This is a genomic window from Jiangella muralis (assembly GCF_001270745.1).
GTDB lineage: Bacteria > Actinomycetota > Actinomycetes > Jiangellales > Jiangellaceae > Jiangella > Jiangella muralis.
Genome location: NZ_LFXL01000054.1, coordinates 1 through 41,955 on the forward strand (window position 1 = coordinate 1; position 41,955 = coordinate 41,955).

Here is a 41,955-nt window from a genome sequence, read left to right on the forward strand (position 1 = left end):
GGAGTCATAGCGGGGTTCTATGACGACTGACGAGAACGCAGCGAGGCGCCGCCTGGACGCCGCTCGCTACGGCCGAGACTTGGGAGACACGCCCTAGGACAAGCCGGAGGCCTTCTTCACCAGCGAGATCAGCAGCTTCTCGTCCTCGGGCGTGAGCCGGGTGATGCCGAAGGCGGTGGGCCACATGGTGCCGTTGTCGAGCCGCTGCGCCTCGTTGAAGCCGAACGTCGCGTACTCGGTGCCGAACTTGGCCGCGGCCTGGAAGAAGCAGATGACCTTGCCGTCCTTGGCGTAGGCGGGCTGCCCGTACCACGTGCGCGGCGTCAGCTCGGGCACCTCGGTGCTGATCAGCTCGTGCAGCCGCTCGGCGAGGGCCCGGTCATCGTCGGGCATCTCGGCGATCTTCTCCAGCAGGTCCGCCTCGGGGTCGGCCTTGGACTTCTTGCCCTTCTTGAGCTCCTTGGCCCGCTCCTTCATCGCGGCCCGCTCGGCCTCGTCGAACCCCTCGTACGTGCCGCCGGTCTGCTGCGTATTCATCTCTGAAGACTCCTCCCCGTGGGTGAGCTGCTCTGACACCTCCAGGCTAGGGAGCGGGCCGGGCCGCGGCTTCTCGAAACCTGATCGGTTCTTGTGCTCTCGTCAATCTGACAGTTACTCTCAGAAAGTAGGAACGTTCTAAGACGAGTGACTGTCGGAGGCTGTCGTGGCAACCCTGCTCTACCGGATCGGGCGGTTCTCGTACCGGAGCCGCCGCCTGGTCGGAGCCGTCTGGCTGGCGGTGATCGCGCTGGCCGGAGTGGCCGCCGCGACGTTGTCCAGCCCGACGGCGGACTCGTTCGCGATCCCGGGCACCGAGTCGCAGGAGGCGTTCGACCTGCTGCAGGAGCGCTTCCCCGGCTCGTCGCCGGACGGCGCGGCGGCGCGGCTGGTGTTCGCGGCGCCCGACGGCGGGGCCGTCACCGACCCGGACCACCAGCGGGCCATCGCCGCTGCCGTCGCGGAGATCGAGGCGGGGCCGCAGGTGGCCGGCGTGGCCGACCCGTTCACGTCCGGCCTGGTGTCAGAGGACGGCCGCATCGCGCTGGCCGAGGTCACCTACACCGTCGACTTCCTCTCGATGGAGGCGCAGACCCGCGAGACGCTCGAGCACGCCGTCGAGACCGCCGGCGAGTCCGGCCTGCGGGTCGAGGTGGCCGGCACCGCGGCCGAGCCGGAGCCGGAACTGGGCAGTGAGCTGCTCGGCATCGCCGTCGCCGCGCTGGTGCTGGTCCTGACGTTCGGGTCGCTGCTCGCGGCCGGCATGCCGCTGCTGACCGGTGTCATCGGGGTGGGCGTCGGCGTCGCGCTGGTCACGGCGGCCACGTCGTTCGTCGACCTCAGCACGATCACGCCGATCCTCGCCACCATGCTCGGGCTGGCCGTCGGCATCGACTACGCGCTGTCCATCGCCTCGCGGTACCGGCACGAACTGGCCACCGGCCTGCCCGGCGACGAAGCGGCCGGCAAGGCCATCGGCACCGCCGGCACCGCGGTCGTGTTCGCCGGACTCACCGTCGTGATCGCGCTGGCCGGGCTGTCGGTCGTCGGTATCCCCATGCTGACGGAGATGGGCCTGGCCGCCGCGCTCACCGTCGCGATCGCCGTCGTCATCGCGCTCACCCTGCTGCCGGCGCTGTTCGGGTTCGCCGGACGGCGGATGCTGGCGCGGCTGCCTGCGCTGCGGTCGCGGGCCACCGACCCGGAGGACGACGACGCGCCGCGGCTGAGCCGGCGGTGGGCCGGGGTCGTCACCCGGCACCCGGTGGTGGCGCTGACGGCGAGCGTCGCCGGCCTCGCGGTGCTCGCGCTGCCGGTGCTGGACGCCCGGTTCGGCCTGCCCGACGAGGGCACCTACCCGGCCGGCACCAGCCAGCGGCAGGCCTACGACCTCACCGTCGAGGGGTTCGGTCCGGGCTTCAACGGCCCGCTCATGGTGATCGTCGACGGCGAGGGCGCCGAGGCCGCGGCCGCCGAGGTCGTCGAGGGACTGCAAGGGCTGGACGGCATCGCGATGGTCGCGCCGCCGGAGGTGGACGAGACCGGCCGGACCGCCGTCGTCACCGTCGTCCCCGCCGGCGGCCCGTCCAGCCCGGAGACCGAGCGGCTGGTCGAGGCGATCCGCGCCGAACTGGCCGGGCCCGGCGCGCCCGCCGGGACGAGCGTCCTCGTCACCGGGCTGACCGCGCTGTACATCGACTTCTCCGAGCGGATGTCACAGGCGCTGCTGCCGTACCTGCTGGTCGTCGTCGGCCTGTCGTTCCTGCTGCTGATGCTGGCGTTCCGGTCGCTGGTGGTGCCGGTCAAGGCGACGCTCGGGTTCCTGCTGACGATGGCGGCGACGTTCGGCGCGATGGTCGCGGCGTTCCAGTGGGGCTGGCTCACCGGCCTCGGTATCGACGAGGTCGGCATGATCAACAGCATGCTGCCGATCATGGTCGTCGGCATCGTGTTCGGCCTGGCCATGGACTACGAGGTGTTCCTGGTGACGCGGATGCGCGAGGCGTACGTGCACGGCGAGCCGGCCGTCCGCGCCGTCACGACCGGGTTCGGCCACGGCGCGCGGGTGGTCGCCGCGGCGGCGATCATCATGATCAGCGTGTTCGGCGGGTTCGTGCTGAACGAGGCGGCCGACATCAGGCAGCTGGGGTTCGCCCTGGCCGTCGCGATCGCCGTCGACGCGTTCGTGGTGCGCATGACCATGGTGCCGGCGGTGCTGGCACTGGTCGGCGACCACGCGTGGTGGCTGCCGCGCTGGCTGGACCGGCTGCTGCCGAACGTCGACATCGAGGGCGCCCGGCTCACCGACGCGCTGGCCGATCAGAACCGCCAGCGGGTCGCCGTCAGCCCGTCGACGCCGTAGCCGAACCCCTTCACCGGGGTGATCTCGAAGAACGCGTACTCCGGCGAGCCGGGCAGCGAGTCGTCGAACACCCGGCCGTCGCGCAGCCCGAACCGCCAGTCGTACTTCGCGGCGAACGCGGCGGCGACGGGCTGCTGGCCGGCCGGTTCGGTGACGTGGCGGGCGGCGCACTCCAGCACGAGGTCGCCGCCGTCCGTCGCCGCCGTGACGACGCAGCTGCCGGTACGGAGCAGGTTGCGGCCCTTCACCGAGCCCGGCCGCGTGCTGACGGCGAGCGTGCCATCGAGCCAGACCCCGAGCACCGGCATCACGTGCGGCCGGCCGTCCGCCCGCTCCGTCGCCAGCCAGTACTTTCCGACGGCGGCCAGCTGCTCGGCGGCGGCCGGCCAGGGCAGCAGGTCGGCCTCGTCGGTGCTCATCGGCGTGGCGTCCTCGGGGCGGAACAGCAGTTCGGTGGTCGGGCTCATGGCGCTCCTCGGTCGTGAGTTCCTTGAAGGGACGGACGCTAACGTAGTAAGTTCCCTCAAGCAACTGACTCGGGAGGCAGGATGCAGCGCACCGACTTCGGCGACATGGCCTGCTCCATCGCGCGGACGCTGGCCGTCGCGGGCGAGCCATGGTCGCCGCTGATCATCCGCGACGTATGGGTCGGGCTGCGCCGCTTCGACGAGTTGCAGCGCGACCTCGGCATCTCCCGCAAGGTGCTCACCGAGCGGCTGGCCTGGCTGGTCGGGCAAGGCGTGCTGGAGCGTCATCAGTATTCCGTCCGGCCGCCGCGGCACGAGTACGCGCTCACGCCGAAAGGGCTGGAGCTGACCGAGGTGCTGATGGCGATCACCGCCTGGGGCGACCGCTGGACGGCGGGCGAGGCGGGGCCACCGGTGCTGCTGCGGCACCGCGGCTGCGGCGAGCACGTGCACGCCGAGGTGCGCTGCTCGCATTGCGGCGAGCCGCTGCACGGCGACGACGTCGAGGTGGAACCAGGTCCCGGCGCGCGTTAGCCGAGCGCGTCGCGGGCGCGGGTGAACGCCTGGGTGGCCTCGCGCAGGTCGTCGATGGTGTGTGCGGCCGACACCTGGGTGCGGATGCGGGCCGCGCCGTGCGGGACCACCGGGTAGCTGAAGCTGACCGCGTACACCCCCTCGGCGAACAGCAGCTCCGACAGCCGGGCGGCCCGCGACGCGTCGCCGATCATCACCGGGACGATCGGGTGGGTGCCGGGCAGCACGTCGAAGCCGAGCGCCGTCATCTCGGCCCGGAAGAACTCAGTGTTCTCGCGCAGCCTCGCCCGCAGCTCACCGCCGGAGACCAGCCGCTCGAGCACCGCCGACGCCGCCGCGACGATGGACGGCGCGACCGAGTTGGAGAACAGGTACGGGCGCGAGCGCTGCCGCAGGTACTCGACGATCTCCGCCCGGCCGGACGTGTAGCCGCCGCTGGCCCCGCCGAGCGCCTTGCCGAGCGTGCCGGTGACGATGTCGACGCGGTCGCGCACCCCGAAGTGGTCGGGCGTGCCGCCGCCGTGCTCGCCGATGAACCCGACCGCGTGCGAGTCGTCGACCATGACCAGCGCGTCGTACTGCTCGGCCAGGTCGCAGATGCGGTCCAGCGGCGCGAGGTAGCCGTCCATCGAGAACACGCCGTCGGTGGCGATCAGCCGGAACCGCGCGTCCTGCGCCTCCTTCAGCCGCGCCTCCAGCTCACCCAGGTCGGCGTTGGCGTAGCGCAGCCGGCGCGCCTTCGACAGCCGGATGCCGTCGATGATGCTGGCGTGGTTGAGTGCGTCGGAGATGACGGCGTCGTCGGGGCCGAGCAGCGTCTCGAACAGGCCGCCGTTGGCGTCGAAGCAGGAGCCGTACAGGATGGTGTCCTCGGTGCCGAGGAACTCGGAGATGCCGCGCTCCAGCTCGGTGTGGATGGTCTGCGTGCCGCAGATGAACCGCACCGACGCCATGCCGAAGCCCCACTCGTCGAGGCCGCGCTTGGCCGCCTCGATCAGCCCGGGGTCGTCGGCCAGGCCGAGGTAGTTGTTGGCGCACAGGTTGAGGACGCTGCGGCCGTCGGCCAGCGTGACCCGGGCGCTCTGCGGGCTGCCGATGACGTGCTCGGGCTTGTAGAGCCCTGCCTCGCGGATCTCGTCGAGGTTCGTGCGCAGCTGGTCGCGCATCGCTCCGTACATCGCGTCCTCCTTGGTTACCGCTGCGCCCACTCGATGATGACCTTGCCGCTGTGCCCGCTGGCCGCCGCCTCGAACGCCGCCTCGTGCTGGTCGCTCGCGAACCGGTGCGTGACGACGCGCGAGATGTCGACGCCGGCGGCGACCAGGACGGACGCCTGGTACCACGTCTCGTACATCTCCCGGCCGTAGATGCCGCTGATGGTGATCATGCGCAGCACGATGCGGGACCAGTCGACGCTGCTCTCCTTCGACGGCAGGCCGAGCATGGCGATGCGCCCGCCGTTGGCCATGCCCTCGATCATGTCGTGCAGCGCGATCGGGTCGCCCGACATCTCCATGCCGACGTCGAACCCCTCGGCCATGCCCAGCCGCTGCCGCACTTCCTCCAGCGTCGTCGACCGGACGTCGACGGTGGTGCCCGCGCCCAGGCGCCCGGCCAGCTCGAGGCGGTACGGGTTGACGTCGGTGAGCACGACGTTGCGGGCGCCGGCGTGCCGGGCGACGAGGGCGGCCATGATGCCGATCGGCCCGGCGCCGGCCACCAGCACGTCCTCGCCGTGCACCGGGAACTTCAGCGCGGTGTGGACGGCGTTGCCGAACGGGTCGAAGATCGCCGCGGCGTCGAGGTCGATGCCGTCGGGATGCCGCCACAGGTTGCCGGCCGGCATGACGATGTACTCGGCGAACGCGCCGTCGCGGTTGACGCCGATGCCCTCGGTGTTCGGGCACAGGTGCCGCTGCCCGGCGCGGCAGTGCCGGCAGCGCTCGCACACGATGTGCCCCTCGCCGCTGACGAGGTCGCCCACCTGGACGCCGCGGCTGCCGGGGCCGACCTCGACCACCTCGCCGACGAACTCGTGCCCGACGATCAGCGGCGGGCGGATGTTCGCCTGCGCCCACGGATCCCAGTTCACGATGTGCAGATCGGTGCCGCAGATGCCGGTGCGCAGAACCCGGACCAGCGCCTCGCCCGCACCGGCCGCCGGCATCGGGACGTCCGCCAGTTCCAGCCCGGCGCCGGCTGCGACCTTGACCAGTGCTCTCACCCGCGCGAGCGTAACCCACCTGGTTAGAGGGCTTGCGTCCACCCCGTGAGACGACGTCGGCTAAGGTACGGCCAATGCAGGTGGTCATCGCTGGCGGACACGGGCAGATCGCGCTCCGGCTGGAACGGCTGCTCACCATGCGCGGTGACACCGCGGTGGGCCTCATCCGCAATCCCGAGCAGGCCGGCGACCTCGCGTCGAACGGCGCCACGGCGGTCGTCGTCGATCTGGAGACGGCGACGGTGGACGAACTGGCCGCCGAGGTGCGCGGCGCCGACGCCGTCGTGTTCGCGGCCGGCGCCGGGCCGGGCAGCGGCACGGCCCGCAAGGACACCGTCGACCGCGGCGCGGCGGCACTGCTGGCCGACGCCGCCGAGCTGGCCGGGGTGCGGCGCTACCTGCTGGTGTCGTCGATGGGCGCCACCACGGCGGCACCGGCCGACCCCGACGACGTGTTCCAGGTCTACCTGACGGCCAAGGGCGAGAGCGAGGCCGACCTGCGCCGGCGCGACCTCGACTGGACGGTGCTGCGGCCCGGCGGCCTGACGAACGACGCCGGCAGCGGGACGGTGCGGCTGGCGCGGTCGGTCCCACGCGGCCGGGTCAGCCGCGACGACGTCGCCGCCGTGCTGCTGGCGCTGCTGGACGAACCGGGCACGGCGCGGCTGACGCTGGAGCTGGTCGGCGGCGACGTCCCGGTCGCCGACGCGGTGCGGCGCCAGGCGGGCTGAGACGGAGTCGAGGGCGGCCGGCCGGCGGCCTAAGCTGTGCGCCGTGGCCGCCGAACCGACCCCCGGTCCCGCTCTGACCCCCGATCCGATCACCCTCACCATCCTCGAGCTCGCGCTCCTGGGCATCGCCGCGCCCGGGTCCACCGCACCGCCGCCCGCGGTCGCCGTCGAGCTCGATCCGCCGCCCGGGAAGAAGCCCGCGCCGGGTACCGAGCTGACCGTCACCGACGCCGAGGGCGCGCCGGTCGCCGTCCTCACCGTCGAGTCCGCGGCCACCCGGAAGCGCCGGCTGACGGTGACGGGGACGGTGCGCCGCGCGCTGCCGGCCACCGACGACGACGAGCCGCGCGGGGCGTACGCGGGGCTGCGGCGGGCGCCGGGACGGGCGAAGGCGGCCGCCGCCGCCGTCGTCGTGACCCGCGACCCGGTCGACCTGCGCACACTCGAGGCCGCGACCGCGAAGGCCGGGCAGCCGGTGCTGCTGATCGTGCTGGACGGGCCGCGCGCCGTGCCCGGTCCGGACGCCGCCGACGTCGTCTCCGCGACACTGACGCTGCGCGATCGGCTGCGCCGCGACGGCCGCCGGGCCGAGCTGGTCGTCGTCCCGGCGCCCCAGTACGGCGACGACCGCGACGACGAGCTGGCCGAGCGGATCGCCGTCGCCTACGGCGGCACCCGGGTCGTGCCCGCGCAGCCGCCGTCGCTGCAGGCGCTGCACGACTGGCTCGACGGCACCGCGGCCGAGCCGGCCGATTGGCCGCCCGCCAGCCGGCACGCCTGGCGGCGGTGGCGGCCGCTGCCGCACGAGCGCGGGCTGGTGCTGTTGTTCACCGGGCTGTCCGGGTCGGGCAAGTCGACGATCGCGCGGGCCGTCACCGACCGCATCGCCGAGATCGGCACCCGCACCGTCACCCTCCTCGACGGCGACGTGGTGCGGCGCAACCTCTCCGCCGGGCTCGGGTTCTCCAAGGAGGACCGCGACCGCAACGTCGAGCGCATCGGCTTCGTCGCCGCCGAGATCGCCAGGCACGGCGGCGTCGCGGTGTGCGCGCCGATCGCCCCGTTCGCCGCGACCCGGGCCCGGGTCCGCGCGCTGGCCCAGGCCCATGGCGACTTCCTGCTGATCCACGTCGCCACCCCGCTGGCCGAGTGCGAGCGGCGCGACCGCAAGGGCCTCTACGCCCGCGCCCGGGCCGGCGAGATCGCCGAGTTCACCGGCATCTCCAGCCCCTACGAGGAGCCCGGCGACGCCGACCTCGTGCTCGACACCACCGGCCTGTCGATCACCGCGGCCCGCGACGCCGTCATCACGCTGCTCGACCAGGGCGGACGTCTCTAACCCCATCCAGGCCACCACGTCCCAGGCAACCGTTCCGCTTCGGCGCGTACCCGGCCGCCGCGCTCACCTGATCGTCGCCATCGAAACGATCAGGTGACCAAACGGCGGTGAACGTCGGCGTTTGGTCACCTGATCACCTCCACGATGTGGACGCCCGATGATCAGGTGACCAAGCGGCGGTGAATCTCGGCGATCGGTCACCTGATCGTCGGGCAGGCCGACGTCGCTCGCGGGGCAAGAGCTTGCCCTGCTGGTCAGGCCGGTGAGGGCAAGTCCGCGGGCAAGAGCTGCCGCCCAGCCTGGACGCATGAGCGTCACGATCACGGGAGCGCGGCGGCAGACCGGGACCGGCGTGGCCGGCCGGCTCAACGACGAGTGGGACCGGCTCCGCGCCGACGGACAGCCGGACGCGGTCGCCCGATGGGCCGCGGCCGAGCCGGCCCTGGCGGGCTGCCGCCACCTCGCCGACGTCGAGGCCGCCGTCACGACCGCCGTGACGACCGCGGCAGGCGGCGCGGACGCCGTCCTGATCGCGCTGCTCCGGCTGGCGCACGCCGGTGACGCGCTGGCGGGGCGCACCGTGCTGCAGCTGATGCTCGGCAAGGCCATCCGCATCGCCGCCGGCCACGCGGGCCGCGACAGCCGGGAGGCGCTGGAGCATGCGGCGGTCGCCGCGCTGTGGACCGTCATCGCCACATACCCGACCGAGCGGCGGCCGGCGAAGGTGGCGGCGAACCTCGCCATGGACACCCTCGGCGTGGTCAGCCGCGAGCTGGCGCACCGCCGCAGCGAGACGCCGGCCGAGCCGGATGTGCTGGCGTCGGTCGCCGGCACCGGCGCCGGCGACTCCGAGAACACCGGCCTCACCGAGTTGCTCGCCTGGGCGGTCGACGCGGGCGCGGTCAGCGTCGCCGACGCGAGGCTGCTGTTCGACATCTACGCGCCCGCGCCCGGCGTCGAGGGCGGCGCCGCGGCGGCCGGGCGGGCCGGCATCAGCTGGGCCGCCGCCCGGCAGCGGGCCAGCCGTGCGGTGCGCCGCATCGCCGTCGCCGTCCGCGCCGACGAAGCACAGCACGACGCGCTCCCCGCGGCCTGACCGCACCACCCGGCAGACTCGATTGACACCGCCCCCGGCACCGGGTCTACGTTGGAAATCTGGGGGAGCGAACGCCCTGCGTCTTGCATCGTGTTCCTCGCCCGTGCCGTCCGCCCACTTTCCTAGGGGCGCGGTGACGAGTTCGGACGGCCCCGCCACCGCGGCCGGGAGGTAAGCCGAATTCCCGTCATCCGCCATCACGAGAAGGGGAGCAAGGACGTGCCAGGCAACAGAGCAGTCATCTACCGGGGACCCGGCCACGTCGAGGTCGAGTCCATCGCCTATCCGACCTTCGAGTTGCAGGACGGCCCGGGGGTCAACCCGGCCAACGTGGGCCGCCAACTCAGCCACGCGGCGATCCTCAAGGTGGTCGCCACCAACATCTGCGGCAGCGACCAGCACATGGTCCGCGGCCGCACCACCGCGCCCGAAGGGCTCGCGCTCGGCCACGAGATCACCGGCGAGGTGGTCGAGGTCGGACCCGGGGTCGAGTTCATCAAGGTCGGCGACCTCGTCTCGGTACCGTTCAACATCGCCTGCGGCCGGTGCCGCAACTGCAAGGAGGGCAAGACCGGCGTCTGCCTGAACGTCAACCCGGACCGGCCGGGCTCGGCCTACGGGTACGTCGACATGGGCGGCTGGGTCGGCGGGCAGGCCGAGTACGTGCTGACGCCGTATGCGGACTGGAACCTGCTGAAGTTCCCCGACCGCGACAAGGCGATGGCGAAGATCCTCGACCTCGCGATGCTGGCCGACATCTTCCCGACCGGGTTCCACGGCTGCGTGACGGCCGGGGTGAAGCCGGGCACGTCGGTGTACATCGCCGGCGCCGGGCCGGTCGGGCTGGCCGCGGCGACGTCGGCCTTCCTGCTCGGCGCGTCCGTGGTCATCGTCGCGGACCTGCAGCAGGAGCGGCTGGCACAGGCCCGCTCGTTCGGCTGCGAGACCGTCGACGTGTCGATGGGCGACCCGAAGGAGCAGATCGCCCAGATACTCGGCGGCGAGCCGGAGGTCGACTGCGCGGTCGACGCGGTCGGGTTCGAGGCCCGCGGGCACGGGGCCGACGCGCAGGCCGAGCGGCCGGCGACGGTCCTGAACGCCGTCATGGACGTCACCAGGGCCGGCGGCGCCGTCGGCATCCCCGGCCTGTATGTGACGGGCGACCCGGGTGCCGGCGACGACGCGGCGAAGATCGGTTCGCTGTCGATCCGGCTGGGGCTCGGGTGGGCGAAGTCGCTGACGTTCACCACTGGTCAGTGCCCGGTGATGAAGTACAACCACTACCTCATGGAGGCGATTCTGCACGACCGCGCGCCCATCGCGCGGAACGTGAATGCCACGGTCATCCCGCTGGACCGGGCTCCGGAGGGCTACACGGAGTTCGACCGCGGCGCGGCCCGTAAGTACGTCATCGACCCGCACGGGATGCTGGGATCGGCGACATCCTGACGGTCGTGTGATACTGGATCCGTCGCAATGGGGCGTCACCACCATCCCCCGTCCCCTGCGTGGTGATCCACATGACCATCGACGAAAGACTCGACCTGGAGTTCGCGTACACCACCTACGCCGATTCCTGCCGAGACCTCTACTCGCTGACGTATCGGTGCCGGCGGCCGTACGGCCACGACGGCGTGCATGCCGCCGGCTTCGGTGCGCACCGGGTCCGCTGGGAGCACCATCCCGGCCACGGACCCGACGCGCCGCCCGTCAGCCGGTAGCCGGCCCGCCCTCCACTCGCAGCGCCAGGCCGTCGAGAATCGCCTTCAAGCCGAACTCGAAGATCTCCTCGTAGCCGAAGCTGAACGTGTCGTCGTCCATCGTGGCCAGGGTCGGATAGCGCCCGGTCTCCATCATCCTGACGAGCACCGGCTCCTGCGCCGCCCAGAACTCCTCCTCGGAGACGCCGGTGCGCTGCTCGGCCTGCAGCGCGTTGACGTGCGAGCGTGCCACCGTCGTGACGAAGCCGTCGACGACCGACACCATGAGCACCAGCTGCTTGTCCGGCAGCCCGGCCGGCTCCAGCCGGCGCATGAGGCGGTCCATGCCGGCCACGTTGTTCGGGCCGAGCAGTGGCCGCACCTGGTCGACCTGTGGGTACCAGGGGTGGTCCAGGCACAACTGCCAGATGCCACGGGCCATCTCCTCCAGCGCCTCGCGCCAGCCGACCGGCTCGTCGGCGGCGCCGGAGTCGACCGGACCGGCGACGTGGTCGAGCATGAGGTCGAGCAGTTCGGCCTTGCCCGGCACGTAGCGGTACAGCGACATCGTGCCGACGCCGAGGTGCGTCGCGACCCGCCGCATGGACAGCGCGGCGAGGCCGTCGGCGTCGGCCACCTCGACGGCCGCGACGACGATGCGCTCGAGGGTGAGCCCGGGCTTGGGCCCGCGGGTCGGACGCTGCTGCATCCCCCACAGGAGCTCGAGGCTCTTCGAGACGTCGCCGCTACCGCTGCTGTAGTCCGTGGTCATCAGGGCAAACCCTATCCAGGGAATAAATTGCGCATGGTGTACGCTTTTAACGCGTACATTGTACCCGGTTCAGCGAAAGGGACTCCCTTGAGCACCTCCAGCCACGCGATCCTCGCCGAAGGACTGCAGAAGAGATACGGCGAGAAACGCGCCCTCGACGGCTTCGACCTCGCCGTCCCGCAGGGCACGGTCTACGGCCTGCTGGGGCCCAACGGCGCCGGCAAGACCACCGCGGTGCGCATCCTGGCCAGCCTGGTGCGCCTCGACGGCGGCCGCGCCGAGGTGGCCGGCTTCGACGTCGCCCGCGACGCCCGCAAGGTGCGCCGCCGCATCGGCTTCACCGGCCAGTTCACGGCCGTCGACGAGATCCTGACCGGCCGGCAGAACCTGCGGATGTTCGGCCGGCTGTTCCACCTCGGCTCGGCCCGCGCGGCGGCCCGGGCCGACGAACTACTCGAGCAGTTCGACCTCGCCGAGGCCGCCGACAAGGGCACGAAGGAGTACAGCGGCGGCATGCGGCGCCGGCTCGACCTCGCCGCCAGCATGATCCTCGCCCCGAAGGTGCTCTTCCTCGACGAGCCGACCACCGGCCTCGACCCACGCGGGCGCAACGAGGTGTGGACGGCGGTCCGCTCGCTGGTGTCCGGCGGCACCACCGTGCTGCTGACCACGCAGTACCTCGACGAGGCCGACCAGCTGGCCGGGCGGGTCGCCGTCATCGACCACGGCCGGGTGATCGCCGACGACACACCGGCCGCGCTCAAGCGCCGCGTCGGCGGCGACCAGCTGGAGGTCGTGCTGGAGGAGGCGGTCGACCTGCCGGTGGCGGTGCAGGCGATCACGCGGGTCGCGTCCGGCGAGCCGGAGATCGACGAGGAGCTGCGGCGGGTCGCCGCACCGGTCGAACGACGGGTCGCCGCGCTCACCGACGTGGCCCGCACCCTGCAGGACGAGGGCATCGGCGTCGAGGACATCGGCCTGCGCCGGCCCACGCTCGACGAGGTGTTCCTGCGGCTCACCGGGCACAAGTCCGAGGAGATCACCGAGCGGACGGAGGTCCCCGCATGAGCAGCACCATCCTCGACGACGACCTGAACGCGCCGGAGCGGCGGCTGTACTGGGCGCTGGCCGACGGCTGGACCGTCGCCCGCCGCACGCTGACGCACCTGGTCCGGCAGCCGGGCAACATCGCCTGGCAGCTCGGCTTCCCGATCGTGTCGGTGCTGCTGTTCGGGTACGTGTTCGGCAGCGCGATGAGCGTGCCGGGCGGCGGCGACTACCGCGAGTACCTGATGCCCGGCATGTTCGGCATGACCATGGCGATGGGCTTCATGAACACGGCCTACGCCGTCGTCATCGACACCACGAAGGGCGTCACCGACCGCTTCCGCTCGATGCCGATGTCGCCGTCGGCCCCGGTCACCGGCCGCGGGCTGGCCGACATCGTCAGCGCCGCGCTCGACCTCGTGGTGCTGGCGGTGACGGCGCTGGTGATCGGCTGGCGCTCGGACGGCGGCTTCTGGGCGACGCTGGCGGCGTTCGCGCTGCTGCTCTGGCTGCGGTTCGCGCTGATCTGGATCGGCATCTGGATCGGCCTGCTGACGCCGAACGAGGAGGCGGCCGGCAGCCTGTTCGCCGTCGCGTTCCCGTTCGCGATGATCTCCAGCGTGTTCGTCGCGCCGTCGCAGATGCCCGACTGGCTGGGCGCCATCGCGGCGTGGAACCCGGTGTCGTCGACGGTGACGGCGGCGCGCGAGCTGTTCGGCAACCCCGCGGCACTGGGCGACAGCTGGATCGAGCAGCACGCGCTGCTCGGCGCGATCGTCTGGCCGCTGGTCATCACGCTGGTGTTCGTGCCGATGGCGGTGCACCGGTTCCAGCGGCTGAGCCGGTGACACGCAGTGAAATAGATCAGGACAAAGGGTAGCGGAATGTGACATCGGGCCAGGACTATATGGCGTGTCACGTCATATAGTCCTCTTCCTCCGGGAGTGGCCCATGGCACCGCAGACCCCTCGTTCCCGCCGCCGGCTGGCCGTGTTGGCAGCCCTGCCGCTGCTTCTGGCCGGGCTGCCACTGGCGGCCGGCGCGGAACCCGATTCCGATGACGGCGCCTCGCCGGTCTCCGCCGCTGCATCCACCGGCGCGGCGACCGAGATCGTCGAAGTCACCGTCGCCGACCAGGACGCCGTCGCCGGGCTGATCGAGGCCGGCGCCGACGTCACCGAGTACACCCGCCCGGCCGACGGCGGCCTGGTCGTCCACGTCGTCGCCACGCCGGCCGAGCAGGCCGCGCTGCGCGACCTCGGCTACGCCGTCGGCGAGGTCGTCGTCAGCGCCGCCGAGACCGAGGCCGTCGTCGCCGAGCGCGAGGCCGCCGTCCGCCGGGTGAACCAGACCTTCGCCCGCATGGCGGAGACGCTCACCCCGCTGCGCGCCGAGTGGTTCGAGAGCGTCGGCGGCCAGACCTACCTCGGTGTCGAGGTGAAGACCTCGCTCGGCGCCGACAGCAACGTCACGCTGAGCGTGGGCTTCGGCGGCCAGAGCGTCACCATGGACCGCTTCGTCGACGCCGGCCAGTACATCTACCACACGTTCTTCGAGCCGGTCGCGGTCGGCGACGTGCCCGCCGAGGTCACCGTCACCAGCACCGGCGGCACCTCGATCACCGTCCCGGTGGTCGAGTGGCTCGGCGACCCGCGCCCGGATCCCGGCCCGCACTACGCGACCGGCTTCGTCGACCACTACATGGACCCGACCGAGCTGTACGACCGCATCGAGGCGCTGGCCGCCGAGTTCCCCGAGCTGGCCGAGATCATCGAGCTGCCGTACCAGACCAACGGATACCGGCGGAAGGCGCAGGCCATGATCGGCGCCGGCGCGACGGCGTTCTACCTGACGTCGCGCGCTTGGGGCCACGAAGGCGGCAACGACCTGCGGCTGGAGACGGTGCACCCGGGCACGGCGGACAGCCCGCTCACCGTCGGCGTCACCGGCGGCACCGTCCGGGTGTCGCTCGGCACCGACGCGGCCGGCGCCCCGAACAGCACCGCGGCGCAGGTCGTCGCGGCCGTCAACGCCGCACCCGCGGCGTCGGCCCTGGTGACGGCGGCGACGTACCGCGCCACCGGCGGCACCGGAATCGCCGGCGCCGGCGCCCAGGACCTCACCGACGGGCTGGACGCGCCCGCGAGCGTCTCGCGCGAGCCGTTCACCGTCCGGGCCATCCGCATCGGCAAGGTCCGCGACGGGTCGAAGACCGGCGTCTTCGCCTACAGCCAGGAGCACGCCCGCGAATGGGTGACGCCGCTGGTCGCGCTGGAGACGGCGGAGCGGCTGCTGCGCAATTACGGCACCGACGCCGACACGAAGAAGCTGGTCGACGACCTCGACATCTTCATCGTCCCGTCGGTGAACCCCGACGGCGGGCACTACTCCTTCTACGACTTCAACGGGCAGCGCAAGAACCTGACGAACCACTGCCCGGCCGCGAGCGGCGACCCCGCCAGCGCCAACTCCTGGGGCGTCGACCTGAACCGCAACTTCAGCGTCGGCTCGCGGTTCGACGGGTACAGCGGCGCGTCCGCGTCGTGCACCAGTGGCAACTTCTCCGGGCCGACCGAGTTGTCCGAGCCGGAGGCGCGCAACGAGGTGTGGCTGACCGAGCAGTACCCGAACATCGGGTTCGCGATGAACGTGCACTCCTACGGCGGGTACTTCATGTGGCCGCCAGGCGCGTACGTCCAGAACGGCCGCGTCCCGCTGCCCCGCCCGACCCTGGGCGAGGAGAACTACTTCTGGTCCGCGTCCAGCCACATCCTGTCCGCCGTCCAGGACTGGCGCGGCACGGCGGTGTGGCCCGGCCGCACCGGCCCGGTCAGCGACGTGCTCTACTCGGCGGCCGGCAACTCCGCCGACGAGCACTGGTACAACCGCGGCATCTTCGGCTGGGACTTCGAGGTCGGCGCCGACCTGTGGGACCCGGTCGAGCAGGAGTGGGACCCGCAGGGCTTCCAGCCGCCGTTCGCCGAGGGCTACGAGCAGGCCATGGAGTTCTCCAACGGCCTGATCGGACTGCTCGAGGTGGCCCGCGCCCACGGCCGCGACAACCGGCCGCCGCGCACGACGCTCGAACTCACCGACGCGGGTGTCACGTTCGACTCGACCGAGCCGGTGACCATCCACTACACGCTCGACGGCAGCCGCCCGACGTACTCGTCGCCGCGGGTGGAGTCGGCCGGGCTGCGCGAGGACGCGGCGCCGATCCCGGTCGGCGCCGGGTCGACGCGGGTGCACTGGTTCTCCGTCGACGCCGCCGGCAACGTCGAGAACCGCTACGACCCGCTGCGGCCGAGTTCCAGCTACCGCAAGCAGACCGTCCGGGTCGGCTGACACCGCGCGGGGTGGGCGGCCGCCGCCCACCCCGCGTTCCCGGTGGCCACGATGCGACCGCGCGCGAACCGGGCGAAATCCCGGCCGTAGACTGCGTCCGTCGTCGTCGGACCGGGCACCGGGTGGGGGTCAGCATCGACGTTCTGTTCGTGTGCACAGCCGGCCGCTGCCGGTCGCCCATCGCCGCCGCCATGCTCGACGCGTACGCGCCGCGGGCCGGGTCGCCGCTGGCCGGCCGGGCCGGCGCGCTGGTGGGCGCGCACGGCTCGGTGCCACCGGTCGGCATCACGGCCATGCGCGAGCGCGGGCTGGAGCTCGGCGGACACCGCAGCCTCCCGGTGACGCCCGCCGCCGTCGCGTCGGCGGCCCTCGTGCTGGGCATGGAACGCGAGCACGTCCGCGCCGTCGTCGACGCGAACCCGGACGCCTGGGCGAAGACGTTCACGCTGAAGGACTTCGTCCGCCGGGTCGAGAAGGCCGCCGTCCGCGGCCGGCACCAGCGCTTCGCCGACTGGCTGCAGCACGTCGGCGAGGGCCGCACCCGCGACGACATCGCCGGCGACGACCCCGACGACGACCTCGTCGACCCCTACGGCCAGCGCGCCTCCGTCTGGCGTGAGGTGATCGACGACCTCGACGACCTCGTCCGGCGGCTCATCCCGAACGTGACGTGAGCTCGGGGGTGCCTCCCGGGTGGCGCTACTCCCACTGGTCGGCATCAGCATCGGCCTGCGGGAGTGACGGCTGCCGGCCGGGTCGTGGTGTAGGCGTGGGTGACCTGAACGCCAACAGTTGGCACGCTGGTCACCCACGCCGCCACAACCACTGGCCCCACGCCGTCACCGCCGCCGGGGCGACGCGCAGTAGGCCACGACCCCGGGAGAAACCCTCTGGCTCATCCCGAACGTGACGTGAGCTCGGGGGGTGCCTCCCGGGTGGCGCTACCCCCACTGGTCGGCATCAGCATCGGCCTGCGGGAGTGACGGCTGCCGGCCGGGTCGTGGTGTAGGCGTGGGTGACCTGAGCGCCAACAGTTGGCACGCTGGTCACCCACGCCGTCACCGCCGCCGGGGCGACGCCCCCTAACAGGTGTCGCCGGTGGCGAAGACGTCCCAGATGGTCGCGCTGGGGCCGATGTACTGGCTCTCGCCAGCCGGCACGCAGTCGTAATTGAACAGCGACGGTGGCATCACGACGTGCCAGCGGACCTCCTGCCCGGCGTCGGTGCAGTTCGCCCAGTAGCGGTTGCCGTTGACCGTGTAGCTGCCGCAGATCTCGTCGGCCGAGGCGGCCGGCGCGACGCCCACCGTCAGGACGACCGCGGCGAGCCCCGTGGCCACCGCACCCATGCGGGTCATTCCGGATCCGAACACCGTTCCCCCTCGGAGTAGGCATCGATGACGGCGGCATTGAAGATCTCATTCAGATCGTGCACGCCGGGCGCCAGGCAGGCCGTGTATTGGTTGTACATGCCGTACCCGACCATCGTCACCAGAACGGGATGGTCGCCACAGTGGTTGTACATGTCGTCGTGGAAGATGCCGCCGACCTCGTAGAAGCCGCACGGCGGCGGCACAGCCTGCGCCGACGCCGCCACGCCACCGGCGAGCAGGCCTCCGGCGAATACTGCCGCGGTAGCGGTAAACGCTACCTTGCCCCATTTCATGCCAATACCTCCCGCAGGTATTCGGAATTCTTTCCGACGAATACCCGCTGAGGAAGTCGATAAACCGTCCGGGCGATTCTCTCCGCCGTCAGGCGCGGCTGCTCTCGTCGCGCAGCCAGGTGCCGTCCGCCCGGCGCGCTCGCAGCCGCGACAGCACCGCGGTGCCGAGGAACAGCAGCACCTTGGGCGCCAGCCGCGGGTCCGCGGTGACGAGGCGGCGCAGGTCGCGCCAGCCGGTGCGCGGCTGTGCCCGGGCGGCGGCCGGACGGTCGCCCGCGACCAGCCGGGCGTTGCCACTCATCGCCCGGACGCGGCGGCGCAGCAGATCCGCGTAGGTGCGCGGCGGGCGGATCTCGACGACGGCGTCGGCGACGATCGCCCGTTCGGCCGGCCCGAACGCCGTCGCGACGGCGAGGTCGTCGGCCATGACGTCGTCCCAGGCGCCGAGCCGGGCGTGGCCCCGCTCGGACAGCGCGATGACGCCGCGTCCGTACAACTCGTCGCCGACGTGCGGCAGCCGCTCCCACACGTCGTAGTACCAGCGCACCGGCCAGCCCACACCGTCCATCGGCAGCAGCCGCCGCGGGCCGGCCGCGAGCACGCCGCCGGTCAGCGCCGCGCACAGCGCCCGGAGCTGCTCCGCCGGCAGGACGACGTCGGCGTCCAGGTAGACGCGCGGGAAGCCGGCCGCCGCGTCGTCGCCGAGCCGCAGCGCGTTGCTCTTCGACGCCACCTCGGTCTCGATCACGCGCACCTCGGCGAACCCGCGGGCGACCGCCGCGGTGGTGTCGGTACAGCCGTTGGCCACCACCACGACGTCGAACTCGCCGGGCGCGGCGCCGGCGAGCAGCGCCGACAGCGTCCGGCCCAGCACCCGCTCCTCGTTGTGGGCGGGCACGACGATGCTGGTCACGAGCGCGAGTATGGCAGCCCGGCGACGGCGGCAGCGGCGGACTCCACGTCGGCGGCGTCCAGCCACCAACCCTGGACCCGACCGGCCAGCGCCGCGACGGCCGTCCACGCCGCCGCTCCGTGCCGGTAGTGGTTGAACGACGACGACAGCAGCAGTGTCAGCAGATCGCCCGCGGCCATCGGGCCGAGGGTCGTCGCCGCGGCGCCGCGGCGCACCCCCACGACGTGCGCCACCGGCAGCGCCGCCTCGATCGTCGTCCCGCCGAGCTCAGCGCACGACACCGCCGCCTTGCCCTCGCCGGAGTCCCGCACCGGCAGCCCGAGCGCCTCCTGCGCCCAGGGCGTCAGCATGATCGGCCGCGGCCAGCCGCGCACGGCGCCGGTGCCGAGGTCCAGCGCGATCATCTCGTCGGTCAGGTAGCCGAAGCCGCGCCGGACGCAGGCCGCCACCGTCGTGCTCTTTCCGGTGCCGGACTCGCCGGGGAACAGGACGGCCACGCCGTCGCGCTCCACCGCGCCGGCGTGGAACAACAACTCGGGTGAGCGCTCGACGGCCAGCCGCGCGGCGGCCGCGTAGAGGTCCTCGACGCTGCCGTACCCCTCGGCCCGCACCTCGACGCGTACCCCGATGACGTCGAGCACCACGGGGTCGGTCATCCGTGCGGGGCGCCGTCGATGACGTGGTGGTCGGCCAGCTGCCGCAGCGCCGCGTGCACCCCGGACCGGATGGTGCCGGCGTCGGCGGCGTACATCTGGGCCAGTTCCTCGACGATGTCGGCGACCGTGCGCCGGCCGTCGAGCAGCCGCCAGACGTCGCTCGCGGTCTCGTTCAGCACCAGGGCCGTCTGGGTGGGCTCATGGAAGAGCGTGACCGCACCGTCGACGTGGAGCTCGCGCACGGCATGGGCGCGTGAGAGGGGGCGGGCCGCCGTCATGGACCCCAGGGTAGCCAGCCCCGCAACCCGGCACCCCAGCTCGGGGCGACAAATGGTCAGTAATGCCGTTATGATGCACGCCAGCGCACGGGGGGCGTGCGCTTTTGACTCAATGGGGCCGATATGCCACACGATGATGTCACCGGGCTCAGCCGCCGGCAGATGCTCCGCCGCGGAGTAGCGGTCGGGACGGCGGTCTGGACGGTGCCCACGATCACCGCCATCACGCTGACGCCCGCCAACGCCGCCTCGCCCAGCGGCGAGCCGCCCACCGAGCCGCCGAAGCCTCCGACGGAGCCGCCGAAGCCGCCCACGGAACCGCCGACGGAGCCGCCGTCCAACGAGACGACGCCGCCTCCGTCCACCGAGACCACGCCGCCTCCGTCGAACGAGACGACGCCGCCCGGCAAGCCGTCGGCGACGCCTCCGCCGCCCGGCGATGAGGACGACGACACCGCTGGAGGCGGGCTGCCCAACACCGGCCCGGGCGACGTCGCCCAGGGGCTGGCGGTCGGCGGGCTGCTCACCGCGGCCGGCGCGGCCATGTACGTGGCGTCGCGGAAGGAGTCCCCCGAGCCGGGCGACGCACAGCCGGGAGCGACCGTCTGAGGGCCGGCACGCTCGACTAGAAGCCTGGGGGGGCTGCTTTCATGGGGGTCTGGGGTGGAACCCGGCGGCGTACGACGCCGCGGGTACTGATCGTCGTGCAGAACATTCCGGTGCGCATCGACCGCCGGGTGCGGCACGAGTGCCATGCGCTGCTCGACGCCGGGTACGGCGTCACGGTGATCTGCCCGAAGGAGACGCCGGACGAGCCCGACGTGCATGAGCTGGACGGCATCGTGGTCCGCTCGTACCAGCCGCCGCCGGCGACGTCGGGACTGGTCAGCTACCTCGTCGAGTTCATCGTCTGCTGGCTGCGCACGGCCCGGCTGTCGCTGCGGGCCGCCCGCGCCGAGGGCTTCGACATCCTGCAGGCGTGCAATCCGCCGGACACCTACTGGCTGCTCGGCCTGCTGTGGAAGCTGCGCGGCAAGCGGTTCGTGTACGACCAGCACGACCTGTGCCCCGAGGTCTACGAGGCCCGGTTCGGCAAGCGCGGCCCGCTCTACCGGGCGCTGCTGCTGCTCGAGCGGGCCACCTACGCCACCGCCGACCGCGTCGTCAGCCCGAACCCGTCGTACCAGGAGATCGCGCTCACCCGCGGCAAGGTGCCGATCGGCCGCACCACCATCGTCATGAGCTCGCCCGACCCGGAGCTGATGAAGCCCGGCCCGCCGCACCCCGAGCTGCGTGGCGGCCGCGAGTTCCTGGTCTGCTACATCGGCATCATGGGGCCGCAGGACGGCGTCGACCGGCTGCTCGACGCCGCCGCCCATTACGTGCACACGCTGGGCCGGACGGACACCCGGTTCGGGCTGCTCGGCTACGGCGACAGCCTCGACGACCTGCGCGCCCAGTGCACTCGGCTGGGCCTGGACGAGTGGGTCACCTTCACCGGCCGGGTCGACCAGACCGAGTTGGGCCGCTGGCTGTCGACCGCCGACATCGGCGTGACCCCGGACCCGCCGTGCGAGTTCAACCACCGCTCCACCATGAACAAGACGCTGGAGTACATGGCGCACGTGGTGCCGGTGGTCGCCACGGACCTGCGCGAGACCATGCGCTGCGCCGGCCCGGCCGCCGACTACGTGCCCGACGGCGACCCGGTCGTCATGGCCAAGACCATCGCCGCCCTGCTGGACGACCCGCACCGGCGCGCGCAGATGGGCGCCGCCGGCCGGCAGCGGATCGAGACCGAGCTGGCCTGGGCCGACCAGGCCCGCCGCTACGTCGCCCTGATCGGGTCGTTGCGATGACCTCCTCCTGCCCCGCCTGCTCCGGGCCGGACCTGCGCACCTTCTACACCGTCGAACGGGTGCCGGCGGCGAGTTGCCTTATGCTCGACGACGAGGCGGCGGCGCGCGCCTTCCCGGCCGGCGAACTGCGCCTCGCGGTGTGCGAGACCTGCGGGTTCGTCACCAACACCGCGTTCGACCCGGCGCTGACCCGGTACGAGGACGACTACGAGGAGTCGCAGGGCTGCTCGCCGCGGTTCCGTGACTACGCGGCCGAGCTGGCCGACGGCTGGGTGCGCCGGTACGGGTTGACCGGCAAGACCGTCGTCGAGCTCGGCTGCGGCAAGGGCGACTTCCTCGCGACCCTGATCGCGTCCGGCGTGGGCGACGGCATCGGCGTCGACCCGGCGGTGCGGCCCGAGCGGGTCGATCCCGCGCTGCGGCCGCGCACGACCTGGATCCGCGGCCTGTTCCCGGACGCGCTGGAGCACATCGACGCCGACGCGGTGGTGTGCCGGCACACGCTGGAGCACATCGCGCCGGTCGGTGCCTGGTTGCGGGCCGTACGCGACGCCATCGGCCCGCGCACGGACACCGTCGTGCTGTTCGAGCTGCCCGACGTGCTGCGCGTCCTGCGCGAGGGCGCGTTCTGGGACGTCTACTACGAGCACTGCTCGTACTTCTCCGCCGGCTCGCTGGCCGCGCTGTTCCGTCGCAGCGGGTTCGAGCCGCTGGACGTGCGGCGCACCTACGACGACCAGTACCTCGTCATCGAGGCCCGGCCGGTGCCCGGCGGCTTGCCGCCGGCAGGCGCCATCGGCGATGACCGCGACGACGTGCTGGCCGCGGCCGGCACGTTCGTCAGCCGCATGGAGGAGGCCCGCGCGCACTGGCGCGGCCGGGTGCGCAAGGTCGCCGCGGACGGCGGCAGCGTGCTCGTGTGGGGCGCCAGTTCGAAGGCCGTCGGGTTCCTCGCCACCCTCGGCGACGACGCCCGGCACGTCGCGGCGGCGGTCGACATCAACCCGCACAAGCAGAACCGCCACCTGGCCGGCAGCGGCCACCGGGTGGTGGCGCCGGATGCGGTGCCGGACCTCGGGCCGGACCTCGTCATCGTCATGAACCCCACCTACGCCGCCGAGATCGGCCGGGACCTGGACGCCCGCGGCGTCCACACCGCCCTGGAGACGCTATGACCTTCCGCCCGTGCCTCGCCTGCGGCGGCGACCGGCTCCGGCCGATCGCCGACCTCGGCCTGACGCCGGTGCTCAACGGCGTGATGTTCGACGACCGCGACGCCGCCCGGTCGGCGGCGCTCGGCCGGCTCGACCTCGCCGGGTGCCCGGACTGCGGGCACGCGGTGAACGTCGCGTTCGACCCGGCGCTGATCGACTACGACGCCGAGTACGACAACTCGCTGCACTTCTCCCCGACGTTCCAGTCCTACGCCGACGACCTCGCCGCCCGGCTGGTCGAGACCTACGGCCTGCGCGGCGGCGTCGTCGTCGAGATCGGCTCCGGCAAGGGCGACTTCCTCGCCTCGATCACCGCGCTCACCGGCGGCGCCGGCGTCGGCTACGACCCCAGCACGATGCCCGACCGCGAGATTCCGCACGTGACGCTGGTCAGCGACTACTACCGGCCCGGCCAGGACGTCGAGCCGTACGACCTGCTGGTCTGCCGGCACGTGCTGGAACACCTGGAGGACCCGGTGGCGATCCTGCGCTCGCTGCGCGCGGCCGCGCCGCCGGACGCCGTCCACTACTTCGAGGTGCCGGCCGCCGAGTTCGACTTCGGCCCCACCGGCATGTGGGACTTCATCTACCCGCACGTCTCCTACTTCTCCGCCGGCTCGCTGCACACGCTGATGCGCCGCTGCGGCTTCGAGGTCGTGGCGTCCGGCCGGTCGTTCGCCGGCCAGTACGCGTGGGTGGAGGTCCGCGCCGGCAGCACCGACCCGGCCGCCGCCGACCCGGCCGAGCACCTCGCCCTGCTGGCCGACTTCGCCGAGCGGCACCACGAGCACGTCGCCCGCTGGCGCGACGACATCGCCCGGCACGGCCACCGGACGGTGCTGTGGGGCGCCGGCTCGAAGGGCGTGAGCTTCCTCAACGCCGTCGACCCGGAGGGCCGGCTCACCGTCGTCGACCTCAACCCGCGGAAGTGGCACCGCTTCCTGCCCGGCTCCGGGCACCGCGTCATCGCCCCCGCCGACCTCCCTGGCGAGCAGGTCGCCACCGTCCTCGTCACCAACCCCGCCTACCAGCGGGAAATCACCGGCCAACTCGGCGAGCTCGGCGTTCCCGCCGAGGTCGTCGCGGTCTGAGCGGAGGCAGCAGATGAGTGACCGGGCCCGCTTCCGGCTCACGACCGCGATCCTCGCCGCGCTGGGCATGGGCGCCGCCGCGCTGGTGGCCGTCGCGCCGGCCGGCGCCGCGGCCGGTGGAGTCGTCTCCGACGACTTCTACTCCGGCACGCTCGACTCCGGCCGGTGGACCACGGTCGACCCGCTCGGCGACGCGTCGATCCAGGTCACCGGCGGTGGCAGCGCCGACGCCCGAGTCGAGATCGGGGTGCCGGCCGGCACCGACCACAACCCGTGGTCCCGCGCCGACGTGCCCCGGATCGTCCAGCAGGTCGACAACACCGACCTCGCGGTCCAGGTGGGGTTCGACTCCGTCCCGGCCACGCTCAACCAGATGCAGGGACTGCTGTTCGTCCAGGACGCCACGACGTTCACCCGGTTCGACGTGTTCCGCGGCGCCGACGGCCTGCGCGTCTTCGCGTCCAGCAGCGTCGGGGGCACCGCGAAGTCGCGGCTGAACCAGCTGCTGCCGTCCACGGTCGGCTCGCACCTCGCGCTGCGGGTCACCCGCACCGGCAACAGCTGGAACCTGCGCTGGTCGGCCGACGGCGACACGTGGACGTCCGCGGTGACGTTCACCCAGGCCCTCACCGTGAACCAGGCCGGGCCGTACGCGGGCAACGCGTCCGGCGGCGGATCACCCGCGGCGGCGTACACGGCCGCCATCGACTACGTCTTCGACCCGAACGAACCGATCACGCCCGAGGACGGCGGCTCGACCCCGACCCCGACGCCCACGCCCACGCCGACCCCGACGCCGACCCCCACGCCGACACCGACCCCCACCCCGACGCCGACGCCCACGCCGGCCCCGGATGGCGGCTCGCTGGTCAGCGACGACTTCTCCGGCCCCACGCTGGACACCGGGCGGTGGACGACGGTCGATCCGGTCGGCGGCGCGGAGTTCGAGACGGCCGGATCCGGCACCCAGGACGCGCGGCTGGTCATCGGCCTGCCGGCCGGCCAGCCCCGGGACGCCTGGGGCGCGAACGGCTCCGCCCGCGTGCTGCAGTCCGTCGACGACTCCGACACCGAGCTCGAGGTCAAGTTCGACTCCGTGCCCAGCCAGCGGTTCCAGGACGAAGGGCTGATCGTCCAGGAGTCGTCCTCGCGCTGGCTGCGGTTCAGCGTCTACAGCGACGGCACGTCGACCTACGCCTACGCGGCGTCGACCACCGGCGGCACGTCGACGCAACTGCTCAAGAAGAAGCTGACCTTCTCGACCGGCGTGTGGCTGCGGGTCACCCGGGTCGGCGACACGTTCACGTTCCGCGCGTCCGCCAACGGCACGTCGTGGACGACGATCGGCTCGACCACGCAGAACCTGCAGGTGACGCGGATCGGTCCGTACGCCGGCATCGCCGCGCCCAACCCGGCCTGGACCGCGCTGGTCGACTACGTCTTCGAGACCTCGGCGCCGATCTCGCCGGAGGACGGTGGCGGGTCGCCGGACACCACGGCGCCCGAGGTGACGCTCGGCGACATCGTGCCGGGCTCCCGCGCCGTCGGTGTGGCGTGGTCGACCGACGAGTTCGCCACCGGCGTCGCGGAGGTCGCGCTCGCCGGCAGCTCCACCTGGTCGCGGCAGGCCGAAGCGCCCACCGCGAACCTCACCCAGCAGGTCTCCGTCACCGGGCTGACTCCTGGCACCGACTACAAGGTCCGCGTCGTCGCGACCGACCTGGCCGGCAACTCGACCACCAGCCCCACGCGGACGTTCTCGACGACGGCGGCCACCGGCCCGGTCGTCGACGTCTGGTACGGCGACACCCAGCGCTTCGGCGCCCGCGGCCGGACCCAGCCCAAGGTCAACCTGCTGGGCAACGTGTCCGACGGCGACGGCGTGCAGTCGTTGCGCTACTCGCTCAACGGCGGAGCCCAGCGGACCCTGACGATCGGCCCGGACAGCCGGCGGCTGCAGTACGCCGGCGACTTCAACGCCGACATCACCTACACCGACCTCGTGGCCGGACAGAACACCGTCACGCTCACCGCCACCGACCGCACCGGCGAGGTCTCGCAGCGCACCGTCACGCTGGTCCGGCAGGACGTCGCCGCGCCCGGCCTGCCGTTCGTCACCGACTGGACCGGCGCCCAGCCGCTGGCCAGCCAGGCCACCGTCGTCGACGGGCTCTGGACGGTGGGCAACAACGGTGTCCGCGTCGCGCCGGACGCCACCGGCTACGACCGGCTGATCGCGATCGGCGACCAGAGCTGGACCGACTTCGAGGCCGTCGTGCCGTTCACCGTGCACGGCATCGGCCCCGGCGCCGGCAGCCCGCTGAGCAACGAGGCCATGGTGGGCGTCGGACTGCGCTGGCCGGGCCACTCCGCCGTCGACAGCAAGCAGCCGGCGTGGGGCTACAAGACCATCGGCGCCTACGCCTGGTACCGGTTCTTCTCCACCCCGCGGATGGAACTGCTCGGCAACGGCGCCGTGGTGCGTGGCAAGAAGAACGCGCCGCTGCAGTTCGGCCAGCAGTATGTCTTCAAGGTCCGGGCCCAGACGACGTCCGGCGGCCAGACCACGTACTCGATGAAGATGTACCCGGCCGCCGGCCCCGAGCCGGCCGCGTGGGACCTCACCTACACCGGCAGCGGCCCGGCCAACGGGTCCCTGCTGCTGATCGCCCACCACACCGACGTCACCTTCGGCACCGTCACCGTCAACCCGCTGCCCTGAAGCCGCCCATGTCCACTGGTCTCGCCGATGCCGGCCTGGAACGCTCCGCAACGAGCGGAAAGAAGGTCGGCCACGGCCTGAAGTGGACGATGGTCGGCGAGTGGCTGGGCTACGTGCTCCAGATCATCACCATCGCGATCCTCTCCCGGCAGCTCACGCCGGAGATCTTCGGCGTCATGGCGATGGCGCTGACGCTCACCGTCATCGTCGACCAGCTACGCAGCCTCGGCCTGAGCCAGGCCGTCATCCAGCGCGAGGACCTCACCTGGCCGCAGGTCAACGCGCTGTTCTGGATCAACGCCGCGTTCGGCGTGCTGCTCGCCGGCGTCGTCGCCGCGACCGGCCCGCTGCTGGCGGCGTTCTACGACGAGCCGCAACTGACCGAGATCTGCGTGGTGCTCGGCGTCAGCTACCTGTTCGCCGGGCTGGCCACCCAGCACGGCGCGCTGCTCAACCGCAGCATGGACTTCAAGAAGCTGGCGAGCCGGAACATGATCGCCCGGTTCGTGTCCAGCCTCGCCGCGATCGCCGCGGCGTTCGCCGGGCTCGGCGTCTGGGCGCTCGTCCTCCAGCAGGTGCTCTATGTGGTGCTCAGCGCGGTGTTCGTCTGGCTGGCCGCGGACATGCGGTTCACCAGGCCGGCACCGCTCCGGGACACGCTGCACCTGGTCTGGTTCGGCAGCCAGGTCATGCTCTCGAACCTGCTCCACTCGATCTCGCGGCAGGCCGACAACATCATCATCGGCCGCGTGCTCGGGGCCGGCGCGCTCGGCCTCTACACCCGGGCGTACGCGCTGCTGACCCTGCCGCTGCGGCAGATCAAGAACCCGATCAGCGCGGTGATGGTGCCGACGCTTTCCGCCCTGCAGGGCGAGCCGCGCCGGTATCGGCGAGCGTACAGCCGGGCGATCAACGGCCTCGCGCACGCCGGGATGCCCGCCGTCATCGTCCTGGCGGTGGCCGCACCCCAGGTCATTGAGGTGTTCCTGGGCAGCCAGTGGACGCAGGCGGCGACGATCTTCCAGCTGCTGGCGCTCACCAGCCTGATCCAGCTGATCTCGACCACCGCCGGCTGGCTGTTCGTGACGTTCGGCCGGGGTGCCGCGGCGGCGACATGGGCCGCCGTCAACGCCGTCGGGACCATCGGCGCATTCCTCATCGGCGTCCAGTGGGGCGTCGAGGGCGTCGCCGCGGCCTACACCATCAGCCAAGTCGTGCTCACCTGGCCGGGGTTCATCGTGGCCTGCAGGAACACGCCGGTACGTCCTGCCGACGCGCTGGTCGCGGTGCTCCGTCCGCTGGCGGTGTCGGCGGCCGTGCTCGCGGCGGCGGCCGGCATGCAGTACGTCCTGCCCGAGTCGTGGCCCGCGCCGACCGGGCTGATCCTCATCCTGGTCGCGGCCGGGCTGGCGTGGCTGGCGGCGCTGATCGCCTGGCCCCGGGCCCGCGACGAGGTCGTCGACCTCTACCTGACCATCCGCGGCAGAAAGGTGCGCCATGACCGGCAGCCCCCGCGTCACCGTCGGACTTCCCGTCTACAACGGCGAACGCCACCTCGCACAGACCATCGAGTCGATCCTGGCGCAGGACCACGGCGACTTCGAGCTGATCGTGTCGGACAACGCGTCCACGGACCGGACCGGGCAGATCGTCGCCGAGTTCACGCGTCGTGACCAGCGGATCAGGTACGTCCGCAGCGAGACCAACGTCGGCGCGGCCGCGAACTACAACCGGCCGGTCGAGCTGGCCCGCGGCGAGTACTTCAAGTGGGCCGCCGACGACGACCTGATCGCGCCCACCTACCTGTCGTCCTGCGTCGCCGTGCTCGACGCCGACCCGGGCGTCGTCCTCGCCTACGGCCGGACCCGGCTGATCGACGAGGCCGACGACCCCATCGGCGACCACCGCGACGGCATGCACCTGCCGTTCCCCGAGCCCTGGCGGCGGATGCGCGACTTCGCCGCGCACCGCTGGCTGTGCAACCCGTGCTTCGGGGTGATCCGCACCGACGTGCTCCGCGGCGCGACCACGCTGATCACGCCGTCCGACTCCTCCGACGTCACGTTCCTCGCCCAGGTCGCGCTGGCCGGCCGCGTGCACGAGGTGCCCGAGTACCTGTTCTTCCGCCGGGTCACCCGCGACAGCCGCGGGCTGGGCGAGCAGAGCGACGGCCAGGCCGCACAGTGGTTCGGCTCCGCCGCGCCCCGCAGGGCCGGCGTCGCACCGATGGCCCGGGTCTTCGTCGACATCGAGCAGTGGATCCTGCGCAGCGACCTCCCGGTGCCGGACAAGGCCAGGACGGTCGCCGCATTCACGTATGCCTGGCTCAAACGACAGGCGGGAATCACGCTCTGGCGATGGCGACGCCGGTTGCGCGGAAGCAGAACGCGGTCATTCGTCGACGGAATCGCGCAGAGCAAGAACTGAATCGGAACGGGCCGCACGCCGATTTTCCGCCGCCATTCTCGACGCGATCCAGGCCGACACATAACGATGGTGGAACTCACCGACGATCAATGCCGCTTTCGCCCGCGCGGTCGGAAGCTCGCGACTGCGAAATGCGCGCCGGAATGCGCCCAGCGGCGGAATCCACAGCCGCGCCGGCGGCCGGTGCGTCGGCACGCCGCGTCCTTCCAGCCGGTCGCGTTCGGCCCGGCCGGACATCACCCGCACCAGCTTCGCGCGCACCTGCCCGAAGCTGCTGCGCGCCGGGTGCGCGACCACGGCCTCCGGCACGTAGCGAGTGCGAAAGCCCAGGTGGTTGACCCGCTGGCTCCACTCGATGTCGGCGCCGGACATGAGGTCGTCGAGGAACGGGCCGGCGGCGTCGACCACCTCGCGCGTCGTGACCAGGTTCGCCGTGACGCAGGCGCCGCCACGGCTCACGTACGTGCGTTGTGGGAACGCGTGCAGCAGTTCGTACGCCTCGACCGGGTGCGGCCGCCGGGCGTCACGTGCATAGACACTGACCCGCCCGGCGACGATGCCGGTGCCTGGCGTCAATGCGGCGACCGCCGCGGACAGCCAGCCGGGATCGGGCCGGCAGTCGGCGTCGGTGAACGCGAGGACGGTGCCGGTGGCCACGCGTAGCGCCGCGTTGCGGGCGGTGTACGACCCGCCGCGCGGCTCGCGGACCAGCCGCGTCGGCACCGGGCCGGGCGGTTCGAGCGCCGCCGCGACGTCGGTGCGGCTGCCGTTGTCGGCGACCACGATGTCGATCAGGCCGGCCGGGTAGTCCTGCCGTTGCAGGGCGGCGAGACAGTCGCGCAGCCGGGGGTCGTCGCGCACCGGGACGATCACCGTCACCGCCGGCAGCCGCGCCTCGTCATCGCTCATACCGTCCCCCCGGGTCCGCCGCGCCCCCCGCGCCGGACATCGCCCTCCAAGTGTGCCATCCGGAGGCCCGATTCCCTACTCGGAAAGGCCTTCTGCTCGCCATCGACAACGTGTAGCGTGACTGCACAGGGGGGAGGTCCGGTGGCCGTTGAATTCGACGCGCATCCGCATTCTGCCGGTGCGTCATTCACGCCCGGCCGATCAGCCGCCCGTCGTGGTTTTCGCACCGATGAAGCGCGTCGCAGACGAGTCGGCGACATGAGTTCCACCTCACATTCGGCCCGGGTTTTGTGAAGATCTTGGACAACTGGCCCGCCTCGCGACGGACCACAATCAGCGCTGCCCGGAAAGTCGGAAATAGTGACATCTCCCCTGGTCGCGTCGCCGCCTCGGCCCGCGCCACAGCACGCGATCATGACCGTCCCACGCACCCGTCCAGACCGAGTGGTCCGGACCATTCTCAGACCTTTCTGCAGGTCACAGGCTTGCGTGAGGTGAGGCGGCATGTTTGATTGGGCACGGTCACGACCAGGTCACGGGCACTGACCCCGGGGCGTTGTCTATCAGCAGGGATTTGATTTCATGCCGAAGTACGCTCGCTCGCCAGCGCGGAGGACGCGACGGAAGATCGTCGTCGCCACCACCCTCGTCGCCACGGTTCTCGTCGGCGGAGCGCTGGCATCGAACGCACTGCAGTCCAACGACGGCACGCCGCAGGCGATCGCCGACGACACCGTGAGCAACGTCCGACTCGCCGGCAAGTCCGAGAACCGGCCGGAGAAGGTCGAACGCGGCCACAAGTGGGGCTGGCACAAGATCGAGCGACCCACCCCCACCCCTACCCCCACTCCGACACCCGAGGAGACGGCGAGCGCCGAGCCCGAGCCGGAGCCCACCGAGACCGAGGAGCCGGAGGAGACCCAACCGCCCGAGACGGAGCAGCCGTCGACGCCGGAGAACAACGGCCCGTTCCCGACCTTGGAGAGCACCGGCCCCCGCACCTCCGACCTCAAGCCCAGCAAGGGCATCACCACCTCTGAGGACGGCCAGGTCATCGAGGGTCTCGAGGTCTCCTCCGGGATCAAGGTCGTGAACGACGACGTCACCATCCGCGACGTCCGGCTCGTCTTCGACGCCAAGTACGGCCTGCACATCGCGAAGAAGAACGACGGCACCTGTCCGCAGAACGTCGTCATCGAGTACGTCGAGGTGACGGGGACGTCGCAGCTGGACGACGAGAGCATCGCCGTCTACTCGCCGTGCCCGTACACGCTGCGCAACTCCAGCGTGCACGAGGTCGGCAGCGCGGTGCGCATCACCAACGGCACGGTGATCACGGGCAACTACATCCACGCCAACCACTACATCCCCAACTCGGGCGCGCACCGGTCGGCCATCGGCCTCAACGGCGGCGGCGACCACACCATCACCAACAACACCGTCGACTGCGAGGGCCCCGGCTGCTCCGGCGCGCTGGTGATGTACGGCGACTTCTCGCCGGTCGAGAACGTGCTGATCGAGCACAACCTCCTGAACACGACCGGGTCGTACTGCACGTACGGCGGGTCGGTCGACTCCAAGAAGTACCCGACCGCGAGCAACGTCCGGTACGTCGACAACCAGTTCGGCCGCAAGTACAGCTCCGAGTGCGGCAAGTACGGGCCGCTGACCGCCTGGAACGGCGGGAACGGGAACGAGTGGAGCGGTAACGTCTGGGCTGACACCGGGCAGCCCGTCGGCGGCTAGCCCGCCGCGGACGTCAGGATCGGGGGACTGTGTCGCACGAGCTGCTGGTGGTGGCCGGCGCTGGGCGAGGCGGTACGGCCGCCGCGCGCAGCAGTGCCGTCCAGCGGGCCGCCGCCCTGCTGCCGGGCGCACAGTCCCACGACCACGCCGAGACCGCGACGGCCGCCGCCGCGCTGGTGACCTGTTCACCGGCCGGCGGCGGCGCCGGGTCGGTACGCCGGACCGGCGACACACTGCAGGTGGCCGTCGGCGTCCCCGAGGTCACGGCCGATCCGGCCGCCGGCATCGGGCTGGACCGCACGGCCGGCGCCGAGGGCCGGCACGTGGTGGTCACAGCCGGCGCCGACGGGACGGTCGAGGTCCGCAACGACGGCGTCGGTATGATCCCGGTCTTCTGGGCGCTGGCCGACGACCAACTCCTCGTCTCGACCCACCTGGCGTCGCTGGTGTCGCTGGGTGCGCCGCCCGCCGTCGACGAGCTGGGCCTGCTCGAGTACCTGACGATGCTGCACCCGATCGGCGAACGCACGGTGCTGGCGGCGGGCCGGATCCTGCCGGCGGGCGGCACGCTGACCTGGCGGCCCGGCGGGCCGGCCGAGGTGACGTCCACGCCGATCTTCCTGCCGTCCAGCACCCGGCTCACCGACGACGAGGCCGTGGCCGAGTTCCGCGAGCTGTGGCCGTCCGTCATCGCCGGCATCCTCGACCGTCACCCGGCCGCCCGCACCGCGGTGAGCCTCAGCGGCGGGCTCGACAGCCGGGCCGTCGCCGCCACCGTCAGCGACCTCGGCGCCGAACTGACGACGTTCACGTACGGCTCCCGGCGCAACCGCGAGACGCGCATCGCCGCCCTGGTCGCCGACCGCGTGCGGCTGCCGCACCTGACGCTGCCGGTGACCGACGACCGCCTGCTGGCCGACGCCGTCGCCGAGACGACCCGCCTCGACGGCGCGCACACCCCCGCGGAGCTGTACGACACCTGGTTCCTCGACGCCATCCGGGCGCAGGCCGGCACCGTCATCAACGGGCACGCGGGCGGTCCGCTCTGGGGCGACGAGAAGGCGCACGGGCTGACCGGCCGGCCGGAGATCATGCGGGCGGTCTGGAGCCGGTACGCGGGAGCGGTGCCGTACCTCCAGCCGTACCTGGCCGACGCCGGCCTGGCCGCGGGGATGGCCGCCGCGGTCCAGGAGAGCATCCTGGACTCGCTGCGGCCCTGGGACTTCGCCGAGCGCTCGGACCAGATCACGTTCTGGCAGGTGGCCAACCGGCAGACCCGCTGGGGCAACATGATGGTCAACGCCATGCGGCGCGGCGGCGTGTACGTCGAGACGCCCTTCCTGGACGGCCGGTTCCTCGAGTACCTGACCCGGCTGCGGCCGGAGCACCGCCGCAACGGGCGCCTCTACCTGCGCATCCACCGCGAGGCGATCACGCGCACCGCCGACATCCCGCGCAGCGACGACGGCAACCCGCCGGCCGCCCTGACGCACCTCTTCTGGACCGGTGACGAGTCGTTCCGCCGGCAGTGGCTGCGGATGACCGCCGAGCACCCGGTCTCCGGGCTGCGCCGCGGCGGGCGACGCGCCACGGGCCGGCTCGCCGCGGTCGCGCGCGCCCGGACCGGCGTCTCCTACTTCGCCGACGTCCTTGACGAGAAGTCGGCGGTGTTCCCGGCCGAGCTGCTGCTCCGGACCAGGCCCGTCTACGCGGACCGGCTGGCCGCCATGCTGCGCGCGGGCGCCGAGGCCGGCGGCGTCCTGAAGGGCGACGTCCTCGCCGACGCGGCCGACGCCGTCGCCGCGGGCCGCCCGACGGCCCCGCCGCTGCTGCTCGCGCGGGTCGCCACCGCGGCCCTGTGGACCGCCGACTTCGCCCAGCGGCACCGTGCCGCGGCTGTAAGCTAAGGTTAATCGATAACCTTAGCTTAGAGGGGCGGTCGGCCAAGGATGGCGACCTACGTCAGCCGGCAGTGGACGGCACGGTTCGAGGGCATGAGCCGCCGCGACCGCGGCGGTTGTTCCTACGAGGCCTACCTCCCCGACCCGTTGACGGGGTGGACGCCCACGCTTCCCGGCGACCTCGCCGCGGACATCGCCGACGCGGAAGCCGCCGTCGCCGAGCTCAACCGGAACGGCACCCGTCATGTCAGCCTGGACGGACTCGCCCGCTTCCTGCTGCGAGCGGAATCGGTCGCGTCATCGAGGATCGAAGGGTTGCACGCCGGCCCGCGCCGGCTCATCGAGGCCGAAGCCGCCCTGTCCCGAGGCGGCGGCACACCCGATCAGGTCGCCGTCGAGGTTCTGGGGAACGTCGCGGCGATGGAGTCCGCCATCGACCTGGCCACCCACCCACCCGGCCTCGACCTGGCCGACGTCCTGACGGTCCATCGGGTCCTGATGAAGCGATCCCCTACGCCGGAGCTCGGCGGCGTGGTGCGGGACCGGCAGAACTGGGTCGGCGGGAGCTCCTACAATCCCTGCGCCGCCGACTTCGTGCCACCGCCACCCGAGCACGTCGAGGATCTGCTGCACGACCTCGTCGGCTACGCGTCCGGCGACGACCACTCGCCGCTGGTCCAGGCCGCGCTCGCACATGCCCAGTTCGAGACGATCCACCCGTTCGGTGACGGCAACGGACGGGCCGGGCGGGCGCTCATCCACATCGTGCTGCGTCGCCGCGGCCTCGCACCTCGCTTCGTCCCGCCGATCAGCCTCGTCCTGGCCACGTGGTCGAAGGACTACGTCTCGGGCCTGACCTCGTTCCGCCACGTGGGAGAGGCGAACAGCCCGGCGCGTTCGGAGGCCGCCTCCACCTGGCTGCGGATGTTCGCCATGGCCACCCGCCGGGCGTGCGCCGACGCGCAGGTGTATGCGACGAGGATCGACGAATTGGTGCGGCAGTGGCGAGCTGACCTCGGCCGGGTCCGAGCCGGTTCGGCCCTCGACCTCCTCCTCGCCGTGCTTCCCGGGGTTCCTCTGATCACCGTCGACTCCGTCGCCGCGTTGACCCAGCGGTCGGCCGTCGCGGCGAGCGCCGCCGTCAACCGGCTCGTCGAGGCCGGCGTTCTGGTCCAGCGCAACATCGGGAGGCAGCGCCATCGCGTCTTCGAGGCGCCGGCCGTGCTCGCCCTCTTCACGTCGCTGGAGCGGGCACTCGCCAGCCCGACGGGCGACACGATCACGTCCGAGCCGGTACGTCCGGTCCCCCGTTCCGGCCGGTGACCGGCGGCGGAACCCGGCCGCGGAGGAGCGCCCCCAGCGCGGCCCGGCTGGTCCGCCGTCCCAGCGCGGCACGCACCGCCTCGTTGAACACGACGACGCCCCAGTACACCGCGGAGCGCAGCGGGCCGTGCCGCTTGCGGTAGAGCTTGGTGCGGTTCACCGCCACCAGGCTCCACAGCCACGGCGAGCGCTCCATGTCGCCGCCGGGATGCGTCGCGACCGCGTCGCGGACGTAGCCGATGCGGAAGCCGGCGTCGCGGGCGCGCAGGGCGTAGTCGGTCTCCTCGGAGTAGAGGAAGAACTCCTCCGACCACGGCCCGACGGCGTCGAGCACCCGGCGGGACAGGAACATCGCCGCACCGGTGGCCCAGTCGGCGGTGGCGCCGTCGACGTACCGGGACGGGTCGCGGATCTGGTCGCCGAGCAGCGGGAAGCGGGCCGCGCGGTGGCCGCCGAGCACGGCCTCACCGATCGCCCGCGCGATGGTCGGTTCGCGCCGCAGCGAGAACTTCAGCCGCCCGGTCGCGTCGACGATGCGGGGCACCGCGATGCCCACGGCGGGGTCGGCCTCGACGGCGTCGAGCAGCCGGCCGACCGCGCCCGGCGCCAGGACGGCGTCCGGGTTCAGCACCAGGATGCCGCGCCGCGCCCGCACGTGCCCGATGCCGAGGTTGAGGCCCGCGCCGTAGCCGAGGTTCGCGCCCGCCTTCACCGCGACGGCCCAGGGCGCCAGCTCGACCACCCGCTCGACGGTGCCGTCGGCGGAGTCGTTGTCGACGACCACCACCTGCGCCGACCCGAGGCCGTCGAGCGCCGCCGGCAGCGCCCGCAGGAACCGCTCGACGATCGCGGCGCTGTTGTAGGTGACCGTGACCAGGACGACGTCCGCCACCGGTGCGCCGTCGTCGACGGCCGCGGGGGCCGGCACCGGTGACATCACCACGTCGCCGGCTTCCCGACCAGCCGCTGCACCCGGTTGCGCACCGCCTTGGCGCGGCGCCGCCAGCCGCGGTAGGCGTTCGGGTTCAGCGACGCCGTCTGCAGGACGTAGGCGCTCTGCCGCAGCTGGGCGAGCCAGTCGTCGACCGTCCGGACGCCGTTGGCCTGCGCCGAGAGCGGCATCCGCGCGGCCAGCTCGGCGTCGGTGCGGACCAGCGTGTGCGGCGAGCGCGGGTCGTCCATGTGGTCCTCGCGGACGAACGGGACGTAGTAGCCGTTGACGCCGCCGGCGCGGGCCACCCGCAGGCAGTAGCCGGTGAACGACTCCGCCTCGCCGAGCACGCCGAGCCGCTCGACGAACGACCGGGGCATCAGGTAGCCGCTGCCCTGGACCCACAGGTTGCGCATCAGCTGGTGGCCGTCGCGGAACGTCTGGGTCTTCCGCCGGGCCAGCTCGGGCCGGAGGTCCTCGTCGGGGTGCCGCCAGCTGCCGATGACGCCGAAGTCCGGGTTCGCGTCGTGCGCCGCGGTGAAGGTGTCCAGCCAGCCGGGCGCGACCAGGCAGTCGTCGTCGACCTTGGACACGAACCGCGCCTCGGACTCCGTCCACAGCCAGGTCGTCGGCGGGCGCAGCCGGACGTTCTCGCGGCTGTGGTGGTAGCGGAACACCCTGGGGTCGTCGCGGTAGGGCCGCAGCGCCTCGATGGTGGCTTCGTCGTCGCCGTTGTGCCACAGCCAGACGCGGTCGTCCGGGCCGCAGGTCTCCAGCAGCCGCGGCAGGCTCAGGTGCAGGTAGCCGGCGCTGCGGTAGGTGATCATGACGATGTCGGCGCGGTGCCCCATCACGCCACCTCCCGCATCGGGCGCGGCTCGGGCTCGCGCAGCCGCTTGGCCTTGATCCGGCGCAGCGTGCCGGCCGTCGACCGGAGCTTGTCGCGCCAGCCCAGCGCCAGCCAGAGCCGGAACGACGGCAGGCCGGTGTAGTCGGGCGCGAGCAGCCCGGCCAGCCGCATCGTCCGGACCCGGGCCCAGACGGCGCCGCGGGTCGCGGCCAGGTTCGGCTGCGACTGCGGCAGCCGCTCCAGCGGGATCGGGCCGCCCTCGACGGCGCCGTCGCGCAGCGCCGCCTCGAGCGCGGCCCGGCCGGCCTCGGTCCGGACCACGACCAGCGACCGCCCCGGCTCGCCGTCGCGCACCGTCCGGTACCAGGGGTCGCCGACGGCGAGGTCGGCGAACTCGCTGGTGTGGTCCGGGCAGATCATGCACCGCCACTGCCGGTGTTTCTGCAGCGTCTCGCCCCAGGACTCCTCGTAGCTGAACGACGGCGTCCGGCCGTCGCCGGTGCGCAGCCGGAACCGGCCCGGCCAGCCCTCGCCGCGGTAGTCGAGCTGCGTGACGTCGTCAGGGTCGACGCCGAGCCGCCGGACCACCTCCTCGGTGCCCTGGGTGGTCGGTGTGCCGGCGCAGAAGATGCCGATGGTCAGTTCGACCTTCGCGGCCAGCGACGGCCGCAGCCGCGCCGCCTGCCGGGCGGCGGCGATGTCGCACGGCTTGCCGACGACGACGCTGCGCCCGTCGGCGTCCTCGACGAGGTCCAGCCGCTCCCCCGGGCTGGCCGGCGAGTACCGCGAGCCGGCCGCGGCGACGATGTCGCCGTACGTGCGGTTGCGGACGGTCTCGTTCTCCAGCGGGGCGTCCGCGCGGGCCTGCACCTGCAGCACGCCGGTGGCCGCGCCCGACGTGACGGCGTGCGCGGCGAGCGCGCTGATCACGCCGCCGGACGAGCCCCGGTGCCGGACCTCGGGATCGGTGGCCCAGCACTCGTAGAGCGCCAGGATCGGTCCCCAGCTGCCCCCCAGCGGAGCGCCGTCCAGCGCGCCGGCCTCGTGCTCCAGCCGCGCCCCCGGGCAGGCCGCGAGCGCCGCGCCGGCCACCCGGCCGTTGACGCTCGCGATCGGCAGCGGCCGGCGCCCGGCGCCCGGCACGTCGGCCATCCGCAGCGCCTCGGGCTCGAGGAACGCGCAGGTGCCGCAGCCGCTGCACAGGTGCGCGTCGACGACCTCCTGGATCGAGCCGGGCCTGGTGGTCACGCGATCGCTCCCCGCCGGTCGGCGTCGTGCCGCCAGCCGAGCACGTCGTGGACGATGTCAGCGAGCTGCCCGCGGGCGCGGTCGACCACGCCGGGCACGGTCTCGGCCAGCAGGTCGCGGCTCGTGGCGCGCGCGTGGAACGAGGCCGCCATCGCCTCGACCGCGGCCGGCCCGGCGAGTTCGCGCGCGTCGGCGACCTGCGCGCCCATGCCGCAGGTCTCGAAGACACCCAGCGTCTTGAGGCTGTAGGCGTAGCCGAACGCCGGCACCTGCGACGACAGGGCGCCGATGGTGGCGTGCATGCGGCTGCCGGCGAACCAGTCGCACCGCGCGATGCACCACTTCAGCTCGGCCGCGTCGAGCTCCGGCGGCACGACGGCGGCCCGCTCGCGCTCGGCCGGGGTCAGCTCGCCCAGCACCTGCTCGATGGCGGCGATGTCGCTCTCGCCCTGGCCGCCGGGCACCTGCACGTGCGGCACCAGCAGCACCCGGGCGCCGGTCGCGATCAGGGCGCGGACCAGCTCGGTCATCGTCGCGATGTAATCGCCGGCCAGCCCGAACCGCTCTCGCCCAGCGGCATCGCGGAGCAGCCCGCTGACGTTGACGCCCGCCACGACCTCGTCAGCGGCCCAGGCATCGACGACGTCGGCGACGTGCGGCGCCGGCCGGCGCGGCCGCAGCGCGAACGCGACATCGACGCCGTCGCGCAGCCGGGTGGTGTCGGCGCCCGGACCGGCCAGCTCGAGCAGCCGCTGGTAGCTGTGCGGGTCACGCGCGTAGGCCAGCGACGCCGAGCGGATCAGCCGCTGGGCGAGCACCTGCCCTTCGGGGGTGTCGAACGGGCCGTACGTCTGCGGTAGCAGCACCAGCGGCCGGCCGGCCCGCACCGCGGCCAGCTTCGGCGCGGCGACCGAGTGCAGCCGGACCGGTCCGTACAGGTCGGTGAAGCTGTCGCCGCCACTGATATCGGCGACGGCGTCGGCGCGGGCGATGCGCGCGGCGACCGCGTTGCCCCGGCCGCCGAAGGCCTGCGCGACCCGGATCTGTGCCCAGCTCTCCGGCCGGTGCCAGCGCCGTGACGTGCGGACGCCGGCGAACTCCACCGTCGTGGACGGGTACCGCCCCGAGGTGTCGGGACGCACGCCCCAGCCGTCGTCGAACGCGGTGACCTGCCCGCCCGGCGCGACCGCGTCGATGACGTCCAGTACCGAGCGCCCGAGCGCTTCGACGCCTCTGTTGCCGTTGCCGATCGACGCGCCGGCAAGACAGAGTCGTATTCCCCCCACGTGGCCCCCCCACAGTGCAAGACACTGCAAGTATGTCCGACATCGGCGAATGACGCGACTGTTCGGCTTTGCCGTGCTCGTGATACCGCCTACCATGGAGCAGGCCTCGTCATGGGGCAGCACGTGCTGGGGGGCAATACGTGGACGTCTGGCGAATCACTCTTGCGGCCTTGCGCCGCTGGTATGTCCTGCTGCCGCTGCTCGCGCTGACGGGCCTCGCCGCCGTCAGCGCCGGCAACAGCGTCGCGCCGGAGTACCAGGCCACCGCGACCATCATGTACGTGGCCGGACCCGGCGAGACCGAGCTGCCCAACCCGTACGGCGACCTCAGCGGCGCCAACGAGGTCGCGACCATCGTGCTGAACAGCGTCGAGACGCGCGCTGCCCTTGCCGCCGCCGGCCACGGCGGCGCCTACGAGGTCACACCCGAGTCGCGCAGCTCCATCGCCTACCTGTCCATCCGTTCCGGCGATCCCCAGGACGCCGTCGCCACCGGCACCGCGCTCATCGACGTCGCCACGGCGGAGCTGGTCAGCCGCCAGGAGGCGGCCGGCATCCCGCCGACGGCGCAGGTGAGCCTGCAGGTGCTCGAGCCGCCCACGGTCATCGCCGCCGTCCAGGAGGGCAAGCTGCGCATCCAGGCCGTGGTCGGCGTCATCGGCGCCGGCGTCTCGCTGCTCGTCGCGGTCCTGTTCGACGACATCGTCGGGCTCTGGAAGCGGGCCCGTGCCCGCGGCCTCGGCGGCGAGCGGAAGCGGGCCCGCGGCGACAAGCGCCGCGAGTCCGCGGCCGAGACCGCCACGCCCGAGACCGCCACGCCCGAGACCGGCGCGGCCGAACCGGCGGCCGCAGCCGAACCGGCGGCCGAGTCGCCCCGCCGCAGGGCCGAGCCAGCCACCACGAACGGGTCCGCGCCCGACGACCACGGCGGCCTCGGCACGGCCAGCCCGAGCATCAACAGCGCCATGATCAACACCAACGAGTGGGTCTGGCCGGGCGATCACGGCCTCGAGGAGGCCATCGAGCAGGAGCAGCGCGAACGGCCGCAGCGCAATCCGTTCTTCGACCCCGAGTTCACCAAGCGCCAGCTGCGCAAGACCAAGCGCGAGCAGGACGCCAGCCCCGACGCCGAGCCCGCAGAGCCCGAGACCTCGCGGAAGCGATGAGCGGCACCGGGGCCGCTGTCGCCCCACGCACCGGTCGCCGGAAGCGCGACTCCCGCGAGCCGGTGCTGCTGCGGCACCCGCGCAACCTGGACGTCGTGCGGCACGACTGGCAGCCGACGCTGCTGCGCCGCCGCCGGCCGGACACCACGGTCCTGCTCATCGTGTTCCTCGCCGCCCAGTTCCTCATCCCGGCGCGCATGGTCATCGGCGGGATGGGCGCCGTCGGCCGGCCGTCGGTCGCGCTCGGCCTGCTGCTGGTCTTCCTGTGGCTGATGTCGCTGTTCCGCAGCGGCCAACTGCCCAGCGGGTCGCAGCCGGTCCGCTGGGTCGTCGGCATCTGGGTGGCGATCGAGCTGGTCGGCTACGCCGTGGGCTACGACCGCGGACTGCCCGCCATCGAGGCCAGCGCCGCGGACCGCTGGCTCATCTTCGTCCTCGCGACGGCCGGCATCGTGCTGGCGACCGCCGACGGCATCGGCACCCGCAAGCAGCTCGACACCGTGCTCAAGGCGTTGGTCGGCTTCACCGCGGTGATGGCGGCCATCGGCGCGCTGCAGTTCCTGCGCATCGTCGACCTCGTCCAGTACATCAAGCTCCCCGGGCTGTCACTGAACTCCGACCTCATCGGCATCGGCGCGCGCGGCGGACCGGAATTCGCCCGCGTGGCGTCGACGGCCAACCACTACATCGAGTTCGGCGTGGTCCTGGCGCTCGTGCTGCCGATCGCCCTGCACTACGCCCTGTTCGCCCGGCCCGGGTCGCAGCGCCGCTGGCTCTGGGTGGCGGTCGGCCTGATCGCCGCCGGCATCCCGTTCGCCATCTCCCGCTCGGCGACGCTCGCGGTGCTCATGGGCATGGTGCTGATGGCCACGGTGTGGCCGTGGCGGCAGCGGTACAACGCCCTGGTCCTCGGCGTCGTGGCCACGGCCGCCTTCCACGTGCTGCAGCCGGGCGTGCTGGGGACCATCCGGGCGCTGTTCACCAACGCCGAGGACGACCCCAGCGTCCAGGACCGCATCGCCCGCACCGACTACGTCATGGACCTCTGGTCGCTGCGGCCCTGGTTCGGCCGCGGCGCCGGCACCGTCATCCCGTCGGAGTACATCCTGCTGGACAACCAGCTCTACATGACGCTGCTGGCCGGCGGCGTCCTGGGCGTCACGGGCCTGGTGATCTTCTTCATGGTGCCCTACTTCATCGGCCGCAGCCTGCGCTTGCGCGGCGCCGACCAGGAGACCCGGCACCTCGCCCAGGCCCTGGCCGTCGCCATGCCCGTCGGTCTCATGGTCAGCGCCACGTTCGACTCGTTCTCGTTCGCGACGTTCGTGGGCGTCATCGCCATCATCCTGGGAGCGATCGGCGCCCTGTGGCGGCTGGACCATCAGTCACCACACGAACGGGTGCTGCAGGTCGCCGCGCCCGGCGACAAGTACGTCGCGACGCCGTTGATGGGGTTCTGGCACCGCAACCGCGCCACACCCGTCAGCGACCGCCTGACCTGACCTCCATGATCATCAACCTTTTGGGCTGTTATAGCAGCCCAGAACGTTGATGACGCTTCTATGTCAAGCGGCTGCTTGTTGGCTGGTCACGGGTGGGAAGTCGTCGTGGAGCT

38 protein-coding genes are annotated in these 41,955 nt (G+C 72.5%); 23 read left to right on the top strand and 15 right to left on the bottom strand.

The genetic code is table 11. The features are described from left to right. Positions 1 to 93: 93 nt before the first annotated feature. On the bottom strand, positions 94 to 537 hold the full coding sequence (locus tag ACW62_RS30930; RefSeq protein WP_053207987.1) for an iron chaperone: 444 nt from the start codon (positions 535 to 537) through the stop codon (positions 94 to 96). 166 nt (positions 538 to 703) lie between these two features. Between ACW62_RS30930 and ACW62_RS30935 the strand changes: the two genes are divergently transcribed. Continuing rightward, the gene (locus tag ACW62_RS30935; protein ID WP_053207988.1) at positions 704 to 2,899 is read left to right on the top strand and encodes an MMPL family transporter; all 2,196 of its coding nucleotides are present in this window, start codon (positions 704 to 706) and stop codon (positions 2,897 to 2,899) included. Here the strand turns inward: ACW62_RS30935 and ACW62_RS30940 are convergent. Further along, positions 2,857 to 3,366 (bottom strand): pyridoxamine 5'-phosphate oxidase family protein, encoded by a 510-nt coding sequence (locus ACW62_RS30940; RefSeq protein WP_053207989.1) that lies wholly within the window; start codon positions 3,364 to 3,366, stop codon positions 2,857 to 2,859. The two genes, ACW62_RS30935 and ACW62_RS30940, sit on opposite strands and share 43 nt — an antisense overlap. An 81-nt stretch (positions 3,367 to 3,447) precedes the next feature. Between ACW62_RS30940 and ACW62_RS30945 the strand changes: the two genes are divergently transcribed. Next, positions 3,448 to 3,900: a winged helix-turn-helix transcriptional regulator gene (locus ACW62_RS30945; protein ID WP_053207990.1), complete on the top strand. Its 453-nt coding sequence runs from the start codon at positions 3,448 to 3,450 to the stop codon at positions 3,898 to 3,900. On the opposite strand, the gene ACW62_RS30950 is transcribed toward ACW62_RS30945, so the two are convergent. Together ACW62_RS30950 and tdh are read right to left on the bottom strand one after the other, a co-directional pair. After that, the gene (locus tag ACW62_RS30950; RefSeq protein WP_053207991.1) at positions 3,897 to 5,078 is read right to left on the bottom strand and encodes a glycine C-acetyltransferase; all 1,182 of its coding nucleotides are present in this window, start codon (positions 5,076 to 5,078) and stop codon (positions 3,897 to 3,899) included. The genes ACW62_RS30945 and ACW62_RS30950 overlap by 4 nt on opposite strands. A gap of 14 nt (positions 5,079 to 5,092) precedes the next feature. Continuing rightward, the gene (gene tdh, locus ACW62_RS30955; protein ID WP_053207992.1) at positions 5,093 to 6,124 is read right to left on the bottom strand and encodes an L-threonine 3-dehydrogenase; all 1,032 of its coding nucleotides are present in this window, start codon (positions 6,122 to 6,124) and stop codon (positions 5,093 to 5,095) included. 74 nt (positions 6,125 to 6,198) lie between these two features. Here tdh and ACW62_RS30960 point away from each other — a divergent pair, with 74 nt between their 5' ends. From ACW62_RS30960 to ACW62_RS30980, 5 genes are all read left to right on the top strand, one after another. Next, positions 6,199 to 6,855, top strand: a complete 657-nt coding sequence (locus ACW62_RS30960) for an SDR family oxidoreductase (protein WP_053207993.1) — start codon at positions 6,199 to 6,201, stop codon at positions 6,853 to 6,855. Between the two features lie 43 nt (positions 6,856 to 6,898). Continuing rightward, positions 6,899 to 8,194: an adenylyl-sulfate kinase gene (gene cysC, locus ACW62_RS30965; protein WP_205629711.1), complete on the top strand. Its 1,296-nt coding sequence runs from the start codon at positions 6,899 to 6,901 to the stop codon at positions 8,192 to 8,194. A 307-nt stretch (positions 8,195 to 8,501) separates the two neighbouring features. Continuing rightward, on the top strand, positions 8,502 to 9,290 hold the full coding sequence (locus ACW62_RS30970; protein ID WP_053207995.1) for a hypothetical protein: 789 nt from the start codon (positions 8,502 to 8,504) through the stop codon (positions 9,288 to 9,290). 219 nt (positions 9,291 to 9,509) lie between these two features. Next, positions 9,510 to 10,739, top strand: coding sequence for a formaldehyde dehydrogenase, glutathione-independent (gene fdhA, locus ACW62_RS30975; protein WP_053207996.1), 1,230 nt, complete (start codon positions 9,510 to 9,512; stop codon positions 10,737 to 10,739). 71 nt (positions 10,740 to 10,810) lie between these two features. Beyond that, positions 10,811 to 11,011, top strand: coding sequence for a hypothetical protein (locus ACW62_RS30980; protein WP_053207997.1), 201 nt, complete (start codon positions 10,811 to 10,813; stop codon positions 11,009 to 11,011). Here ACW62_RS30980 and ACW62_RS30985 read toward each other — a convergent pair. Further along, positions 11,001 to 11,762 carry a TetR/AcrR family transcriptional regulator gene (locus tag ACW62_RS30985; protein ID WP_053207998.1) on the bottom strand — a complete coding sequence of 254 codons (762 nt, stop codon included), beginning with the start codon at positions 11,760 to 11,762 and terminating at the stop codon, positions 11,001 to 11,003. The two genes, ACW62_RS30980 and ACW62_RS30985, sit on opposite strands and share 11 nt — an antisense overlap. An 87-nt stretch (positions 11,763 to 11,849) precedes the next feature. Between ACW62_RS30985 and ACW62_RS30990 the strand changes: the two genes are divergently transcribed. The 4 genes from ACW62_RS30990 to ACW62_RS34930 all read left to right on the top strand — a co-directional run bounded on the left by ACW62_RS30990 (position 11,850) and on the right by ACW62_RS34930 (position 16,828). Beyond that, positions 11,850 to 12,830, top strand: a complete 981-nt coding sequence (locus ACW62_RS30990) for an ATP-binding cassette domain-containing protein (RefSeq protein WP_053207999.1) — start codon at positions 11,850 to 11,852, stop codon at positions 12,828 to 12,830. After that, positions 12,827 to 13,657 carry an ABC transporter permease gene (locus ACW62_RS30995; protein ID WP_053208000.1) on the top strand — a complete coding sequence of 277 codons (831 nt, stop codon included), beginning with the start codon at positions 12,827 to 12,829 and terminating at the stop codon, positions 13,655 to 13,657. The genes ACW62_RS30990 and ACW62_RS30995 overlap by 4 nt, the downstream gene beginning before the upstream one ends. Before the next feature lie 103 nt (positions 13,658 to 13,760). Then, entirely contained in the window at positions 13,761 to 16,154 is a 2,394-nt protein-coding gene (locus tag ACW62_RS31000; RefSeq protein WP_083460370.1) for a M14 family metallopeptidase, read from the top strand. A 122-nt stretch (positions 16,155 to 16,276) separates the two neighbouring features. After that, a complete protein-coding gene (locus ACW62_RS34930) occupies positions 16,277 to 16,828 on the top strand; it encodes an arsenate reductase/protein-tyrosine-phosphatase family protein (protein WP_053208002.1) in 552 nt (183 codons plus the stop codon). 408 nt (positions 16,829 to 17,236) lie between these two features. On the opposite strand, the gene ACW62_RS31010 is transcribed toward ACW62_RS34930, so the two are convergent. The 5 genes from ACW62_RS31010 to ACW62_RS31030 all read right to left on the bottom strand — a co-directional run bounded on the left by ACW62_RS31010 (position 17,237) and on the right by ACW62_RS31030 (position 19,667). Next, positions 17,237 to 17,512: a hypothetical protein gene (locus ACW62_RS31010; protein ID WP_169792165.1), complete on the bottom strand. Its 276-nt coding sequence runs from the start codon at positions 17,510 to 17,512 to the stop codon at positions 17,237 to 17,239. Beyond that, entirely contained in the window at positions 17,509 to 17,820 is a 312-nt protein-coding gene (locus ACW62_RS31015) for a DUF6355 family natural product biosynthesis protein (protein ID WP_157575103.1), read from the bottom strand. The genes ACW62_RS31010 and ACW62_RS31015 overlap by 4 nt, the downstream gene beginning before the upstream one ends. A gap of 88 nt (positions 17,821 to 17,908) precedes the next feature. Then, positions 17,909 to 18,733: a glycosyltransferase family 2 protein gene (locus ACW62_RS31020; protein ID WP_053208005.1), complete on the bottom strand. Its 825-nt coding sequence runs from the start codon at positions 18,731 to 18,733 to the stop codon at positions 17,909 to 17,911. Beyond that, a complete protein-coding gene (locus ACW62_RS31025; protein WP_053208006.1) occupies positions 18,730 to 19,389 on the bottom strand; it encodes a hypothetical protein in 660 nt (219 codons plus the stop codon). The genes ACW62_RS31020 and ACW62_RS31025 overlap by 4 nt, the downstream gene beginning before the upstream one ends. Then, complete coding sequence (locus tag ACW62_RS31030; RefSeq protein WP_083460372.1) at positions 19,386 to 19,667, bottom strand: PqqD family protein; 282 nt, start codon at positions 19,665 to 19,667, stop codon at positions 19,386 to 19,388. The genes ACW62_RS31025 and ACW62_RS31030 overlap by 4 nt, the downstream gene beginning before the upstream one ends. Before the next feature lie 123 nt (positions 19,668 to 19,790). On the opposite strand from ACW62_RS31030, the gene ACW62_RS31035 reads away from it, so the two are divergent. The 7 genes from ACW62_RS31035 to ACW62_RS36040 are packed head-to-tail and all read left to right on the top strand — an operon-like array spanning position 19,791 to position 28,980. Then, positions 19,791 to 20,276 carry an LPXTG cell wall anchor domain-containing protein gene (locus ACW62_RS31035; protein WP_083460373.1) on the top strand — a complete coding sequence of 162 codons (486 nt, stop codon included), beginning with the start codon at positions 19,791 to 19,793 and terminating at the stop codon, positions 20,274 to 20,276. A 41-nt stretch (positions 20,277 to 20,317) separates the two neighbouring features. Continuing rightward, positions 20,318 to 21,526, top strand: coding sequence for a glycosyltransferase family 4 protein (locus ACW62_RS31040; protein WP_053208009.1), 1,209 nt, complete (start codon positions 20,318 to 20,320; stop codon positions 21,524 to 21,526). Then, entirely contained in the window at positions 21,523 to 22,701 is a 1,179-nt protein-coding gene (locus ACW62_RS31045) for a class I SAM-dependent methyltransferase (protein WP_053208010.1), read from the top strand. The genes ACW62_RS31040 and ACW62_RS31045 overlap by 4 nt, the downstream gene beginning before the upstream one ends. Beyond that, complete coding sequence (locus ACW62_RS31050; protein ID WP_053208011.1) at positions 22,698 to 23,831, top strand: class I SAM-dependent methyltransferase; 1,134 nt, start codon at positions 22,698 to 22,700, stop codon at positions 23,829 to 23,831. The genes ACW62_RS31045 and ACW62_RS31050 overlap by 4 nt, the downstream gene beginning before the upstream one ends. A 13-nt stretch (positions 23,832 to 23,844) precedes the next feature. Then, positions 23,845 to 26,553, top strand: a complete 2,709-nt coding sequence (locus tag ACW62_RS36330) for a DUF1349 domain-containing protein (RefSeq protein ID WP_053208012.1) — start codon at positions 23,845 to 23,847, stop codon at positions 26,551 to 26,553. A gap of 8 nt (positions 26,554 to 26,561) precedes the next feature. Continuing rightward, positions 26,562 to 28,226, top strand: coding sequence for a lipopolysaccharide biosynthesis protein (locus ACW62_RS31060; RefSeq protein WP_083460374.1), 1,665 nt, complete (start codon positions 26,562 to 26,564; stop codon positions 28,224 to 28,226). Beyond that, the gene (locus tag ACW62_RS36040; protein WP_240477463.1) at positions 28,120 to 28,980 is read left to right on the top strand and encodes a glycosyltransferase family 2 protein; all 861 of its coding nucleotides are present in this window, start codon (positions 28,120 to 28,122) and stop codon (positions 28,978 to 28,980) included. The genes ACW62_RS31060 and ACW62_RS36040 overlap by 107 nt, the downstream gene beginning before the upstream one ends. Here the strand turns inward: ACW62_RS36040 and ACW62_RS31070 are convergent. After that, on the bottom strand, positions 28,945 to 29,889 hold the full coding sequence (locus tag ACW62_RS31070) for a glycosyltransferase family 2 protein (RefSeq protein ID WP_053208015.1): 945 nt from the start codon (positions 29,887 to 29,889) through the stop codon (positions 28,945 to 28,947). The genes ACW62_RS36040 and ACW62_RS31070 overlap by 36 nt on opposite strands. 582 nt (positions 29,890 to 30,471) lie before the next feature. On the opposite strand from ACW62_RS31070, the gene ACW62_RS31075 reads away from it, so the two are divergent. From ACW62_RS31075 to ACW62_RS31085, 3 genes are read left to right on the top strand one after another with little or no spacing between them, the layout of a single operon-like run. Continuing rightward, positions 30,472 to 31,635: a polysaccharide lyase domain-containing protein gene (locus tag ACW62_RS31075; RefSeq protein ID WP_053208016.1), complete on the top strand. Its 1,164-nt coding sequence runs from the start codon at positions 30,472 to 30,474 to the stop codon at positions 31,633 to 31,635. 29 nt (positions 31,636 to 31,664) lie between these two features. Next, positions 31,665 to 33,542: an asparagine synthase-related protein gene (locus ACW62_RS31080; RefSeq protein ID WP_053208017.1), complete on the top strand. Its 1,878-nt coding sequence runs from the start codon at positions 31,665 to 31,667 to the stop codon at positions 33,540 to 33,542. Positions 33,543 to 33,584: 42 nt separating this feature from the next. Next, a complete protein-coding gene (locus tag ACW62_RS31085) occupies positions 33,585 to 34,859 on the top strand; it encodes a Fic family protein (protein ID WP_053208018.1) in 1,275 nt (424 codons plus the stop codon). Here ACW62_RS31085 and ACW62_RS31090 read toward each other — a convergent pair. The 4 genes from ACW62_RS31090 to ACW62_RS31105 are packed head-to-tail and all read right to left on the bottom strand — an operon-like array spanning position 34,816 to position 39,174. Beyond that, entirely contained in the window at positions 34,816 to 35,787 is a 972-nt protein-coding gene (locus ACW62_RS31090) for a glycosyltransferase family 2 protein (RefSeq protein ID WP_169792166.1), read from the bottom strand. The two genes, ACW62_RS31085 and ACW62_RS31090, sit on opposite strands and share 44 nt — an antisense overlap. Before the next feature lie 8 nt (positions 35,788 to 35,795). Next, the gene (locus tag ACW62_RS31095) at positions 35,796 to 36,641 is read right to left on the bottom strand and encodes a glycosyltransferase family 2 protein (protein WP_053208020.1); all 846 of its coding nucleotides are present in this window, start codon (positions 36,639 to 36,641) and stop codon (positions 35,796 to 35,798) included. Next, complete coding sequence (locus tag ACW62_RS31100; protein WP_053208021.1) at positions 36,641 to 37,888, bottom strand: Coenzyme F420 hydrogenase/dehydrogenase, beta subunit C-terminal domain; 1,248 nt, start codon at positions 37,886 to 37,888, stop codon at positions 36,641 to 36,643. The genes ACW62_RS31095 and ACW62_RS31100 overlap by 1 nt, the downstream gene beginning before the upstream one ends. Then, a complete protein-coding gene (locus tag ACW62_RS31105; protein WP_053208022.1) occupies positions 37,885 to 39,174 on the bottom strand; it encodes a polysaccharide pyruvyl transferase family protein in 1,290 nt (429 codons plus the stop codon). Before ACW62_RS31105 ends, ACW62_RS31100 begins: the two co-directional genes overlap by 4 nt. 140 nt (positions 39,175 to 39,314) lie before the next feature. On the opposite strand from ACW62_RS31105, the gene ACW62_RS31110 reads away from it, so the two are divergent. After that, complete coding sequence (locus ACW62_RS31110; protein WP_157575105.1) at positions 39,315 to 40,340, top strand: hypothetical protein; 1,026 nt, start codon at positions 39,315 to 39,317, stop codon at positions 40,338 to 40,340. Beyond that, on the top strand, positions 40,337 to 41,842 hold the full coding sequence (locus ACW62_RS31115) for an O-antigen ligase family protein (RefSeq protein WP_053208024.1): 1,506 nt from the start codon (positions 40,337 to 40,339) through the stop codon (positions 41,840 to 41,842). Before ACW62_RS31110 ends, ACW62_RS31115 begins: the two co-directional genes overlap by 4 nt. Positions 41,843 to 41,955 lie beyond the last annotated feature (113 nt).

Excerpts from the sequence above, each read along its gene's own strand:
- ACW62_RS31095 (WP_053208020.1), bottom strand. The coding sequence starts at position 36,641 with ATGGGGCACCGCGCCGACATCGTCATGATCACCTACCGCAGCGCCGGC.
- ACW62_RS31040 (WP_053208009.1), top strand. The coding sequence starts at position 20,318 with ATGGGGGTCTGGGGTGGAACCCGGCGGCGTACGACGCCGCGGGTACTG.
- ACW62_RS31085 (WP_053208018.1), top strand. The coding sequence starts at position 33,585 with ATGGCGACCTACGTCAGCCGGCAGTGGACGGCACGGTTCGAGGGCATG.
- ACW62_RS30945 (WP_053207990.1), top strand. The coding sequence starts at position 3,448 with ATGCAGCGCACCGACTTCGGCGACATGGCCTGCTCCATCGCGCGGACG.
- ACW62_RS30940 (WP_053207989.1), bottom strand. The coding sequence starts at position 3,366 with ATGAGCCCGACCACCGAACTGCTGTTCCGCCCCGAGGACGCCACGCCG.
- ACW62_RS31015 (WP_157575103.1), bottom strand. The coding sequence starts at position 17,820 with ATGAAATGGGGCAAGGTAGCGTTTACCGCTACCGCGGCAGTATTCGCC.
- ACW62_RS30980 (WP_053207997.1), top strand. The coding sequence starts at position 10,811 with ATGACCATCGACGAAAGACTCGACCTGGAGTTCGCGTACACCACCTAC.
- ACW62_RS31045 (WP_053208010.1), top strand. The coding sequence starts at position 21,523 with ATGACCTCCTCCTGCCCCGCCTGCTCCGGGCCGGACCTGCGCACCTTC.
- ACW62_RS30930 (WP_053207987.1), bottom strand. The coding sequence starts at position 537 with ATGAATACGCAGCAGACCGGCGGCACGTACGAGGGGTTCGACGAGGCC.
- ACW62_RS36330 (WP_053208012.1), top strand. The coding sequence starts at position 23,845 with ATGAGTGACCGGGCCCGCTTCCGGCTCACGACCGCGATCCTCGCCGCG.
- ACW62_RS30960 (WP_053207993.1), top strand. The coding sequence starts at position 6,199 with ATGCAGGTGGTCATCGCTGGCGGACACGGGCAGATCGCGCTCCGGCTG.
- ACW62_RS30985 (WP_053207998.1), bottom strand. The coding sequence starts at position 11,762 with ATGACCACGGACTACAGCAGCGGTAGCGGCGACGTCTCGAAGAGCCTC.
- ACW62_RS31030 (WP_083460372.1), bottom strand. The coding sequence starts at position 19,667 with ATGACGGCGGCCCGCCCCCTCTCACGCGCCCATGCCGTGCGCGAGCTC.
- ACW62_RS31115 (WP_053208024.1), top strand. The coding sequence starts at position 40,337 with ATGAGCGGCACCGGGGCCGCTGTCGCCCCACGCACCGGTCGCCGGAAG.
- ACW62_RS31000 (WP_083460370.1), top strand. The coding sequence starts at position 13,761 with ATGGCACCGCAGACCCCTCGTTCCCGCCGCCGGCTGGCCGTGTTGGCA.
- ACW62_RS31070 (WP_053208015.1), bottom strand. The coding sequence starts at position 29,889 with ATGAGCGATGACGAGGCGCGGCTGCCGGCGGTGACGGTGATCGTCCCG.
- ACW62_RS30995 (WP_053208000.1), top strand. The coding sequence starts at position 12,827 with ATGAGCAGCACCATCCTCGACGACGACCTGAACGCGCCGGAGCGGCGG.
- ACW62_RS30950 (WP_053207991.1), bottom strand. The coding sequence starts at position 5,078 with ATGTACGGAGCGATGCGCGACCAGCTGCGCACGAACCTCGACGAGATC.
- ACW62_RS31075 (WP_053208016.1), top strand. The coding sequence starts at position 30,472 with ATGCCGAAGTACGCTCGCTCGCCAGCGCGGAGGACGCGACGGAAGATC.
- ACW62_RS30970 (WP_053207995.1), top strand. The coding sequence starts at position 8,502 with ATGAGCGTCACGATCACGGGAGCGCGGCGGCAGACCGGGACCGGCGTG.
- ACW62_RS31060 (WP_083460374.1), top strand. The coding sequence starts at position 26,562 with ATGTCCACTGGTCTCGCCGATGCCGGCCTGGAACGCTCCGCAACGAGC.
- ACW62_RS31010 (WP_169792165.1), bottom strand. The coding sequence starts at position 17,512 with ATGACCCGCATGGGTGCGGTGGCCACGGGGCTCGCCGCGGTCGTCCTG.
- ACW62_RS31035 (WP_083460373.1), top strand. The coding sequence starts at position 19,791 with ATGCCACACGATGATGTCACCGGGCTCAGCCGCCGGCAGATGCTCCGC.
- ACW62_RS31025 (WP_053208006.1), bottom strand. The coding sequence starts at position 19,389 with ATGACCGACCCCGTGGTGCTCGACGTCATCGGGGTACGCGTCGAGGTG.
- ACW62_RS31050 (WP_053208011.1), top strand. The coding sequence starts at position 22,698 with ATGACCTTCCGCCCGTGCCTCGCCTGCGGCGGCGACCGGCTCCGGCCG.